The 57,164-nt window shown below is 54.1% G+C and carries 52 protein-coding genes, 3 tRNA genes and 3 pseudogenes (2 of these 58 running past the window's edge); 25 read left to right on the top strand and 33 right to left on the bottom strand.

All coding sequences use genetic code 11. The annotated features are described in order from the left end of the window. Nucleotides 1-164, top strand: partial view of a LamB/YcsF family protein gene (locus tag ACR0MQ_RS09880; RefSeq protein ID WP_480607728.1) — the final stretch only. It extends 598 nt beyond the left edge of the window; the window shows 164 of its 762 coding nt (coding positions 599-762); its start codon lies beyond the left edge, outside the window; the stop codon is at nt 162-164. 130 nt (nt 165-294) lie between these two features. Then, the gene (locus ACR0MQ_RS09875; RefSeq protein ID WP_480607725.1) at nt 295-1,542 is read left to right on the top strand and encodes a hypothetical protein; all 1,248 of its coding nucleotides are present in this window, start codon (nt 295-297) and stop codon (nt 1,540-1,542) included. A 64-nt stretch (nt 1,543-1,606) separates the two neighbouring features. On the opposite strand, the gene ACR0MQ_RS09870 is transcribed toward ACR0MQ_RS09875, so the two are convergent. Together ACR0MQ_RS09870 and ACR0MQ_RS09865 are read right to left on the bottom strand one after the other, a co-directional pair. Further along, entirely contained in the window at nt 1,607-2,986 is a 1,380-nt protein-coding gene (locus ACR0MQ_RS09870; protein ID WP_480607721.1) for a D-alanyl-D-alanine carboxypeptidase family protein, read from the bottom strand. A gap of 281 nt (nt 2,987-3,267) precedes the next feature. After that, nucleotides 3,268-3,969, bottom strand: a complete 702-nt coding sequence (locus ACR0MQ_RS09865; protein WP_480607718.1) for an HAD family hydrolase — start codon at nt 3,967-3,969, stop codon at nt 3,268-3,270. 94 nt (nt 3,970-4,063) lie between these two features. Between ACR0MQ_RS09865 and clpS the strand changes: the two genes are divergently transcribed. From clpS to hemF, 4 genes are read left to right on the top strand one after another with little or no spacing between them, the layout of a single operon-like run. After that, nucleotides 4,064-4,405 (top strand): ATP-dependent Clp protease adapter ClpS, encoded by a 342-nt coding sequence (clpS, locus tag ACR0MQ_RS09860; protein WP_010442434.1) that lies wholly within the window; start codon nt 4,064-4,066, stop codon nt 4,403-4,405. Between the two features lie 9 nt (nt 4,406-4,414). Beyond that, nucleotides 4,415-5,377 carry a class I SAM-dependent methyltransferase gene (locus ACR0MQ_RS09855; RefSeq protein ID WP_480607716.1) on the top strand — a complete coding sequence of 321 codons (963 nt, stop codon included), beginning with the start codon at nt 4,415-4,417 and terminating at the stop codon, nt 5,375-5,377. A gap of 37 nt (nt 5,378-5,414) precedes the next feature. Then, nucleotides 5,415-6,215, top strand: a complete 801-nt coding sequence (locus ACR0MQ_RS09850; protein WP_170474569.1) for an SDR family NAD(P)-dependent oxidoreductase — start codon at nt 5,415-5,417, stop codon at nt 6,213-6,215. Between the two features lie 5 nt (nt 6,216-6,220). Further along, nucleotides 6,221-7,105, top strand: coding sequence for an oxygen-dependent coproporphyrinogen oxidase (hemF, locus tag ACR0MQ_RS09845; protein WP_170771750.1), 885 nt, complete (start codon nt 6,221-6,223; stop codon nt 7,103-7,105). Between the two features lie 3 nt (nt 7,106-7,108). Here the strand turns inward: hemF and ACR0MQ_RS09840 are convergent, their stop codons facing one another. After that, complete coding sequence (locus ACR0MQ_RS09840; protein WP_170771752.1) at nt 7,109-7,516, bottom strand: hypothetical protein; 408 nt, start codon at nt 7,514-7,516, stop codon at nt 7,109-7,111. 191 nt (nt 7,517-7,707) lie between these two features. Between ACR0MQ_RS09840 and ACR0MQ_RS09835 the strand changes: the two genes are divergently transcribed. Next, a complete protein-coding gene (locus ACR0MQ_RS09835; protein ID WP_170771754.1) occupies nt 7,708-8,220 on the top strand; it encodes a toxin-activating lysine-acyltransferase in 513 nt (170 codons plus the stop codon). A gap of 1 nt (nt 8,221) precedes the next feature. Further along, complete coding sequence (locus ACR0MQ_RS09830; protein ID WP_480607710.1) at nt 8,222-9,133, top strand: Hint domain-containing protein; 912 nt, start codon at nt 8,222-8,224, stop codon at nt 9,131-9,133. A gap of 3 nt (nt 9,134-9,136) precedes the next feature. Here the strand turns inward: ACR0MQ_RS09830 and modC are convergent, their stop codons facing one another. Genes modC through modA form a run of 3 tightly spaced genes read right to left on the bottom strand, consistent with a single transcriptional unit; the run spans nt 9,137 to nt 11,674 of the window. Continuing rightward, entirely contained in the window at nt 9,137-10,228 is a 1,092-nt protein-coding gene (modC, locus tag ACR0MQ_RS09825; protein WP_170544368.1) for a molybdenum ABC transporter ATP-binding protein, read from the bottom strand. Beyond that, nucleotides 10,225-10,917, bottom strand: coding sequence for a molybdate ABC transporter permease subunit (gene modB / locus ACR0MQ_RS09820; protein ID WP_170544370.1), 693 nt, complete (start codon nt 10,915-10,917; stop codon nt 10,225-10,227). The genes modC and modB overlap by 4 nt, the downstream gene beginning before the upstream one ends. A gap of 4 nt (nt 10,918-10,921) precedes the next feature. Beyond that, a complete protein-coding gene (gene modA, locus ACR0MQ_RS09815; protein ID WP_170771758.1) occupies nt 10,922-11,674 on the bottom strand; it encodes a molybdate ABC transporter substrate-binding protein in 753 nt (250 codons plus the stop codon). A 189-nt stretch (nt 11,675-11,863) separates the two neighbouring features. On the opposite strand from modA, the gene ACR0MQ_RS09810 reads away from it, so the two are divergent. Then, on the top strand, nt 11,864-13,117 hold the full coding sequence (locus tag ACR0MQ_RS09810) for an aminotransferase class V-fold PLP-dependent enzyme (protein WP_170771760.1): 1,254 nt from the start codon (nt 11,864-11,866) through the stop codon (nt 13,115-13,117). 84 nt (nt 13,118-13,201) lie between these two features. Continuing rightward, nucleotides 13,202-13,277, top strand: a tRNA-Val gene (locus ACR0MQ_RS09805). 458 nt (nt 13,278-13,735) lie between these two features. Here ACR0MQ_RS09805 and ACR0MQ_RS09800 read toward each other — a convergent pair. From ACR0MQ_RS09800 to ACR0MQ_RS09780, 5 genes are all read right to left on the bottom strand, one after another. Continuing rightward, nucleotides 13,736-14,491, bottom strand: coding sequence for a branched-chain amino acid ABC transporter ATP-binding protein (locus ACR0MQ_RS09800; protein ID WP_170771762.1), 756 nt, complete (start codon nt 14,489-14,491; stop codon nt 13,736-13,738). 9 nt (nt 14,492-14,500) lie between these two features. Further along, nucleotides 14,501-15,256 (bottom strand): ABC transporter ATP-binding protein, encoded by a 756-nt coding sequence (locus tag ACR0MQ_RS09795; protein ID WP_170544376.1) that lies wholly within the window; start codon nt 15,254-15,256, stop codon nt 14,501-14,503. Between the two features lie 10 nt (nt 15,257-15,266). Beyond that, nucleotides 15,267-16,472 carry a branched-chain amino acid ABC transporter permease gene (locus tag ACR0MQ_RS09790; protein WP_170771764.1) on the bottom strand — a complete coding sequence of 402 codons (1,206 nt, stop codon included), beginning with the start codon at nt 16,470-16,472 and terminating at the stop codon, nt 15,267-15,269. 3 nt (nt 16,473-16,475) lie between these two features. Next, nucleotides 16,476-17,507, bottom strand: coding sequence for a branched-chain amino acid ABC transporter permease (locus ACR0MQ_RS09785; RefSeq protein ID WP_170474536.1), 1,032 nt, complete (start codon nt 17,505-17,507; stop codon nt 16,476-16,478). A gap of 106 nt (nt 17,508-17,613) precedes the next feature. After that, nucleotides 17,614-18,960, bottom strand: coding sequence for a substrate-binding protein (locus ACR0MQ_RS09780; protein WP_170474534.1), 1,347 nt, complete (start codon nt 18,958-18,960; stop codon nt 17,614-17,616). 1,625 nt (nt 18,961-20,585) lie between these two features. On the opposite strand from ACR0MQ_RS09780, the gene ACR0MQ_RS09775 reads away from it, so the two are divergent. Next, the gene (locus ACR0MQ_RS09775) at nt 20,586-21,527 is read left to right on the top strand and encodes a hypothetical protein (protein WP_480607700.1); all 942 of its coding nucleotides are present in this window, start codon (nt 20,586-20,588) and stop codon (nt 21,525-21,527) included. 293 nt (nt 21,528-21,820) lie between these two features. On the opposite strand, the gene ACR0MQ_RS09770 is transcribed toward ACR0MQ_RS09775, so the two are convergent. Further along, on the bottom strand, nt 21,821-23,446 hold the full coding sequence (locus ACR0MQ_RS09770; RefSeq protein ID WP_480607697.1) for a hypothetical protein: 1,626 nt from the start codon (nt 23,444-23,446) through the stop codon (nt 21,821-21,823). 290 nt (nt 23,447-23,736) lie between these two features. Here ACR0MQ_RS09770 and ACR0MQ_RS09765 point away from each other — a divergent pair, with 290 nt between their 5' ends. From ACR0MQ_RS09765 to ACR0MQ_RS09755, 3 genes and pseudogenes are all read left to right on the top strand, one after another. Then, entirely contained in the window at nt 23,737-23,937 is a 201-nt protein-coding gene (locus ACR0MQ_RS09765; RefSeq protein ID WP_170745557.1) for a DUF1059 domain-containing protein, read from the top strand. A gap of 33 nt (nt 23,938-23,970) precedes the next feature. Continuing rightward, nucleotides 23,971-24,195 carry a rhodanese-like domain-containing protein gene (locus tag ACR0MQ_RS09760; RefSeq protein WP_480607693.1) on the top strand — a complete coding sequence of 75 codons (225 nt, stop codon included), beginning with the start codon at nt 23,971-23,973 and terminating at the stop codon, nt 24,193-24,195. A gap of 229 nt (nt 24,196-24,424) precedes the next feature. Beyond that, nucleotides 24,425-24,719: pseudogene (locus ACR0MQ_RS09755) on the top strand (putative quinol monooxygenase). A gap of 91 nt (nt 24,720-24,810) precedes the next feature. Here ACR0MQ_RS09755 and ACR0MQ_RS09750 read toward each other — a convergent pair. From ACR0MQ_RS09750 to ACR0MQ_RS09725, 6 genes are all read right to left on the bottom strand, one after another. Beyond that, on the bottom strand, nt 24,811-25,509 hold the full coding sequence (locus ACR0MQ_RS09750; protein ID WP_480607690.1) for an SDR family NAD(P)-dependent oxidoreductase: 699 nt from the start codon (nt 25,507-25,509) through the stop codon (nt 24,811-24,813). Nucleotides 25,510-25,596: 87 nt separating this feature from the next. Next, nucleotides 25,597-26,427 carry a class I SAM-dependent methyltransferase gene (locus ACR0MQ_RS09745; protein WP_480607687.1) on the bottom strand — a complete coding sequence of 277 codons (831 nt, stop codon included), beginning with the start codon at nt 26,425-26,427 and terminating at the stop codon, nt 25,597-25,599. A gap of 443 nt (nt 26,428-26,870) precedes the next feature. Then, nucleotides 26,871-27,896 (bottom strand): adenylate/guanylate cyclase domain-containing response regulator, encoded by a 1,026-nt coding sequence (locus ACR0MQ_RS09740; RefSeq protein ID WP_170771778.1) that lies wholly within the window; start codon nt 27,894-27,896, stop codon nt 26,871-26,873. Continuing rightward, on the bottom strand, nt 27,889-28,230 hold the full coding sequence (locus ACR0MQ_RS09735) for an Hpt domain-containing protein (protein ID WP_170771781.1): 342 nt from the start codon (nt 28,228-28,230) through the stop codon (nt 27,889-27,891). The genes ACR0MQ_RS09740 and ACR0MQ_RS09735 overlap by 8 nt, the downstream gene beginning before the upstream one ends. Nucleotides 28,231-28,233: 3 nt before the next feature. Further along, the gene (locus ACR0MQ_RS09730) at nt 28,234-35,220 is read right to left on the bottom strand and encodes a GAF domain-containing protein (protein WP_480607684.1); all 6,987 of its coding nucleotides are present in this window, start codon (nt 35,218-35,220) and stop codon (nt 28,234-28,236) included. A gap of 504 nt (nt 35,221-35,724) precedes the next feature. Beyond that, on the bottom strand, nt 35,725-36,921 hold the full coding sequence (locus ACR0MQ_RS09725) for an NADH:flavin oxidoreductase/NADH oxidase family protein (RefSeq protein WP_480607681.1): 1,197 nt from the start codon (nt 36,919-36,921) through the stop codon (nt 35,725-35,727). Nucleotides 36,922-37,022: 101 nt separating this feature from the next. On the opposite strand from ACR0MQ_RS09725, the gene ACR0MQ_RS09720 reads away from it, so the two are divergent. Continuing rightward, on the top strand, nt 37,023-37,922 hold the full coding sequence (locus ACR0MQ_RS09720; protein WP_170771786.1) for a LysR family transcriptional regulator: 900 nt from the start codon (nt 37,023-37,025) through the stop codon (nt 37,920-37,922). Between the two features lie 134 nt (nt 37,923-38,056). Here the strand turns inward: ACR0MQ_RS09720 and ACR0MQ_RS09715 are convergent, their stop codons facing one another. Next, the gene (locus tag ACR0MQ_RS09715) at nt 38,057-38,428 is read right to left on the bottom strand and encodes a winged helix-turn-helix transcriptional regulator (RefSeq protein ID WP_170771788.1); all 372 of its coding nucleotides are present in this window, start codon (nt 38,426-38,428) and stop codon (nt 38,057-38,059) included. 100 nt (nt 38,429-38,528) lie between these two features. On the opposite strand from ACR0MQ_RS09715, the gene ACR0MQ_RS09710 reads away from it, so the two are divergent. Next, nucleotides 38,529-38,831, top strand: a complete 303-nt coding sequence (locus ACR0MQ_RS09710; protein WP_170771790.1) for a DUF1330 domain-containing protein — start codon at nt 38,529-38,531, stop codon at nt 38,829-38,831. A 331-nt stretch (nt 38,832-39,162) separates the two neighbouring features. Here ACR0MQ_RS09710 and ACR0MQ_RS09705 read toward each other — a convergent pair whose 3' ends face one another. Beyond that, a complete protein-coding gene (locus ACR0MQ_RS09705; protein WP_480607676.1) occupies nt 39,163-39,990 on the bottom strand; it encodes a class I SAM-dependent methyltransferase in 828 nt (275 codons plus the stop codon). A 705-nt stretch (nt 39,991-40,695) separates the two neighbouring features. On the opposite strand from ACR0MQ_RS09705, the gene ACR0MQ_RS09700 reads away from it, so the two are divergent. The 3 genes and pseudogenes from ACR0MQ_RS09700 (at nt 40,696) to ACR0MQ_RS09690 (ending at nt 43,115) form a co-directional block, all read left to right on the top strand. Then, nucleotides 40,696-41,526, top strand: coding sequence for a hypothetical protein (locus ACR0MQ_RS09700; protein ID WP_170771722.1), 831 nt, complete (start codon nt 40,696-40,698; stop codon nt 41,524-41,526). 242 nt (nt 41,527-41,768) lie between these two features. Further along, nucleotides 41,769-42,737 (top strand): annotated as a pseudogene (locus tag ACR0MQ_RS09695) (reverse transcriptase domain-containing protein); the annotation flags it as partial. 279 nt (nt 42,738-43,016) lie between these two features. Beyond that, a tRNA-Val gene (locus ACR0MQ_RS09690) sits at nt 43,017-43,115 on the top strand. 153 nt (nt 43,116-43,268) lie between these two features. Here the strand turns inward: ACR0MQ_RS09690 and ACR0MQ_RS09685 are convergent. The 5 genes and pseudogenes from ACR0MQ_RS09685 to ACR0MQ_RS09665 all read right to left on the bottom strand — a co-directional run bounded on the left by ACR0MQ_RS09685 (nt 43,269) and on the right by ACR0MQ_RS09665 (nt 47,921). Beyond that, nucleotides 43,269-43,847 carry a membrane dipeptidase gene (locus ACR0MQ_RS09685; RefSeq protein WP_480607673.1) on the bottom strand — a complete coding sequence of 193 codons (579 nt, stop codon included), beginning with the start codon at nt 43,845-43,847 and terminating at the stop codon, nt 43,269-43,271. An 83-nt stretch (nt 43,848-43,930) separates the two neighbouring features. Next, nucleotides 43,931-44,377 (bottom strand): annotated as a pseudogene (locus tag ACR0MQ_RS09680) (membrane dipeptidase); the annotation flags it as partial. Between the two features lie 180 nt (nt 44,378-44,557). Next, entirely contained in the window at nt 44,558-45,736 is a 1,179-nt protein-coding gene (locus ACR0MQ_RS09675; RefSeq protein ID WP_480607670.1) for a carbohydrate porin, read from the bottom strand. Further along, nucleotides 45,733-46,497 (bottom strand): DUF3299 domain-containing protein, encoded by a 765-nt coding sequence (locus tag ACR0MQ_RS09670; protein ID WP_480607667.1) that lies wholly within the window; start codon nt 46,495-46,497, stop codon nt 45,733-45,735. Before ACR0MQ_RS09670 ends, ACR0MQ_RS09675 begins: the two co-directional genes overlap by 4 nt. A gap of 26 nt (nt 46,498-46,523) precedes the next feature. Then, a complete protein-coding gene (locus ACR0MQ_RS09665; RefSeq protein WP_480607664.1) occupies nt 46,524-47,921 on the bottom strand; it encodes a metal-dependent hydrolase family protein in 1,398 nt (465 codons plus the stop codon). A 139-nt stretch (nt 47,922-48,060) separates the two neighbouring features. Between ACR0MQ_RS09665 and ACR0MQ_RS09660 the strand changes: the two genes are divergently transcribed. Next, on the top strand, nt 48,061-49,065 hold the full coding sequence (locus tag ACR0MQ_RS09660; protein ID WP_170781158.1) for an AraC family transcriptional regulator: 1,005 nt from the start codon (nt 48,061-48,063) through the stop codon (nt 49,063-49,065). A gap of 207 nt (nt 49,066-49,272) precedes the next feature. Here ACR0MQ_RS09660 and ACR0MQ_RS09655 read toward each other — a convergent pair whose 3' ends face one another. From ACR0MQ_RS09655 to ACR0MQ_RS09640, 4 genes are all read right to left on the bottom strand, one after another. Beyond that, nucleotides 49,273-49,608 carry a hypothetical protein gene (locus ACR0MQ_RS09655; protein ID WP_170771803.1) on the bottom strand — a complete coding sequence of 112 codons (336 nt, stop codon included), beginning with the start codon at nt 49,606-49,608 and terminating at the stop codon, nt 49,273-49,275. A 201-nt stretch (nt 49,609-49,809) separates the two neighbouring features. Next, nucleotides 49,810-49,886, bottom strand: a tRNA-Arg gene (locus tag ACR0MQ_RS09650). Between the two features lie 21 nt (nt 49,887-49,907). Then, a complete protein-coding gene (locus tag ACR0MQ_RS09645; RefSeq protein WP_480607659.1) occupies nt 49,908-50,384 on the bottom strand; it encodes a GNAT family N-acetyltransferase in 477 nt (158 codons plus the stop codon). Nucleotides 50,385-50,397: 13 nt separating this feature from the next. Continuing rightward, nucleotides 50,398-50,709: an ETC complex I subunit gene (locus ACR0MQ_RS09640; protein ID WP_480607656.1), complete on the bottom strand. Its 312-nt coding sequence runs from the start codon at nt 50,707-50,709 to the stop codon at nt 50,398-50,400. A 34-nt stretch (nt 50,710-50,743) separates the two neighbouring features. On the opposite strand from ACR0MQ_RS09640, the gene ACR0MQ_RS09635 reads away from it, so the two are divergent. The 4 genes from ACR0MQ_RS09635 (at nt 50,744) to ACR0MQ_RS09620 (ending at nt 54,806) form a co-directional block, all read left to right on the top strand. Beyond that, nucleotides 50,744-51,346 (top strand): SRPBCC family protein, encoded by a 603-nt coding sequence (locus tag ACR0MQ_RS09635; protein WP_480607653.1) that lies wholly within the window; start codon nt 50,744-50,746, stop codon nt 51,344-51,346. An 81-nt stretch (nt 51,347-51,427) separates the two neighbouring features. Beyond that, nucleotides 51,428-53,614: an excinuclease ABC subunit UvrB gene (gene uvrB / locus ACR0MQ_RS09630; protein ID WP_170544395.1), complete on the top strand. Its 2,187-nt coding sequence runs from the start codon at nt 51,428-51,430 to the stop codon at nt 53,612-53,614. Between the two features lie 95 nt (nt 53,615-53,709). Then, nucleotides 53,710-54,537: a formate/nitrite transporter family protein gene (locus ACR0MQ_RS09625; protein ID WP_480607649.1), complete on the top strand. Its 828-nt coding sequence runs from the start codon at nt 53,710-53,712 to the stop codon at nt 54,535-54,537. Nucleotides 54,538-54,647: 110 nt separating this feature from the next. Further along, nucleotides 54,648-54,806, top strand: coding sequence for a hypothetical protein (locus ACR0MQ_RS09620; RefSeq protein ID WP_480456253.1), 159 nt, complete (start codon nt 54,648-54,650; stop codon nt 54,804-54,806). A gap of 53 nt (nt 54,807-54,859) precedes the next feature. Here the strand turns inward: ACR0MQ_RS09620 and ACR0MQ_RS09615 are convergent, their stop codons facing one another. Then, nucleotides 54,860-55,150, bottom strand: a complete 291-nt coding sequence (locus ACR0MQ_RS09615) for a hypothetical protein (protein WP_170474503.1) — start codon at nt 55,148-55,150, stop codon at nt 54,860-54,862. 224 nt (nt 55,151-55,374) lie between these two features. On the opposite strand from ACR0MQ_RS09615, the gene ACR0MQ_RS09610 reads away from it, so the two are divergent. Further along, nucleotides 55,375-56,082, top strand: coding sequence for an ORF6N domain-containing protein (locus ACR0MQ_RS09610; protein ID WP_480607646.1), 708 nt, complete (start codon nt 55,375-55,377; stop codon nt 56,080-56,082). Nucleotides 56,083-56,085: 3 nt separating this feature from the next. Here ACR0MQ_RS09610 and ACR0MQ_RS09605 read toward each other — a convergent pair whose 3' ends face one another. From ACR0MQ_RS09605 to ACR0MQ_RS09595, 3 genes are all read right to left on the bottom strand, one after another. Further along, nucleotides 56,086-56,529: an excalibur calcium-binding domain-containing protein gene (locus tag ACR0MQ_RS09605; protein WP_480607643.1), complete on the bottom strand. Its 444-nt coding sequence runs from the start codon at nt 56,527-56,529 to the stop codon at nt 56,086-56,088. Between the two features lie 67 nt (nt 56,530-56,596). Then, entirely contained in the window at nt 56,597-57,004 is a 408-nt protein-coding gene (locus ACR0MQ_RS09600; RefSeq protein WP_010442458.1) for a universal stress protein, read from the bottom strand. A gap of 65 nt (nt 57,005-57,069) precedes the next feature. Then, on the bottom strand, nt 57,070-57,164 hold the end of the coding sequence (locus ACR0MQ_RS09595; RefSeq protein WP_170474493.1) for an antibiotic biosynthesis monooxygenase family protein. It continues 232 nt past the right edge of the window; only the last 95 of its 327 coding nucleotides appear in the window; the start codon falls outside the window, past its right edge; it ends in the stop codon at nt 57,070-57,072.

Here is a 57,164-nt window from a genome sequence, read left to right as displayed (position 1 = left end):
TGGTGAACGAAGGTGCGATCATCACCGAATCCGGCAAGCGGCTAGAGACTTCAATTGATACGATATGCCTGCATGGTGATGGCCCGACGGCGGTTCAGATCGCGCACTCCGTGCGCGAGAACCTGATCGCAGGCGGTGTCGAGGTCACAAAGTTCATCCGCTAGTCACAACAACGTAACTTTCGAACCCCTTCTCCAAACTGTTGCCCATGCAGGCCTTAGCGCCTAGCATGATTGGCAAGTGCATGATCTGACTACCACAAATCCAAGCAACGCGCCGCAAGGAGATGAGCCTATGTCTTTCGATCTGATGTCCTACCAGCCAAGGGGCGACAAGAAAAACTCGGACTTCTTCACCGAGTATCTGCCCAGGATTTACGAGCGTCGCATCAGCTCTGGCATCGCGGATCAGGTAGGCGCGATGCGCGCGATCGTCATTCAGGTTGAAACAGATGCGCTGTTCGACACGTTGGTCGAACTTTATGTAATGACCCCCTATCGCCATACTGCCAGCTATCTGGGCCAGACGCATAAGTTCGCAGTCATGCACTCACATGCCGATTACCCGGCGCTGATTCTGATGGCTCCGCTCAGTTCGGCGTTCGAAGATTTCATTCCCCGCATCAACAGAATGTACCCGCTGGCGCGCGGCACGCCCCAGACGCGTTATGTGGGTGAGATTTACGGCGCTACCGATTTGAAGAACCTGACGGGAACGCTGGAGGATCAGAATATTCGGTTCGAATATTCTGGGGATACGGAAAACCCATTTTACACGTTGGACGGATACCGGTTTACGACGCCGTCGGATTTCACGTGCAACCGCGTCGGCTATTCAACGCATGATTTCAACGACACCGACAGTCTGGGGCTTGGCGATCGCGTGATGCTGAGCGATGCGGAACAAGCGCGGCTGGATCAGGCCGCAGCCTTTGGCGCCGACAGCAAAATCTCTCCGCTGATGCTGGGGATCGATCACCTCGCCACGCGGGTTCTCGCCGGAGAGCGCGAGGACGCGATCCTCGAGTTTCTGACCATGATCCCCTATTACTTCTGGGGGGCGTACAACATCTTTGACATGAACTCGTCAACCAACGTGAACCGTAACGCCAATGTGGATGACGACAAGAAATCCCCCGCCAAGGTCTTCACCGCCAACAACACGCCATCCTTCGTAAATTCCTTCGCCAAACTGCCGATGCCGACCGAGGATTTCGTGCGCAACTTTGGACGCCGCCTGCACCACATAGCAGTCGAGATTCAGGATGGTGATCATGCCGCAGGTGAGAAAAATGTCGATTTCGTAGTGAATACGCTCAAAGACAAAGGTGTGCCATTTCTTGCCCATGTGGTGGGCGAGTGCAAAGACGATCCGAATCTTAAACAGATCTTCTCGAAGCATTCGAAACATACATTGCTGATCACCGAGTATATCGAGCGCTGCCATCACTATGATGGCTTCTTTACCAAAGACAATGTTGCTGCCCTGACCGCTGCCGCCGGGCAGGACGAACAGTACCAGCATGGTCACGTTTTCGACTGATCGGATGAAAAAAGGGCTGCGAGATCATCGCAGCCCAGACCCATCCAGGAGAGTATGTCGAGTCTTATGACGGCCCGATCATGAAACATGTGACGTTGCGCGCTTGCAACCGGCGGCATGCCAGATCGGCCTGTTCGCGGGTCATGCCCTGAAAGGTCGCATCAAACCCGCGCGCGCTCTGGTTCACCTTGCGCAACGTGCCTTCCAAAGTAGTCATTTCCGACAGCGCGGTTTTCAGCAAAACTTTCTCGGCCTCGTATCGCGTGGTGTATCGGCCAACATTGACGCCCCACAGATGCCCGCCGGACGTGGACAAGCGCGTGACAACCTCGGGCTCCGGCTCGGGTTGCTTGGCCGGTTCAACCGAGGCCAGAACCACATCGTCAGGCCGCGAAACCGGTCGTGTAGCGCTGTCCGCAGGTGCGATATCCGCTGCAGCAATGGCGGCGGCAATACCGTCTTGAATACGGGAACCATTTTTCTCGGCCGTTTCGGCAACTGCACCTGCTACTTGCACAGCAGCGGCTGCCGTCGGACGCAGGACCGGGCGCAAGCTTTTCTTCGGTGGACCAACCTGAGCGACCTGTACGGTGCCCAGCCCCGTGTTTCCGGCATACGCCGGGCGGGCAGGCTTGCGGATCGGCGCGCGCGAGGGGGCACGGCGGAAACCCATATCCAGAAGTTCAGCTACACGGGCGTTACGTGATGCGCCGGATTTGCCGCCGAAGACCGTGGCAATGATGCGTTCATCCTTGCGTTTGGCTGAAGCAACAAGGTTAAATCCGGCCGCGCGGGTATAGCCGGTCTTGATCCCATCGGCGCCCCTGTAGGCCGCCAGCAGGCGGCGGTTGGTGTTAGGAACGGTCTTGATCCCGGCATGAGTCGATTGGCGCGAGAACAGATTATAATACTGCGGATAATCATACAGCAGATGACGGCCCAGCGTGGTCATGTCGCGCGCGGTCGATAAGTGGCCCGACTCGGTCAGACCATGCGCGTTCTTGAAGGTCGTCCGGCTCATCCCCATCGCCTTGGCGGTACGGGTCATGCGACGGGCAAAGGCCGCCTCGGAACCGCTGAGCGCGATACCTATGGCGGTCGCAGCATCATTGGCCGATTTCACTGCTGCTGCCCGGATCAGATAACGAAACGCGATTCGCTGGCCGGTGCGCAATCCCAGCTTGGACGGCGGTTCAGCCGCCGCCTTCTTGGTGATCCTAACTTGAGTGTCCAATGTGATCTCACCATTCCGCACCGCCTCAAACGCGATGTAGAGGGTCATCATTTTGGTCAGCGATGCCGGATGGAGCCGCGTGTCGGCATTACGGGAATGCAGCACTTCCCCGGTGCGCGCGTCGATAACCATGGCTGCGTAGGGGGCCGCCACGCCTTGAAGTGGCGCAAAAGAAAGCAGCCACAGGAATGCTATAAGGAATAAGCCCATTCGGGCCGGAACTGTCCGCCGAATCTGCACGATCTTTGCCTCTGTCTGCCTCGCGCCGCCGGGTTTTCCCGGTCAGCAATTTTTATTTTGATATTGGTCAGGCTAACACAGGGACGGGCTTAAAGAAACTGAAAGCTGCGTGTTCGTTACACTCACTCCGACCTAGCACTGCACTACATGTGGTAGAAGTTGCGCGTCCAGACACCAAACCCGCGATTACGCCGAAATTCAGGCAAGCCAATCCATCGAATTTTTCGCAACTGATGTGAAACGGCAACAGGTCAGGAAATCCGGGCAACCAGAGCCGAGAGATCGCCCAGATCTCGCAACTCACAAAATCTGGGATTGCCGGCCGGAATTTCAGCCTTCTCAATTTCCCAGACCAGCCCATGGGGCACATACACGCCCCAGCATCCCGCTTCGATGGGCGCCACCACGTCAGACCGCATCGAGTTTCCGATCATCATCGAGGCCTCGGGACCATCCCCATGCTGCGCGAAAATCGTCGAATAAGTCGCTGCCGTTTTTTCGCTCACGATCTCGACGCCATCAAATAGCTCACCCAATCCGGATTGCGCCAGCTTACGCTCCTGATCGATCAGGTCGCCCTTGGTGATCAGCAAAACCCTGTGCGTCTCGGCCACCGTCTCGATGGCCTCGCGCGCATGGGGGAGCAGTTCGATGGGATGCGCCAGCATCTCCTGCCCCGCTTCAACAAGTTGGCGGATGACGCGCGCAGGGACGCGATCTTCGGTCACCTCGATCGCTGTCTCGATCATAGACAGGGTAAAACCCTTGATGCCATACCCATAGTGCTGGATGTTCCGCTTTTCAGCGCCAAGAAGACGTTCCATCAGGTGATCGCGCTCGGCGTGATCTGCCAGCAATTCGGCAAAATAGGTCTGCGTCAGTTGAAAAAACCGCTCGTTATGCCACAGCGTGTCATCCGCATCGAACGCGATTGTGGTCAATTTGTCCTGCATTGCGATTCCGACTCGTAGCTCTTTTCTCTGACCACAGTGACGTTATATAAGCCCTCAAACAAACCGAAGCTTGAATCGGGATTCTCTTACAGCAATGCGCGAACACCAGTGGATCATGTCGGACAAGGACGACCAGGACGACGACACGTCGGTCATGGTGCAAACGCGTCCCAAGACCAAGCGGCCTCCGCTGTATAAGGTGTTGCTGTTGAATGACGACTACACGCCGATGGAGTTTGTGGTGCATGTGCTGGAACGGTTCTTCGGCATGACCCATGCGCAGGCGTTCGAAATCATGCTGACCGTGCACAAGAAAGGCGTCGCCGTGGTTGGCGTGTTCAGCCATGAGATTGCCGAAACCAAGGTCGGGCAAGTGATGGATTTCGCGCGCAGGCATCAGCACCCGCTGCAATGCACCATGGAACGCGAAGAATAACGCGCGGCCATGTCTCCTCGCATTGAACTTGCCCTAAGCAGCGGGCTCCGCCTGTCACAACCTCTGACCGTGCTGGCCCCAACCCCCAACCACGATCTGTCGGACCTGCCGCACGAGACGCAGGTGGTACAACCCTTTAAACCCTTTCACGATCATTTTGCCGCGCAAGGTTTTGTGGCAACGCCCAACAGTGACGCGCCCAGCCAGGATGCTGTCGTCTTCCTGCCGCGTGCCAAAGCGCTGGCCCGGGCGTTGGTTCATCAGGCTTGCAGCCGCGCCAGCGGGATCATTGTGGTGGACGGGGCCAAAACCGATGGCGTCGACAGTTTGCTGAAAGACATCCGCAAGCGGGTCGCAATCAACGGGCCGATTTCGAAAGCGCATGGCAAGATTTTCTGGTTTCAGTCTGATGCGGACGCGTTTGCCGACTGGGCTGCGCCTGAAAACCAAATGGTCGACGGATTCCACTCCGCACCCGGTGTGTTTTCCGCTGACGGTATCGATCCTGCCTCAGCCCTGTTGCAGAGGTCTCTGCCAACCAAGCGCGGTACGCGCATTGCTGATCTGGGCGCAGGCTGGGGCTTTCTGTCCGCCGGGCTGATCGACGACACCTTGCACAGCCTGCATTTGGTTGAGGCGGATCACACCGCACTCACCTGTGCCCGCTCCAACGTCACCGACCCTCGTGCGCAGTTCCACTGGGCCGACGCAACCAATTGGACCGCACCCGAGCCACTGGACATGGTGGTCATGAACCCGCCGTTTCACACCTCGCGCAGTGCTGACCCGGCCCTTGGGCAGGGATTTATCGCAAACGCCGCACGAAACCTAACACGCAACGGGCAACTCTGGATGGTTGCCAATCGCCACCTGCCCTACGAAGCCACCCTGGCCGAGTTCTTCACGCGCGTTGAAGAAGTTGCAGGAGACAACCGATTCAAGGTATTTCATGCCTCTCGCCCTCGGGGCTGAGGCCCGCTAACCTGCGCCAGAACTCAGGAGGATTCGCATGTCCTTTTCAATCGCGGGCAAAACCGCAATCGTCACCGGCGGTGCCAATGGCATCGGGCTTGCCATCGGGCGGCATTTTGCGGATGCAGGTGCCAATGTCATGTTTGCCGACATGGATGAAAAACGCCTGTCCGAAGAGCTGGGTGAACAGGCGGATGACAGCAATATCCGTTATTTTGCGGGCGATCTGCGCGAAAAGCTGACCATCGCCAACCTACTCTCGGCAACGCTGGATGCTTTCGATCAAGTGGATATCCTGATCAATGGCGCACGGCAGGTCATCCCTTCTGACCCGCTCGACGCGGATGATGACTCGGTCCGTACATTGTTGAACCAGAACCTGATGCCTGCGCTGAGACTGAGCCAACTGGTCGCCAAGCGGTTCATCAAACAGGCTGATGGCGACACCGAGAACCCTGCAGGTTCGATCATTAACCTGTCCTCGATTGCTGCGCGTCGAACCCACCCGGACCTGATGGCCTACTCGGTCTCAACAGCCGCCCTGGATCAGATGACCCGTTCGCTTGCTGTAGCATTGGCGCCGAGCCGCATCCGCGTGAACTCAATTGCTCTGGGATCGGTAATGAGCGCCTCGTTGCAATCCACATTGAAGGAAAATCGCGACTTCCGCGATGATATCGAAAAACACACGCCCCTGGCACGAATTGCAGCGCCGAACGAACTGGCCGAAACAGCGCAGTTCCTTGCATCGGATGCCGCGGGTTTCATGACAGGGCAAATCCTGACCATTGACGGCGGCCGCACCCTGCTTGACCCGGTCGCGGCACCTGCTCATTGACATCGATGTTTGACACAGAAAAAAACACCGCCTCCGCATGGTTTCGCCAATTGCGCGATGAGATCATCATGGCGTTCGAAGCGCTTGAGGAAAGCCACGCCGCTGGCCCGTTCTCAGACGATCAACCGGGCCGTTTTGAGGTGAAAGAAACTACCCGCGAATCCTACGATGGCTCGGACGCTGGTGGCGGTTTGATGTCCGTTATGCGCGGCGGTCGTGTGTTCGAAAAAGTGGGCGTTAATGTTTCAACCGTTTACGGCACGCTAGGCGAACGCGCGCAGAATGCGATGGCTGCGCGCAAGGGCATTCCCGGAATGAAAGATGACCCGCGTTTCTGGGCGTCTGGCATCAGCCTGGTGGCACATATGCAGAATCCGCATGTGCCTGCGGTGCACATGAACACACGAATGTTTTGGACACCGTATGCCTGGTGGTTCGGTGGCGGGTCCGACCTGAACCCTTGCATCGAATATGACGAGGACACCTCTCATTTCCACGCCACTCAAAAGGCTCATTTGGATCCGCATGGTGCGTCGCATTATCCACGCCTCAAAGATTGGGCCGATGAATATTTCTACATCCCCCACCGCAAACGCGCACGAGGTGTTGGTGGGATATTCATGGATGACTATTGTACTGGCGACTGGCAGGCAGATTTCTCCCTGACCCAGGATATTGGCCGCGCATTCCTTCCAGCGTTCTTACCTCTGGTCGAGAAGCGTCGAATTCAGAGTTTCAATGACACGGACAAGACTAAGCAGCTTGTGCATCGTGGTCTCTATGCGGAATACAATCTGGTTTACGACCGTGGCACCAAGTTTGGTCTGGAAACCGGGCATGATCCCGATGCCGTTCTCATGAGCCTGCCGCCGCTGGCGAAATGGATCTGATGGTCAGAAACCAAAATCTATGAAATTGTCATAGCAATATCCCTGAGCCGACCCTGCCGTCATATTTGCTCCTACGGTTTTGACCGTGACGGAATATGTTGTGACATCTTCAGCCCCTTCAGGCAGTGACAGAGAAAACTGCACCGTACGGGCACCCCTCTCATAGGGTTTCGAGATATAGATGCGTTGAGTTGCCGATGTCCGCAGCGTCCGGATCGCAAAATCACCGATCCCGCACCAATAGGCCACTGGCGCTGATGTACCGATCGCAGCCACCTCGTAGGTGCCATCATTCAATGGCGTGACTGTTGTTCGAAATGCGGGCCGCACACCCACACCGAAGCCAACAGCTTGTGAAAGTGTGGGGGACACCAAAGCAGCCACCAGGCATGCAAGCTTCAGAATTCGCATATCCAATACCTCATTCGATAACTTCGATCGACGCCATCAAAGCGTGAATTCAATCAATAACATACCATGACAGCATTCTTGCTTCTGGTACAATGTCGAATTCGTGCGCCCTTGGTTGCCCACCATGAAAATCCTTTCATTGAATATGATCCGCGCTATGATCTAAGGAACCGTAGTTTCCAGAGTGACCCGTGCAGACGTCATTTCCAAAAGACTGGTTCGATATTTCTCCTGAAAAATACGCCGATTTCGGTGCAGTGTTTTATCTCGCGGCACTGACCAAAACACATCGGGATCGCAACTTAGGTCAGGCGCTTTATGCCTTTGAAACGCCCTTGCGTCTGGGGCAGTATCATATCTTTCGGCAAAACGGATTTCCGCGCGGGTTTGTGACTTTCGCCGGTCTAAGCCCTGAAGCCGAACATCGCTATGCGGTACAGGAACAGCCGTTGAAGGACGCCGATTTCACCAGCGGTACGTCTTTCTGGATCATCGACATGGTCGCTCCGTTTGGTCAGACCAACCAAATTGTCGAGATGCTAAAACGCGAAATCCCGCATCCCCGGGTGCGCACTAACCGGATGGACAGCGACCTGACCCGAAACCGAATCGTCGAATGGACCCGTGACCAGAACGCTGAGGTGCATATGCGCCTTTACAGAAAAAATGAATTTGCGCGAGTGCTAGAGCAGGAGGGATCATAAAATGGTCTCGATAGTCGGCGATACAACAGGTTCGGTGACAGATGATCCACCGAATGTGGCAACCGGTGATCTTGATATTACCAGTGGTGCCACCATCGTCTCGCAGGACTGGTCGATCCAGACGCCCCCCGATCACGGGACAGCCAGCATAGATCCAGCTACAGGCGAATGGACCTATACGGTCGACCCTACCTTTTTCGACAGTTTGGATAATGGCGAAATCGTCACCGATACGTTCACGGTTGAAGTCAACGCCGTCGTCAGCGTCTTCGGGTTTAATTTTAATGCAGCTCCGGAAACAACCGATATCACCATCACAATTGAAGGTGTGTGTTTTACTGCAGGCACGTTGATCGAGACCGAAGTCGGTTCGCAACCTATCGAAAACCTTCAGGTGAATGACGAAGTGTTGACCGCCGATCACGGCTTGCAGCCCATCCGCTGGATCGAAAGCAGCCGATTGGACGGTGGGCGATTACGTGCGAACCCTTCAATGCGACCGGTGCGGCTTACTGCAGGCAGTCTTGGGCCAGATATACCATCCCGTGACCTTCTGGTCTCTCAACAGCATCGAATTCTGATAAGTGGTCCCAAGGTCCAGATGCTATTTGGTGCGTCCGAAGTACTGGTCGCCGCAAAACACCTTTGCTCCTGGCCGGGCATCGATATCGAAACAAGCGACCAGCCTGTCGAGTATTTGCATATCCTTCTGGACAGGCACGAGATTCTAACCGCCGAAGGGGCGCCAGCTGAAAGCCTATTTCTGGGTGAGGAAACTCTTTACACGCTTTCGTCTGACGCATTGCAAGAACTCGTCGAGATTTTCCCCGACCGCGCGACAGACGAACACAACGGATTCGGAAATGCCGCGCGCCTTGTCCTGCGCGAGCATGAGGCGCGCGCACTTGCCTAATCCTTAGACGACCCGCCCACCAACATCCTGCGGGGCCAGCGCGACAGTCTTGATCACCGCATAGCAACTGCTGCCCTGCTGCAACCCCAAGGCCGCGACCGAGCGTCGGGTCACGCGGGCTAGAACAATCCCAGCAGGTGTGTTGACCGACACAATGGCACCCGGCCCTTCGCCTGATCGGATCGTTTCGACCTGCCCAGAAAGCACGTTCAGGGCTGACAGCCCTTCTGGTGGTATGTTCGACAAGATCACCTCTTGCGCCGGGATACGGATACGCAGGTCTTCGCCGATCCGGTGCGCAATGCGCGGCAGGAACAACCGCGCCCCGCCTGCGTCCAATTCAGATAAACCATCATCGTGATGAGCCGCCACGCGAACGCTTAGCACCGCACCCACGGCGCGCACACCGGCGGGGGCAACTGATGGGTCGGCCAGCACTTCGGACGCAGGGCCAAAGCGTACCACCTGCCCATCCTGAAGCGCCACGACCGATGTCGCCAACCGCGCAACCTCGGCCGCCGAATGTGTTACATAGAGGATTGGAACCGAGACCTCATCCCTTAACCGTTCAAAATAGGGCAGGATTTCCGCCTTCCTCGCATCGTCAAGCGCCGCCAAGGGCTCGTCTGCAAGAATCAGGCGCGGGCTGGCCAACAAGGCGCGGCCAATGGCAACACGCTGTTTCTCACCGCCCGACAGCATAGCCGGGCGCCGATCCAGCAGGTGGCCGATTCCCAACATCTCGATCACGCGATCCGGGTTTTCGCGCTGTACCCCGCGCGGGGCAAACCAACGACCATAGTTCAGATTCTGACGCACAGTCAGATGCGGGAACAAGCGGCCTTCCTGAAAGATGTATCCCAGTCGCCGCCGATGTGGCGGCAGCCAAACCCCGCAATCCGTATCGAATAAAACCCAATCACCCACAGCAACACGTCCCGATTGGGGGCGCAGCAACCCGGCTACGGCATTGACCACCGTGGTCTTCCCGGAACCCGAGCGCCCAAAAAGGACTGTTACACCCAGAGGCGCTTCAAAATCCAAATCGAGCGCAATACCCGGCAGATTATGTTGCATGCGAACAGACAGACTCATGACCCTGCCACCCGTTTGGCCACACGGCGGCCCACATATTCTGACAAGAGCAGCGCCCCCATGGCGATTATGATCGAGATGATCACCAATCGCGTCGCCGCCGCCTCACCCCCGGGCACCTGCAAAAACGCATAGACGGCGGAAGGCAGAGTCTGGGTCTGGCCCGGTATATTTGAAACAAAAGTGATCGTGGCCCCGAACTCTCCCATCGCTTTAGCAAAGGCCAGTATTGCGCCTGCGATAACCCCAGGCAGGATCATCGGCAGCGTCACCGTTCCAAAGACCATCAGACGCGACGCACCCAACGTAGCCCCGGCCTGCTCCAGTTTGGGATCCACCGCCTCAATCGACAAACGGATCGCGCGCACCATCAGTGGAAAGGCCATGATCCCAGCTGCAAGCGCCGCACCGGTCCAGCGGAATGCGAAAACGATACCAAGCTCGGCCAACGGCCCACCCAGCGGCCCCTGAATGCCGAATGTCAGCAGCAACAGATAGCCGGTTACGACCGGAGGTAGGATCAGCGGCAAATGCACCAGACCATTCAACACTTGCCGCCCCGGAAAGCGCCAACGCGCCAAGGCGTAGGCCACGAAGATTCCGAATGGCAGCGTTATTAGCGTCGCCCAGAGCGACACGCGCAACGACAGGTGCAACGCCTCGATCTCTGCTGGTCCCAACCACCCCATCTCGTCACCCGTTCGGCAGGGTGAAACCCTGCCTCAGAAACTCTGCCTGCGCGGTTTCTCCTTGCAGATAGGTCAGAAATGCCTGCGCATCTGGATTTGCGGTGCGGGTCAGGGCTGCGGGGTAGACAATTGTCGGATAATGCTCAGGCGGGATTGTTCCGATCACACCCACCCGATCCTCGGCAATTGCATCTGAACGATACACAATTCCCAGTGGTGCAGCACCCGTCGCCACCAGCGCCAGTGCTGCGCGAACATTATCTGTCTGTGCGATCTGGTCCTGTACTTCGTTCCACATGCCCAAACCCTGCAAGGCAGCCTTGCCATAGATACCTGCAGGAACGGCATCGACCAATGCCAACGCCAGATAACCCCCATCCAACTGGGAGAGCAGATCAAACCCAGCTCCAATTTCGGCGGCTTCCGAACTCGGCCCGCCAATCAGCACCAACCCGTTGCTTAGCAAGTCCACCCGTGAAACAGTATCGATCAAATCTTCGCTTTGCAGCACATCCATCCACTCTTCATTGGCCGATATGAACAGATCTGCAGGGGCACCAACCTGAATCTGCCGCGCCAATACCGATGAAGCGGCGTAAGACACCGTGACACTGTGCCCGGATTCTTCCTCGAACCCGGGTGCGATGGCATCCAGCGCGGTCTTGAGGCTGGCCGCAGCAAAGACCAGCACCCCCTCGGCCCGAACCGGAGCTGCGATCAGCGTGCATAACGCCACAGCCGCAATCAGACAGCGCATCTTGTGCCTCCGGTTCAAAGGGTTGCAGTCTCTTTGGGCATATCGGAGGCGACACGGGGCAGGCAAGGCCCTTTCCCGGCGCAAGGAAACATCTGGCTCTACTACGACACGCGTTTCTGTCGCAATTGGGATTGAACCCGGCAGGCATTCAGGCTGATGTGAGCCAAACCAAGACAGGAACCGTTGAACATGCTGCACCAGACCCCCGGACTGATTGAAGAAATCCGCTCACGCTTTGCCCATGTCGACGCCTGCCCGTTTCAGGGGCCACGCATTTTCTTTGAAAACGCAGGCGGTGCGCTGACCCTGAATACGGTGGTCGACACCTCGGCCAAATTCGCTGCGATCCCGGATAATCAGGGGCGGGACAACGTCGCCAGTCATGCGCTGGTCGATATCATCAACCGCGCGAAGGCAGATTTGTCTGTCTTCATGAACGCCTCAGAAGGTCAGTTCTTTGTCGGCGAAAGCGGGACTGAGCTGCTGTTCCGCATGATCCGCACGGCCTGCGTGAATGCACCGAAGGGGGGTAAGGTGATCGGCAGCTCCATCGAACACCCCGCAAGTCGCAGCGCCGCACGCAGATGGGCTGAAATCGCCGACCTTGACTATGTCAATGTGCCCCATGACGACGCAACAGGCCTTGTCACCGCCAAAGACTATGCTGCGCTGATGACCCCGGATGTGGCCGTCGCCACGATCCTGCACGCCTCGCCTGTAACGGGCATGGGGATGGATGTGGCTGCCATAGCGCGTGTCATCCGCGCTGTCGCACCCTATTGCTTCATAATCGTCGACGGCATTCAGCACGCAGCCCATGGCCAGATGGATATCGATAGCTACGACGTCGATGGCTATGCGATCTCGCCCTACAAAGTGTTCTCACGTCATGGTTATGGCATCGCCTGGATCTCGGACCGCTTAACTGCCCTTCCGCACGACCAGCTGATCGACGCCCCTGCAAACGGATGGGAATTTGGCACCAGAGACACCGGCTCCTACGCCGCGATGTCCGACGTGGTCGGCTATTTCGACTGGCTCGGCGGACAGGTCTCGGAGGAAACCGATCGCAGGGACCGCATCCGGGCCGCCGGCCATGCGATACACGCCTACGAAACACACCTGACCAATGCTATGATCAACGGTACAGGCAACCTGCCCGGTCTGAGCGATATGGACCACATCACGATCCTGGCTGGTGCCGATAATCCCGCGCGCGAGGGGCTGGTGTCGATCACTGTCGAGGATTTTCGGTCGGCGGATGTGGTGACCCGGCTGAACCAACAAGGCATCCGCACCCATACCCGAAAAGCGGACCACTACAGCGGCAATGTGCTGACACCTTTAGGCCTGAACGACTGTATCCGCATCTCGCTGTGCCACTACAACACCGAACATGAGGTCGCGCAGCTCTTGGCCGCTCTCAAGGACATGAAACCCTGATCTGCAGCGCGGTACAAATTTGCAGAAGAAATTGTGCCCTACCCTCTTGCGCCCGCGCACGGGCTTAGCTACATGAGCCCTCACGGGTGATTAGCTCAGTTGGTAGAGCGCTTCGTTTACACCGAAGATGTCGGGAGTTCGAGTCTCTCATCACCCACCATCAAACAGCCCTTGTTTTACTGGCGTCCTTTAAAATAAGAACATGACGCTGCCGTGTGGAGCACATCGCGGGAGTACATCGTGGGTCGTTTCGTAATGCCAAATCCAACTCTGATTAAGGGCTCGTATTACTGCCGAGTCGCCGTCCCTGCCGATCTCAAGGGCGAGGCCAGGGGAACGTAGGTGACAGCGACGATCAATGGACAGATCATAAATCGCAATGTCGGGAGCCGAGCTTTGCTGAGTTTGAATCGATCTTCCGTACCGCGAATATAGTGGACAAAAAATTCCTGAATATGAAAGATTCGTCAGATCTTCAACCACCGGATCGTATTACTCGACTGCATGGTTCGAGTTTGTTCTTTTCGCGTACATCAGTAGACTTACAACCGAAGCAAACAGGTGCATCGAACACGTTATTAACCTGTCTTTTAGCCTGATAAGTAAGGACTATGCGGGTTAGATCGCTAGATATTCCTCACGAAGGTTGGTGTCTTCAAGTACTTCTTTCGCTGTACCATCAAATACAATGGTTCCGGTATCTAGTATGATCGCACGGTCCGCTAACTCCAAAGCGCGCACGGCATTCTGCTCAACAATTATCGTTGTCATACCCTGTTGCTTAACGTGAGTAAGGGTCTTTTCGATTTCATCGACAATGACAGGAGCCAATCCCTCATACGGTTCATCCAAAAGTAAGACCTTGATGTCCCTCGCCAAGGCTCTGGCGATTGACAGCATTTGTTGTTCGCCTCCTGACAGCGTAATTCCTTCTTGTTTTCTGCGCTCTCCCAAACGCGGAAACAACTCGTAAAGCCGTTCCAGTGACCATCCGATTGGCGGCGCAATCTGAGCAAGCTGCAGGTTTTCTTCGACGGTCAGGCCAGGAATTATTCGCCTGTCTTCTGGTACCAGACCAAGACCAGTTGCCGCCGCCTCGTAGCTTGTCATTTTGTGTAGCGGCTTGTGGTCTAGCCAGATTTCGCCATGTCTTACTTCAGGCTCTCCAACTCTCGCAATCGAACGAAGTGTTGAGGTTTTTCCGGCACCGTTACGCCCAAGAAGAGCAAGGATCTCGCCTTCGTGCACGTTGAAGCTGACGCCTTGAACGATATAGCTTTCGCCGTAGTAGGAGTGCATATCCCAAACGGAGAGAAACGCAGGCGCAGTGCTGGCCATATTGGCATTTTTCGAAAAGTCAGGTTTCTCGTTCATAGGTTTTCCTTACGCAGCCTCGCCTAGATAGGCCTCGCGAACTTTGGGGTTTCCGCGGATGTTTTCCGGAGTATCTTCAACCAGGGGTGTTCCCTGCGCCAGAACGGTGATGCGTTCGGCAAGGCTGAATACGACGTGCATATCATGCTCAATGATTGCGATGGTGATGTCGCGCTCATCCTTAATTTGTTTCAGCAAGTCGATTGTGTTGTTTGTATCCGCCCTCGCCATACCCGCGGTAGGTTCGTCTAACAGCAGTAGCCGCGGATTCTGACTGAGGCACATGCCAATCTCGAGTCGGCGCTTATCGCCACGTGAAAGCGAGGCTGCATGCATTTCGCGCTTGTCAGCCATGTTCATCTCTTCCAGCATCGCTTCAGCCTGTTCAACAATCGCCTTTTCGTTGGCGATGGTCTCATACGCATGCATCCGGAACACTCCATCCCTCATAGCAAAAATAGGGATCAACATGTTCTCAATCACCGTCAGTTCACCAAAAATCTCTGGTGTCTGGAAAACACGACTAATGCCCATCTGATTGATCTGAAAAGGTTCGAGTCCCAAAACCGAGGCGTTGTCGAACAATACGGTTCCTGTGTCCGGCATAAGCTTGCCCACAAGACAATTCAGCAGGGTCGACTTGCCAGCACCATTGGGCCCGATGATCGCATGAACCGAGTTTTCTTCTACATTGAGGTTTACGTCCGTCAGCGCCTTGAGGCCGCCGAAGCGCTTGCTAACGTCTTTGACTCTTAGAATTGCCATGGCTCGCCCCTTATTCCGCCGGTTCTGTCTTGCCAGACGTTGCGTCATCGGTTTTTGGTTTCTTGCGTTTGATCCGGTTGAGCAAACGCTGACCACCTTCGACCAGCCCCCCCGGAAGGTAGATAACGACGAGCATGAAAAGAATGCCAAGCGTTAGATGCCAACCTTTTCCGATGAACGGATGGATCACGAAAACAACCGCGTTCTCCAACCCATCAGGCAGGAAAGCAAACCAACTGTGCAACACATTGTCGTTGATCTTAGAGAAGATATTTTCGAAATATTTGATGAAGCCTGCGCCCAGAACCGGGCCTATCAATGTGCCGGTACCGCCTAGGATCGTCATCAGAACGACCTCACCCGAAGCGGTCCACTGCATACGCTCAGCGCCCGCCAGCGGGTCCATTGCGGCCATCAAGCCACCAGCCAGACCGGCATACATGCCAGAGATAACAAACGCTGCCAACGTGTACGGCTTCGAGTTAAGGCCGGTGTAATTCATCCGTTGCTGGTTCGATTTGACAGCCCGTAGCATCATGCCGAAAGGCGAGCGAAAGATGCGGATAGATAAGTAGAACACCACCATCATAACTATCGCACAAAGATAATATCCCGCGTTAAAATCAAAGCTCCACGCTCCGACGTCCATTGTATAGGTTGCGCGCATCGGCAGCCCGAACAGATGTGGCAGGTCCGGTGAGTTGGTACCCTGCAGGATTTGCGGATCGTCTGCGTAAACCTGCAGACCGGTTTCCCCGTTGGTTAGATTGAACTTGGGGTTCGACAAGACGGAGTAGGCTAATGCAAAACTCATCTGCGCAAAGGCCAGAGTCAGGATCGAAAAGTAGATGCCGGACCGGCGCAGACTGACATACCCAATCAGCAGCGAGAATACCCCGGCGACCACAACGCTGAGCGCGATAGCCGGAATGATGTTGTAACTCAGCAATTTGAACATCCACACGGCTGAGTACGATCCGACACCCAAAAAAGCCGCGTGACCGAATGACAGGTATCCGGTTAGGCCGAACAGGATGTTGAACCCAATGGCAAAGATGCCAAAGATAACAAAGCGCTGCATCAGGTCCGGATAACCCGCGTTGAACTGCGCCATGGCGCTGCCTTCTGGGAACGGGTTCAGGATGAACGGGGCCAGAAGGGTGAGAAGGCCGACGATGATTAGAAGGCTGGTGTCTTTTTTGTTCAGTCCAAACATCGATTATTCCTCCATCACGCCTTTGCGTCCCATCAACCCGCGCGGGCGCGTCAGAAGCACAATGATGGCAACAAGGTAGATGATGATTTGATTGATCCCGGGAATTGTCGTGGTGGCCCAGGTCGTCGAGGCAAAACTTTCCAGGATGCCCAGCAGAAAGCCAGCCAGCACGGCTCCGGGCAGCGAGCCCATGCCGCCAACAACAACGACGACGAAGCTAAGGACCAGAAAGTCCATCCCCATGTGATAATTTGGCGGGTTTAGCGGCCCGTACATTACACCGGCCAAACCGGCCACTGAGGCAGCGATACCGAACATGATCGTAAAGCGCCGGTCGATATTGATACCCAGCAAGCCTACGGTTTCACGATCCGCCATTCCGGCGCGTACGACCATGCCGAACGTGGTGAATTGCAGGAATGAGAAAACGGCGCCGATAATGGCGACGGCAAATCCAAAGTAAACCAAACGCCAGATTGGATAGATTATTGCGTTGGGGTCAAATCCAATCATTGTGCCAAGGTCGATAGAACCGCTCAGCGCGTCAGGCGCTGGAGTTTGGATTGGGTTGGCGCCGAAGAAATACTTCACGATTTCCTGCAACACGATCGCCAGACCAAAGGTGACGAGGATCTGGTCGGCGTGAGGGCGCTTGTAGAAGTGCTTAATCAAACCGCGTTCCATCACATAGCCCACTGCTAACATGATCGGGATCGCAAACAGGATAGCCAAAGGAACAGACCAATCGATGATCGTCGCACCGGTCTCTGGGCCGAACCAAGCCTCGACATAAGGTGTTTCAACCTTCAGTGGGTTGCCCAGAAAGTCGGTTTGGCTTTCGTCGATGGTGGCAAAGCTCAGATTCATGAGCTTTTGCAGAGTAACGGCACAGAACGCACCGATCATGAACAGTGCGCCGTGTGCGAAGTTCACAACACCCAGCGTTCCAAAAATGAGCGTCAGCCCCAGCGCAATCAACGCATAGGCCGACCCTTTGTCCAGACCGTTCAAAATTTGCAATAGGATGGCGTCCATTGGCCCCACCTCAGGGTTGGTCAGTGTGAATTAAGTGGCGTAACAGGATCAACCCTGTTGCAGATGTCTGGCCGCCTGTTCGGCAGCCAGACTTAGACACGAGGACTTACGCGCCCGGGTTACATTTACCCAGTGAACCACCGGCGAACATCGGATGCTCGGGGTCGTATTCGACCTGCGCACGTGGCGTGATCTCGACGATTTCCAGAGTGTCATAGGCGTTGGTCGGATTCTCGTTGCCACGAACGACCAACACGTCTTTGAAGCACTGGTGGTCCGCGCCACGGTACCAAGTCGGACCGTTGCCCAAACCGTCGAACTCGAAGTCCTCCAGAGCCTCAGCAACGCCACACGGATTGAATGTGCCAGCACGCTCACAGGCATCAGCATAAAGCAGAACTTGTGCATAGCAGGTCTGTGCAGAGTTGGACGGCGGTTTGCCGTACTTTTCACCAAAGGACTTCACGAATGCTTTGGTGCCCTCATCTTGCAGCTGCCAGTTCCAGTTCATGGAACCCAGCACGCCCTTGATGTTCTCGCCCGCACCAGCGGCCATCAGTTCCGAATACAGCGGAACGACGATCTTGAAATCCTTGCCGTTGGCAACTTTGTCGAGCAAGCCGAACTGAATTGCGTTGGTGAGCGAGTTCACCATGTTGCCGCCGTAGTGGTTCAGAACCAGAACATCAGCACCCGAGTTCAATACCGGGGTGATATAGGACGAGAAGTCCGTCGAAGCGAGTGGTGTTTTGACGGTGTTGACCGTTTCCCATCCCAAGGCTTCGGTAGACGCGACGATCGATTCTTCCTGTGTCCAGCCCCAGTTGTAGTCGGCCGTCAGGTGATAAGCACGGCGTTCCTTGCCCATCTCGGCAGCCAGCACCGGCGCAAGTGCAGCGCCCGACATATACGCGTTAAAGAAATGACGGAAACCATTGGCTTTTTTATCCTTGCCAGTCGTGTCGTTGGCATGAGTCAGGCCAGCCATAAAGATCACACCTGCTTCTTGGCAAAGGCCTTGAACCGCAACCGCCACGCCCGAGGACGATCCGCCGTTGATCATGATCGCGCCGTCTTTTTCGATCATCGACTTTGCAGATGCACGTGCAGCGTCTGATTTGGTCTGCGTGTCGCCTGTGACGAACTCGACCTTTTTGCCAAGGATACCGTTGCCTTTCAGCGCCTTCGAGGTGAAGGTATTCAAGCAACCCCCATCTCCCTCACCATTGAGATGTTCGACGGCCAACTGTTGCGCCAGTAGCTCGTCATTACCCTCTTCAGCATACGGTCCAGTCTGGGGAACGTTGAAGCCCAGGGTTACGGACCCTCCGGTAGGTTCGTTGGTATAAGCAGCAGCCGACGAAGCCGTGAAGATCGTAGGCAGGGCCAGACCGGTACCTGCTACGGCACCAGACTTCAACACGCCACGGCGTGTGATCGGTTTATTGGTCATTAATTCCTCCCATTTCTCTTTCTTCCGTCGTCTGGCTCCTCTTCCAGCAGACGAAAGCGCACTTATGTGCAAGTCAATAATGGAAAGGCGAATGAAAACTTCACAACAAATTACTGGATTTAAAACAAAATTTTGTAAATTTGTTCACTAAACGCGAAAGTATCTTGTAAATACACTGCAGCTAGATAGTGCTAACTTGTTATATTCAAAATAATTAGATGCAAACTTTTTTTCCTCATTTTTCTGTCGTGAGTGGTGTCGTACGCTTTAGTGAGCTCGAGCCGGGGCAAAGTCGCAAGCGCAAGGCAATTTCTTAATTCCCAATTTGATACTAGGCGCTCGCTGACACGAGTTGTCCGCGGTCAACAGAGCCGGTTTTGCCATTTTTCTGCTCTGGGCTCGAGGTTGTCATTAGCTGCGGATCGTTTGAACGTCGGCTTTTGGACCGGACGAAAATTTGCAGCACGTTTTTTTGAGACGGTATCTAGCCCGCACTGGGTGGCCAGTTGCCCCCGTAACCCCCCACGGCACGTAGCGACCGCTGCAACACCGCTGCACATGAGCGGCAATTCCACCGTTATGCGCATCACCGGTTAGATTGGAGTCCATTTAAGAAACTGAGGCCTGTCACTAGAGGTGAAGCTCAAAAGCTGCTGCAGTACATCGCTCGCAATAATGGCCTCAAATATCAGTTCGAGATGTACGTCACAGTAAGACTGCTTTGGGTTACTGGATGCAGACTCAATGAAATCTGCTCGAGGTATTTGAAGGACATTGAGGACAGGGGAGACCACATCAAAATCAGCATCCCTCAAAGCAAGACAGAAGCCGGAATAAGGGATGTAATGATCGTTGGCGCTGAGGATTGTCAGCTACTCCGGGAAGCTACCAAAAGGGCAACGATAGTAGAGCCAAGTTGTCCAGAGAATATCGGTAGTTGTTTCCTCGTATTGCTTTGGGTGGCTACGATAGACACCCCAGTCATTACCTCGGGAAGGCGCTGGAGAAAGCCCGGAAGAACCTTGATGGCGATAATTCCAATTGGGATATGCATTCGTTTAGGAGAACGGCTGTGTCCGCCCTAGTTAATGCTGGGGTTTCCCGAGAAGCTAGGAATCTAATCGTGGGTCACTCCAACAAAGACGACATCGGCATAAGCGTTTATGCGAAGAGAGCAGAGCTAAACGGGATCATCAGTAGTACATTCGAAGTCTTACACAATGAACTTGGAGGGAGTCTCGCGGGAATAGCTCCTTTGGATTAATCCAAGGCAAGGGGCCGTCGACTTTAACATCAAGAGATAGAAACTCTGAAGGGCGTACATTGACTGCCACTGTCGGATTTAGGGTCATGACCTTTAAGTGAAGTGAAGCGGTCATTCCCAGTGCTAAATATGAGCGAACCCTGTGCGGACGAAGCTGCCATTTTCGGGCCGTTCAATTTTGTAGGTACGGTAGATGCAATTGGCGATAGTTCTGCCCAACGGAAGTCTTGACGAGTATATTTTCACCACCCATTGAGCTTGCATCGTAACTTTTGCGGTTTCTTACCAGATTGTTCTTCTAGGAACAGGACGCCTACGGTAAGAATGGAATCCGCGACCCAAAACGTGCAGAGGTAACTTTGTGATCAAGGGTATTCCGAAGCGAACCTTCATCGGCGGCTTGTTTGGTTTGGCGGCGACAATCAGCGCTGGTGTTGTTTGGTTCATAATGTATGGACCGGGGTCTTGGACTAACAACATATCCAATCGCGACCTCTTTGACACAACGGCAGATGCTGGCCTGCCCAGAGAAGTGAACAGCCAATCCGCTAAACTCCTCTCGGCCTTCCACGGGCTTGACGCACTACCACGCGTCTCAAATGTGATTTGCAGGAGGTCTGAGGGCAACACCGGAATGCCCGTGATCTTTTCTACCGAGATAGACATCGCGACTATGCAGGCCGGAGATTTTAAAGTCACTACTCGGTCAGGCGCGTCGGGGAAAATGCACTGCGCGTCCGTGCTGCCAGCCACAGACACTGGTGAGTTGCGAACGGTTCTTTTAATAGGGCAATTGGGACCCGCCGAAACCGACCCACCGGTTAGGGTTGACGTTGTCGGGCATTTGCATTCGATCGACGGCATGCTTGATTTTCAGGGAGTGAGTGCGTCGGTGATACCCCTCGAAGACGGACCATCGATTGTTTTGGCCGAAGTCGTGGAGGACTGGACATTAGTCGGCACTTTGGGCCCGCGTCGCGTCAGGGGCAGCCTCTGCCCGACGGAAGGCGTCGTTCAGGCGGTCCGTGTAACGTGGGAAGGGGGTGTGACGCTTAAGGATGGCAGCGAACCAGGTGAAGCAGAACGCGATCTATACACTATCACCGTCGAGGCACCCGATGGGACCCGTCGTGAAGTGAAGCCGCTCGCGCTAGCGAACCTGGGTGACGGGGACAACAATCATATGCTGTGCATGGACACGACAGATCGGCCCATCTCAGTATCCTTTCCAGAAGGCATTTTGACGGACCCGAATGATGATTTGAACCCAGCTACAAAGATTAACGTAACTCCGTTTCGGTAAACGTCCTGGCATGACCACTCCGCAGTCTTAGGGTATATGGATACATAGTCTCGTGCTGGTGCGTTGTAAGGTACAACAGGTTTGAGCGTTGGAAGCGGAACAGAAGGTCCGCTTTGGGCTCGGTGCGGACACTCAGCAAAATTCAGCGAACGACTGGTACGCGGACAAAGCTGCCCTGAGAAATGACGCAACTCATCTCCCGCGGTGAATGTAGGTAACACGCTTTAGGTTGGATCGGGGTAGATGTCTGCCGTTCGGCTATCAGCCCACGATCTCGTAACCCATCTAGGCCTCTATGCTTGGATCGGATCACCTGGCAACCCTATATCCTCTCTGATGGGGTCAGGCAGATGAAGGTTTTGTGCAAGGATATCCGCTTTTTCTGACAGCGTTTCCGCGCGTTCTGCAGCAGCCTCCGCTTTGGAGTGCATTCGCGACTTTCTGAGTATCCACGCCTTCACCAACCAGAAGTGTCGACAGTAGGGACGCATTTCATTCGCGTCCGAAATTGCTTCAAGCGCGAGTTGCTGATCACCTGCCATCATGTGTGCAATCGAAAGGGGATAAAGCCGGTATGGCAGAAACGGATCTTCGGTGGAACGATCCACAGCCTCGACCAAACTCTTCCGAGCAGCTTCCCAGTTGCCGGCAATAATTTCGGTATAACCGCTCGCCTCCATGCCCAAAACATAGCTGGGATTCAGCCGGAAAATTCTATCGATGTCCTTCCTTGCACCATTGAGATCACCCGCGAGGCGCGCGCGCACCTGGGCCCGCGTGTACCAGCAATAGTCGGAACGCGGCGCAGTCTGAACGGCTTTATTCGCAGACTCGATGATCCGCGTGCGTAAATCAGGATCAGCCTCGCGATAGCATGCCTCCAAGGGGTACAGTTTGGCTTCGCACCACATCGCAAGCCCGGAGCCATTCTCGGGATCAAGTCGAAGCGCTCGCTCCAGCAACTTACCCGCATGATTATAGTCCTCGACGGTGGCACGGTAAAACAGCATTGCCGCTCGGGATCTCAACTCACTTGGGCTCAATTGATCGTCTGGAATATCATTAAGTCGGTCACCGTCAAACGCATTGATCTGCAGACGTAAATCGTCTGACAGCTGTTCTGCAGCCCGGTCGCTTAATTCAAACAAATCCTCTGAATCTCCGTTTAAGAAGCGCGACCAGGTTACCTGTCCATCTCCCAACCGGGTAAGGCTGGCCGAGATCCTTGCTTCGGTTTCTCGGCAACGCAATCGGCATCTCAGGCTATACGTTGCATTAGTCTCAGACATTGAATCTGTTGCGATTACACGCACACCAGTGCGGCGCGAAAGACTGTAAACCAGTTGCTCCTGCAGATCAGCGCAAACCTCGAGCGTTTCTCTTGTTTCGGGGGCACTTGTGACCGGCTCCACTGCAATAGAAGGCAATTCGGTGTGTTCTTTCTCTCGCTGCGTTGCGGGCCGCCATTGAAACCCATTCACCGGATTAGCAAGATTCTTTAAATCGTACGTACCCGCATCGCTGAAACCCGCTGAAAGCTTTTCGTCCAACTGCCGCTTGAGGTCTTCGGAGATCATCACACCACCGGGTGGCGCCTCAGTCTGCAGGCGCGCAGTGATGTTGATGCCGGTACCATAAATGTCGGTCTCGTCTTGAATGATCTCCCCGAGATGCGCGGCCATCCTCAGCCTGATTTTTTCATGGTCGACCAACGCAATTTGCACAAATTGAGCGGTTTCGATTGCCGCTGATATCGACGGAAAGGCAATTATCCATCCATCGCCCATACGCTTCAGTATCTCGCCGCCTCTTCGGACGGCCTCAGGTTCTAGAAGTTTATCACGAAGTTCGCGGACCAACTCGATTGCGAGCGACTGATCCGCCTCCATTGCGGACGTATAGCCGACCAGGTCAGCCATCAAGATCACGGCAAGGCGAGCTCTCATAAAACGACGTTAAGACAACGTTAAGGCATTGTCATCTTTTGAAAGCGGGCGATGCGACCTCGGGGCATCAACAAAGCTATGCAGTGAATGGCGGCATTGTACCAAACTGGCCCTTGGCGCAGATCGCGGCGAAGGTGCCAGGAGAGCCCCAAAGGCGACTTTCACAGCGATGACCACGTCTCACAAACAGTCTATCTAACTGCCGGATTCGGTGAATAATGCCCAATCTGCTATTCTCGGTTCAAACAAAGGGGAGAAACTAGATGGCGAACGCGTTTTCATATGCTTGTCGGGATTGTGAAGGGATGGCGGCCTGTCCCGCAAGCGTGGTCGCCGAGACCAAGGATGAAGTTTGGAAACTTATGGAACTTCATGCGCAAGTTGCTCATGACGAAAATCCTGCTGATTGGGACGGTGAAACACGGGCCTATCTGGCGACCTTGATTAAACCCGTGAACGTCTGAAACGTGCTCTGGCAAAGACGACTGGAGGTCGACATGGCGCGCACATTTGCTCAAATGGTAGAAGAGGAAATTTCGGCTGCTGAAGGCATCTCCGCTGCCGAAGCACTCGCAACATTGGAGAATGACCCAAAAGTACTCTTGGTCGATGTAAGGGACACCGCGGAAATGGACGCCACCGGTGTGACCCCAAATGTCGTAGCTGCGCCCGGCCGCGCTCCAAGCTATCGTGGCGCTGCCGCAGCAAACGTCCTGACCTAAATGGGGTTCCAACATGTTCGCTTCGTCGATGGGGGCATGGCAGCTTTGATCAATGCTAGGGCCACCACTCAACGACTTTGATGGTGCTATCTCGTCTTATCAGCCCGTCATTTGAAAGGGCTTGGTTACCGCTCCGAGCCCTTACGGACGCGCAAAATAAATGGTGCTACGATGCGCCCGATTTAGGCAGGCAAGTATCCAGGCATCGCCGTTGTTGGAGGATGCAGGCATGATCATGCGGATTTTCAGGTGCTTGTGAGACCAGGTAAGGAGAAAGAGTTCAGTAAATTCTTTCACGAAACTGCCATTCCATTGATGAAACGGACAAAGGGCGTCGTCCAAGTTTTGCCGGGCGCCGCAAGATCAGGTTCCCCGAGAGAGTTCAGCTTTGTGATGATTTGGGACAGTCTGGAGTCTCTAAAGGCGTTTGTAGGGGAGGACTATGAAAGCCCCACATCGATCTGGCAGAAGCTGAACTGGTCGAAGCTCGATCAATCAAACACTACGACCTGGTGGAGTTATAAAGCCGACCACCTGCAATAGGCCTCGTGCCCTGGCGGATTCTGCTGTGCGCGTGGGTCAGCACTTTCTGAACGACCAACCAGATAGAGCCTGTCATAGATATGGCGTCCTTTGGGGGCGCACTGTGAGTTCCGTGACGCAGGCGTTGTTGGGCAGCATTACAGCAGTCGAGATTAGCGTTGAAATTTCTTCAAGCTGAATCATTTTGGAGCGGTCTTTGCCTGCGTCGGACACGTCTGGAGTGTTGACAAACCCCGGGTGCACAAGGGTGACCCGAACACCGTCTTCGTGGACATCTTCGAACAGAGCCTTGGCGAAACCAGCCTGCGCATGCCGCAGGGCACAATGAATGGCGTGATTTTTCCAGCCCAGCCAGGATGTAGGCCCGCAGATATAGACAAATGCCCCCTCTGTTTCACGGATCGCAGGCAAGACATGCGCGGTCAGTCTGATGGTTGCCCGCAGCACTTGGTCGATGGATGTGTCCCAATCTGAAAAGCGGTCAATCGAAACAGCGCCGTAGGTGAACTTGGCGGCGCAGTGAACCATCGCGTCCAACCGCTCGCTTTGCAGCGCCCAGTCTGCGAGAGCGGCCACAGAAGTCATGTCGCCCATTTCTGCGGCAAACCATTCGCCCGCGCCACCTGCGGCCTCAACCATGGCAATTGTTTCTTGCAGCGCGTCCTCGCGGCGTCCATGCGCGAGTATGTTCCACCCTTTCGAAGCCAGGTCGATGGCCGTTGCCCGGCCTATTCCACTTGAGGCACCCGTAATCAGAGCTGTTTCAGCCATGAGCATTCCCCGATTTGCTTATGGAAGATTACCACAAACCGCCACCCCACTTAAGAAAGGCCAAACCTGACCTGTTAGTCAAAGCAGCTAAACTGGAAGGCGCGCGTGGATTTCAATTGGGGCAATCAAACCACGTTCGATATTCCTGACCATATGTTGAACCTTAAGCGCGGTGTCATCGCCCATTATAAGATGAAGACCCAAAGGTGGAGGGCCATCTGAACGGCTTTGCGCAGCTGCTAGATCTGCAAAGAACTGTTTGGCGAATGCAGTGCGGTCGATCCGGTCACTCACCTCGAAACCGACAGATTTCAAAGCAGCTTCATATGTCTCCGGAGAAGTCAGCGCGCTTTGATCTGCAGATGACGCCCAGGGTGCGGGATAGTCCATTTGCCCCTCTCCGACTTGCATCACATCGTAAATCGCAAAAATTCCGCCTGGCCTGAGCACTCGCTTCGCCTCACGGGCGATACCGACTTTGTCCGCGATGTTCATGCCGACGTGGATCATGTAAGCGGCATCCATGGAGTCAGTGTCCAGCGGCAATTCCAACACGCTGCCTTCGATGAGTTGAACTCGGTCTGACAAGCCCGTCCATTCTGTAAGAGCGCGACCGGTTTCCACAAACTCGTCGGTTAAATCGACACCGGTCACATACGCCCCGGTGGCCGCCGCCACATAGCGTGCCGGACCCCCGAGCCCACAGCCAAAATCGACAACTCGGCTTTCAGGTGAAAGGCCGAGAGCTTTCACAAAAGGTTCTGTCGCGAGACGCCCGCCAATGTGAAACTCGTCAACCGGCGCCAAAGCGTCGTGGGAAATTGGCGGGGTCAGGTCCAGTGCTGCGCAACCATCGGAAATCCGTTTGAGCAAGTGACCGGCATGGTAATGGTGCGCGACTTCGTTGGGATTGGTCATATTGAAGCTTCCCTAATCGATGCCGTCAGGATACACAGGGTGAGCCAGAATGTCAGCTTCGTCCGCTCTTCGGACCTGCGTCTGTCTTCCATCTTCGCCCGTGTAGCGAATGTCTCCTTTGACGGGCCGCATCGCGGCGACGGTGATCAAGGTCGAACGGCTGCATTGGGCCGTTGTCACACATCCCGACAAACTGACTTATCGGCAGCTTTGTCCACGTAGAAGTCGTTCACGCCTAGTGCAGCGAACGACTGCCCTGAGCCCAAAGTACAAATTGCTGCGAACTGCCCAAATGGCAGAAACGCGCAGAAAGCGGACTTTGCGAAGTTTGACAATATCTAGTCTCCAATCACTGAGCCACATATGAAAATCATCGGGCGAAAAGCAAAGCCACAAGCGCAACTACACCCGGTGTAGATGCGCTTGCCAGGTTGCATGAATGGTCATAGCGCATGGATATCGAACGGATCGGAGAAACCCTTGATCATTGTTCTACCAAATGTCTCCAACACATTTGCCCCTTCCAACAGTTCGAAGGTTTCTTGATCAATCAATATACGGCTTCCGGTTTTCTGAGTTTCTGCCTCGAGGCGAGCAGCAAGGTTTACGGTCGATCCTATGCAAGTATACGTCGCTCGATTGTCCGTACCGGCATAGCCGGCGACGACTTCGCCAGTCGCTATTCCGATGCCGATTTTCAGGTCACTTTTCGCTTCTGAGCGCCTTTCAAGATTTAACATCTCGATCATGTTGTGCATTTCATGCCCTGCCGCCACTGCACTTTGCGCGGTATTGGGCAGTGGTTGCGGAACTCCAAAAAGAGCCATCAAACCGTCACCCAGCATCAGGCTGACAATTCCGCCATTGCTGGTAACAGCCTCGAACATCAACGTGTAGAACGTATTGAGCAGGTCAATTGTTTCCTCAGGGGCGAGATTTTCAGACAAGGTCGTGAAACCGCGAATGTCACAGAAGAGAACCGAAGCATTGGCACGCTTGCCACCTATCGCAAAGCCAGACTCTTGCAGGTCTTGTGCAACCTCCGTTGTTGCAAAGCGCTCTAGCAGACGTTTCTGCTCGTCCCTGAGTCTTTTCTTTTCAAGACCGCTGGCGACGCGCGCACCGAGAAGTGTCTTATTGACCGGTTTTGGCAGGTAGTCTTCCGCACCCAATTCGATACAGCGCACGACATTGTCGAGCCCCTCAACAGATGACGTCACGATCACCGGCAGATCACGCAGGTCGGTGTCTGATTTGACGGCTTCGAGAACCTGAAAGCCGTCCATTTCAGGCATTTCGATATCCAGCAAAAGTAAATCAAACGGCTGGTTAGACAACATCTCCATTGCGACCCGGCCGTTTTCCGCGACGGATGCCTGGTGACCCAAAAGCTCTACGCTGCGCGACAAAAGCAAGCGGTTCACCTTGTTGTCATCAACGATGAGCAAATGACCCGGGGCGTCAGACATCAATCAGACTCCGTAAAGCAACTGCAGCAATGGTAAGGTCGGTTTCCAGCGCCGTCGCGTCTGTAAGGTCCCCGGCTTCAGGCAGCTCTCCGAGCTCGATTTTCCTGGCCCGTTCGGCGAGAGCAATCGCCCCAAAGGTATTGGCATTCGACTTAATGGAGTGCGCAGCACGGCGGTATCGGTCGGCATCAGCCGCGCCCGCAGCCGCTTTCAATTCGTCAATCATGCCAGGCGCTTCGTCGAGAAAGGTGTTCACAAGCTCGGCTGCAAAATCTTCGCCTGTAGCGTCTTTAAGCTCCATGAAGATTTCATGATCAATCGGGCTGTCTGTCATGGATTACCTTCTTATTCTGGGGGAATTTAACAGGGCTTCAATTAGGACCGATACGCGGATCGGTTTAGTGATGTAGTCGTCCATCCCTGCTTTCAGGCACATCTCACGGTCGCCCTGCATGGCGTTCGCGGTCATCGCGACTATGCGAGGACGACTGCCATCCGGATGCGCTTTATTGATACGACGAGATGCTTCAAGCCCGTCCATCTCGGGCATTTGCACATCCATGAAAACGACATCATATGTTTGCCGGTTGACGCTTTCGACCGCTTCAACACCATTGCTGGCCAAATCAGCGCGATAGCCCATCTGTTCCAGCAGTCGCAGCGCAAGTTTCTGGTTCACCAAATTATCCTCAGCCAGCAAAATCCGCAGTGGATGTCGTGTGGCCATATCCGGATCTGTTTGTGGTTTGCCCTGAGGTTTGGACGGCTCTACGCGCACCTTTTCAGTCGCGAACAATGTGACCAGGGTATCGAACAGGTGGGATTGGCGCAGAGGTTTGGCAAGGTTGGCGGCAAAGAGCCCCTCCTCAAGGTCTATATCGCGCGGGCCAAGTGAACTGAAAAGGATGAGTGGCAAGCCCGGTTTCTTGGCGCGAACCCTTTTTGCGAGCTCTTCTCCATCCATGTCAGGCATATGCATGTCGAGAATGGCCAAATCGAACTCGACGCCTTCTTCAAGTATGCTCAGCGCCTCTGAGGGAGATCCATACGTCGTTGTCTGCGTGCCCCATTTCTCGGTTTGCAGAGAAAGGATTTTACGATTGGTGGCATTGTCATCCACCATCAAAATTCGCTTGCCTTCGAGTTCAGGCTGAACGCCAACAAGATTGCGAGAAGACGATTTAACTGGCTTTGCAGATTTGGCCTGGATTTTGAAAACAAACGTGGACCCGCTCCCCGCGCCATCGCTTTCAGCCCACATGGTCCCGCCCATGAGTTCTGCTAGGCGTTTCGAGATCGCAAGACCCAGACCAGTGCCGCCATATTTTCTGGTCGTTGAACTATCTGCCTGACTGAAAGACTGAAATAATCGGCTCATGCCCTTTTGGGATAGGCCGATTCCAGTGTCTCGGACTTTAAACGTCAGTTCGAGCGATCCCTGCACCTTGGCGGATTGTTCAACGGACAGAACCACTTCGCCGCTTTCTGTGAACTTCACTGCGTTAGAAAGCAGGTTCAGCAGAATTTGCCGCAATCTGGTCAGATCCGCGCTAATCGCCAGTGGTAGCGCGTCATCAAACTCATAGGCTAAATCCAGTTGTTTCTCGGCGGCTTTGCCACTGACTAAGTCGAGTGCGCTTTCTATGCATTCGCGCAGGTCGAACGGATGGTTTTCGATATCCATCTGTCCGGCTTCAATTTTCGAGAAGTCGAGGATCTCGTTGATGATACCCAACAGCGCGTCACCACTATCGCGGATGGTGTTTGCATAGTCGCTTTGCTCTGCATCCAACTCTGTGTCCATCAACAGGCCGCTCATCCCGATCACCGCGTTCATGGGCGTGCGTATCTCATGTGACATGGTGGCCAGGAATGCGCTTTTTGCTTCGTTGGCAGTTTCAGCAGCCTCGCGCGCTTCTTCAGCTTCGCGGAAAAGGCGTACGTTCTCGATCGCAATAACAGATTGATCGGCAAAGGACTCGGCCATTGCAATATCGTCATCCGAGAAGGGTGTTTTGGATTTCCTGATGAAATAGAGGCCGCCCAGACATTTGCCTCCGCGCATCAATGGCACGCCAAGGAAAGCTTCAAACCCGCTTTCTTCGTGAAGCTTCTTTGCCAACCGCGGCAGGTCACCCGACGACAAATCATGCACATGCATGGTTTTTCCAGACAGCAATACTGACGACAGAAAATTGTCTTGCGTATCCAGCGGGTGCCGAGTTCTTCCGAAATCACGTATCAGCCCTTTGGGCGAGGCCAAAGCCACTTGCCACCAGAAACTCTCATCCGACAACGCCGCACCGGCCATGTCGCACGAAACGAGCCGTGTCGCTGAATCTACGATCACCTCAAAAACAGGCGTTGTATCCGTGGGCGATTGGCTGATCACCCGCAATACATCAGCACTCGCAGTCTGCCGGGCCAAGGAAGACTGAGTTTCATTGAACAGGCGTACATTTTCCAGCGCGATTATGGCCTGAGCGGCAAATGACTCGGCAATGGACACTTCGTCTTTGGTAAAAACCTTGGACGTCTTTCGAATAAAGACCAAGTTGCCGAAACAGTCTTTTCCACGCATCAAGGGCACCATCAAAAACGATTTAAAGCCCTTCTCGCGAAATATCTTCTTGTCGCGCCGCGGTAGTTCATCGTAGCGCCAATTTGGCATGTGTAGCGTCTTGCCGCTTTTGATTGCCCAGGACGGCAGGTTGTCTTCGGGGTCAATCGGAAGCCGATCCGTCCACTCGACTTTTTCCACACCTTCTGGCGTTGCGACAGCAACCTGCCAAATTTCGGTTTTGTTGGCTTGAATAGCAATTGCCAGGTCGCAATCTATCAGCGTCGTCGCCAGTCCGACAATCTTCTCGAACACGGGTTTGGTATCGGTTGGGGATTCAGAAATTACCCGCAGCACATCTGCACTGGCGGTTTGGCGGGCAAGCGCGGTTTGCGTGTCATTGAAAAGCTGCGAGTTCTGAATAGCGATGATCGCCTGTGACGCAAATGTCTCCATCTGCTTGATTTGCTTCTCGTCGAAAGCCGCAGTTATTCGGCTGCCCATGCTGATGACACCGATTGTGACACCATCGCGGATCAGTGGCACGGAAAGGACGGATCGATAACCATCAAGTTTAGATTTCAGAACTGGGTCATAATTGGGGTCCGCTTGTGTATCTTCGACATAATCAGCCTGCCCACGAAGGAGCGCCCGAGCCGTCGCAGAAGTCTCTCCTGGTTCAAACGGATGCGATTTCAGGAATTCGGTAAATTCGTCTGACAGGTTGTGCCCGGCAAAAAAATGATACCTACCATCGTCGGGTTTCTTCAGCGCCACAAAAGCATCCTGAAGGCGGCAGATGCGAGACGAAACAGCCAGCAACGCTTCCAGTACAGGCTCCAGTGCGTCTGGAGATCGGGAAATGACTTCGAGCACCTCGCTCGTTGCCTTTTGATACTCTAATGACTCTTCGATTTCTGCCGTACGCGATTGTACTTCCTCAAACAATTGCGTGTTGTTGATAGCGATCAGCGCCTGAGACGCGAAAGTTTCCAACAGGCTGATCTGTTTTTTGCTAAATGCTGAGGCCTGTCTGTGCGCCATGACGATAACACCGAGCGTTCGCCCATTTTTGACAAGCGGAACACCGAGAGTCGTAAGATAATCGCCAATTTCGGCAGCTTGTTTCCAGGTGTACGTTGGGTCGTTGCGCGTATCTTCTATATAGACCGTCTTAGCATGCAGCGCGGCACGCCCTATGCACGACCCTTCTTCAGGAGCGATGGGGTTATCAGTCAGAAACTTCAGGAACCCATCGCTTACGTTATGGGACATGACAACACGGAAGAGCCCATCATTGGAATCCCGCATGGCGAAAAACGCGTACTCAGGAGAGCAGATGCGCGAAGCGACTTCTAGTATTGCATCCAGTACCGGAGGAAGATCGTTGGGCGAACGCGAGATGACATCCAGCACTTCAGAAGTTGCTGTTTGGTACTTCAGCGTCTCTTCAACTTCGGCTGTACGGGCCTGAACCTCTTCGAACAACTGAGTGTTGTTGATCGCGATCACGGCCTGAGCCGCGAAAGTCTCCAAAAGGGAAATTTGCTTTGAATTGAACGGTGCGACCCTGTCGTGGCAAAGGACTATCACCCCAACCACCAACTCGCCCTTGATTAGCGGGACACCCAGAAGTGAACGGTACTTTCCGATACGCGCAGCCTCTTTCCATTCGTATTCGTCGGCTTTGGTATCCTTGTAATAGACCGTTTTCCCTCGTGCCGCCGTTTGGCCGATTCCACTCCCGTGACCTACCGGAACGGGGTTGGCCTGCATGAACTTCATGAAATCACTGTCAAAATCGAGCATAATGTCAGTGTGGTATAGATTGTCCTCTGGATTGAGGATCGAAATCGCAGCGTATTTTGGGTCGCAGATTCGGCTTGCGACTTTCAAGATTTCGTCGAGTACCGGTTTCAACTCGTTCGGAGATCGAGAAATGACCGACAACACGTCTGACGTGGCGGTTTGGTATTCCAGAGATTGCACGACTTCCGCGGTGCGTTCCTCCACTTCGCGGAAAAGATTGGCATTTGTAATGGCGATGGTGGCCTGGTCTGCAAATGTTTCTAACAACTGAATCTGCTTGGTGGAAAATCCCGAAACCTCGGTTGACCCGACCGAAATTACACCCACAACCTCGCCATTTTTGACCAACGGGACCCCGAGCACGGACCGATATTCCCCGACGCCGCTATCCTCTATCCAAGTATAAGACGTTTCGGTTTCGACATCTTCGATATAGATGGTGCGTTTCGACAGTATGGCACGCCCGCTTACACCGCTTTCATCAGGCGAAATAGGATGCTCTTTGACATATTCCGCAAAGGTCGTGTCCTGCGTAAGTATGGCAAGAACATGAAAAAGCTGATCGTCGGGGTTCAACATTGCAACATAGGCATCCTGCAATTCGCAGATGCGCGACGCTTCTTTGAGGATAGCGTCGAGAACAGGCGCCAACTCATTTGGTGACGCCGAAATAACCCGCAGCACTTCGGATGTAGAGGTCTGATACTCCAAAGCCTGCGTAACTTCCGCTGTACGATCCTGAACTTCGCGAAACTGTCGGACGTTTTCCATTGCGATAACGGCTTGAGCCGCGAAGGTTTGGACCAGTGCCATGTCGTCGTCTGAGAATGGCGCAACTTCACGACGATAGAGCACGATCACCCCTAGACCGGTGCCATCCTTCATCAACGGAACCGCCAGAACCGAGCGGGCTCCTTCAATCTCAACCATCTGAACCCGTTTCGGGTCACGATCCCTGAGGTAAAGGGGATCGTCCGCGATATCGTCCTGGCGAATGACCTCGCCATCGATCATTGGTTTGATCGCAATTAATTCAGTGCGTGTAAGTGGCTCCATAAAATTTTTGAGCGCTTCGTCAAAATCGATTCTCGCACCAATATTGGCTGGGATCGTTGCGATCTCGCGTTCGTGATCAGCGATACACAAGAAGGCGAGTGGCGCTTTGCACAGACGGCTGGAGTTTTCGAGAATGCTTTGGAAAACCGGCCTTTCGTCGTCGCGGCTACGGCTTATGACTTCGAGGATTTCTCGCGATGCTTTTTCGCGCTCAAGTCGTTCCTGAACCTCTCGAAATTGGCGCGTATTTTCTATCGCTATGACTGCGTGTTTGGCGAACTCTTCAATGAATTGCACGTCGGGATCAGAAAACGGACGGACTTCGCGGCGGCTGACTGCGATCGCACCAATCGCCTGTTCCCCCTGCATCAATGGCACAACAACCCGTGACCTGATGCCTTCGACCTCAACCATTGTAACAGCAGTAGGATCACCCGAGCGGTAGAACTCAGTGTCGGCGATGTCCTCGACGCGTACAACCTTGCAATTTCGTATCGCCGCCGCCGCCGTGACTGAACCATCAAGAGGCCACTCTTCTCCCAATTCGACGTCGGTTCTATCGTGCCCCCATGCACCGGCCAATTGAATATGGGTTCCTGCAGCGTTGACCAAAACCAGTGCCGCCTGATCCGCGTCACAGATTTCCGTGGCCTGCTGCAGCACCGCTTCAAAGACGCGCGCATCGTTGTCCCGGCTTTTGCTGATAACACTCAGAACCTCCTGCGTCGCCGTTTGGCGTTCTAACTGAGTGTGCAGTTCCTTCATTTGACGGGTGTTATCTATTGCGATCACAGCCTGCGCCGCAAAGCCCTCGACCAAAGAGATTTCATCTTCAGTAAATGGCCGCACTTCACGCCGGTAAATCCCAATGACACCGACGGGATCACCATTTGCCGACATCAAAGGAACCGTTAGAAACGAACGGACACCTTCCTCATCAACCAGTTGCCGGCGCCAAGGATCCCCATTGATGTAGTGGTCTGTCTCGCGCAAATCGACGTTGTGAATAACGCGCGATTGCCGCACGGACTCGGCAATTTGTAAATTTGACTCCAAAGACCAGCGATCCACGCCGACCTTGTACGTAGCCAATTGATCACCAAAATGGGCCGCGTATTCCAAATGAGTTCCTGCCTCATTTAGCAGGCTCAACGTGGCTACATCTGTTTCGCAAAGCCGGGCCGTGTTTTTCAGGATCGTCTGAAAGACTGGCGCTTCATCTTCCCGAGATCGACTGATCGTCTCCAGCACATCGCGCGTTGCCCCTTCACGAGCCAGACGGACCTGCAACTTGCTAAACTGGCGAACATTTTCAATTGCAATGACCGCCTGCGCGGCGAAAGTTTCAACCAGCTGGACCTGATCGTCGGAGTACGGTCGCACCTCATCCCGTGCCAGCATCAGGCATCCGATTGCACTGCCACCCACTTTCAAAGGAACAAACAGATTGCTTCTGCACCCATGCGTTTCGACAATGAGTTTAAAGCGCTCATCGCCCGATTTGTGGAAATCGGTGTCGCCCATGTCGACAACACGCCTGGTCTTACCGCTGAGAATAGTGTCCGTCACGATGGAGTTGCCTGGCTCCATCGTGTATTTGCCGTCGAGCCACAGCTGCTGAATATCTGGGTGCAGATTGACGCTGGCAATCAGTTGCTGACGCGCATCCCCTTCTTGTCCGAGAACCAGACCAGCAAAAATGGCATCGCAGAGATCTTTTGCCAGCGTTAAAATCAAGTCGCATACTGGTTGGATGTCATCCTTGGTCTCAGAAATCGCCTGCATAACCCGCGCAGTAGCTTCGAACCGCGCCTGCTGATCATCCGCGCTGAGCCCCGAACTTTGCGCAGACGACGACGCTGAACTTCCCGTCTCTTCCGATGTCCTCTTTCCACCCACCTGCGTTCGCAGCTCCCGCACCAACTAATGAAACACACACAACACCGGAGTTTACTGGGCATAAGATAGAAGTCACAGAGTTTCTTTACAGACAGTATTCAATGCGCTTCGGGCGATGCTGGTATGGTGTGGCCTTGGGAAGATCCGCAGAGTCATAAAGAAAGCCGCTCTATTTGCGAAAAAAGTGTCCTAAATAGGAGATGTGTTAAACTTCCCAGAATACTCAAACATCGCTGTTGTATATCATCTTTGGGTTGCGAGCGGCCCACCGGGCCAAAAATGCGGATGGCCGCAAGTTCCGCGGACTTTGAGCTCGCAAAAGCCCCGAGTTTGCAGTCGCGGCGAATGACGGCTTTGGCGGGCCGCAATGCAGCGATGAAGGTTCTTGGCCAACGGCAGGAATGGGCCGTCGAAGCACCTGAGATTGGGTGGTTGCCTGCCTTTCGCTGCAGATTGAGTCAATGACAGATTTGGGGAAAATCGCCCTTACAGGGCTGGAACACCTTACGGAACAGAAAACCTTCTCTTCCACTGAACGACACGCAATTCATCGCGTTTCTCATATTCTGTAATAGCTTCACTGATGCCCCGGTTAACTTGATCCTCTCGATCTTCTCCGAGATCGGTCATGCGCATGGTAAACCAAGCAGTCATACCTCCGGGCGGCAAGGTGGCGAAGCGAGGGAAAGCGGGATCATTTTCACCTGTCCGCCATTTTGCGGGCAAGGAGGGATCAAGGACAATACCCCGTGCCACTCCCACGACATCCACATCCCCTGACCGGACTGCAGCTTCAGCCTCCTCTTTACGTTTGAAGCCTCCGGTGACCATAAGTGGAACCGATATCAGTCGACGCGCAGCGCGTGCAAATTCGACAAAGTATGGACCCTTCGTGGCGCGTTCCGAGCTGGAAGGTGCCCCGGGGAAATAGGTTCCGCCGCTGATATCCAGAAGGTCGACCCCCTTGCCTTCAAGGCCTGCAACGACTTCGAGTGCTTCGTCTTCCGTTAAGCCTCCGTCGAGTTGATCGGTTGCATTCAGCTTTACTGCTACCACAAAGTCGGATGGGACCGACGCGCGAACGGCTTCGACTGTTTCAATGAGTAGCCGCATCCGCGCCTCTATCGAACCGCCATAGGCATCAGTTCGGCGATTAAAAAGTGGCGACAGAAACTGGCTCAGGAGGAAGCCATGTGCGGCATGGATTTGCACGCCGCCAAATCCCAATTCCACCGCACACAGTGCGGTGCGGGCAAAACAATCTGGGACGGCCCTTATCTCGGCGATTGACATGGCTTCGCTGCGGAAATCAGGAAAGTCGATGGCACTTGGCCCTCTGGGTTTGCTGATCGGAAGATGAGCCATTGCCCCAGCATGCCCAAGCTGCATCCACAATTGGGCTCCGTTAGCCGACCCGCGCCGCGCAAGGTCGCGAAACGCTTTCAAGTCGGCTGCATCATCCAGAACCAGATTGCCCGGTTTCTCGGGGTACCTCGGATCACCCTGCACTTCGCCGATGATCGACGCGGCAAGCCCTCCTTCAGCCCAGCGTTCATAAAGCCGCATCTGAGAAGGAGTTGGGTTTCCCTGGCCATCCGCCAACGAATCCGACATCGCTGATTTGATGATCCGGTTCTTCAATAAACGCCCATTCGGCAAAGTGAGTGGCGAGAAAAGGGAGATGTTCGAAGCGGTGTTCAAAGCAGTTTTCCTTGGAGTTTTCATCTCCACCTGAGATACTTTGGATCACTTTGTATGGTAAGATGGCTACTTGGATCACGTCTTGAGAGAATTTGGAACAGATGGCACATAAGACAGAAATCGAGATCCTTCTGGCCGTTGTTGATCACGGCAGTTTCTCAGCCGCCGCCAGAGTGTTGGGATACACCCCGTCCGCTGTGGGTAAACGGGTGCACCAGCTGGAAGAGCGGTTGAGGGTGCCGCTTCTTGTCCGCTCAACCCGGCGCATGGCCTTGACCGATGCAGGACAGCGATATGTGGAGGAAGCGCGGGGTCTTCTTGCTCGCCTGACAGCGCTTGAAGAGGATATTGCAGATGATGGCGACAGGCTGCGAGGCACAATCCGCGTGACAAGCGCCGCGGCTCTTGGTCGCCTGCATGTAGTTCCCCTTGCGATCGAATTCATGGAACGACATCCGGAGGTTGAGATCGAATTGCTGCTGACCGACAAATCGGTCGATTTGGTCGGAGAAGGTTTTGACCTTGCGATCCGCAGCGGTGTCTTACGCGACTCGTCCTTGGTCTCTCGAAAACTGATGACCAACCGGCGAGTACCATGTGCCGCAACTGCCTATCTCGAACAGCATGGCACCCCTCAGCGACCGGAAGAGCTTACCACACACAAATGTCTGCGCCTGCGCCATGAGATGCACCTTTCGGATTGGGGGTTTGCCCGAGCACCACACAGGCATGCGCGGCTTGGCCCCGGCTTCATTTGCAACAGTCTTGAAGCTCTCCACGCAGCGTGCTGCGCGGGGCGAGGCATTGCTTGGCTGCCAGAGTTTCTCATCTCCCAAGACCTGCCAAATGGCCACCTGGTGCCGATGTTAACTGATTTCACTGAACAAGACGCTGGCGGTGGGATCTTCATTCTACGCCCGGAAACAACCTTCCTGCCGCGGCGGGTGCGGGTTTTGATCGATTTCCTGGTGGACCACTTCCCTGGCATTCGAGCCGACTGAACCGGGGAATGCCTGACAACTTCAGCCATTTTCTTCAGACACGGGAAATACTGATCCAGGATAGCGCGCGACCGGACATTGGCCGCATGTGCCTACGTTCTCGGCTAATAAGCAACGATAAGACTGAATAGACTTCAAGTTTCCTTGGAAGCCTGCCGTTGGGCAAACACTTTGGCAATGTCTTCTCGGTTTTGCTGAGCCCAGCCGTGGATTAGCGCAATTGGCTCCACCATCTTTTCCCCCAACGACGTCAGTGAGTATTCCACATGGGGCGGGACCACATCATAGACCGTACGCTTAACTACACCCCAGTCTTCGAGATTGCGCAGGGTTTGCGTCAGCATCTTTTTTGAAATGCCCTGCAACCGCCCTGCTAACTTTCCGGGGCGTTGGGGGCCAAGAGAAAGCGTATAAATCAACCCTGGAACCCACTTCTCCGACATTAGCTCAAACAACTGACGCGTGGAGCATTTCAGGTCGTATTCTTCTTTGCTGATCGGGCGCATTCCACTTTTCCAATGGTTACCTCGAGGTACCTACTTGATGTTTTGTAACCAATGTTCAGCTTGTGAGCCAGAGATACACCGGCCTTCAAAGGATTAAACCATGCCCGCCTACATGCTGACATTCCTCCGCGTCAAAGATGCAGAAACACACGCCCGAGACTATCTTCCGGAGGCGCACGCGATTTTGCTCAAATATGGCGGTAAACCTCTTGCTGTTACTGAGGATTTTGAAGTGATCGAGGGAAACCTGCCCAAAGGACGCCTGATTTTGATGGAATTTCCCAGCAAAGAGGTCGCCAAAGACTACTATCTTGGACCGGAACATCGTCCATACAAAGAAATACTGGACAGGGTTGCATCCTGTGATTTGGCCATTTTCGAAGGTGTAACAGCGCCAAACTAAACCGTCATTGGGCGTTCCACTGCTTCTGCAGCGAAGGCCAGCATTGTTGCGCTTTGCTTTAATTCGCTCTGCAGCATATCTCGCAGGCGCAGCGAACGGCAGCTTTGACGGGCTGCAACGCAGCAACCGAGTGTGGCAGCCAAAGGCCGGTTTGGGCCGTCCTTTGGCAGGCCAACGGTGGCAATCAGTGCTTCGAAGTCACTCGTGCAAGATGCAGCATCTGGAATTATAGGCTCGAAGCGGTCGCTCGTAGAGTTTGGGCGAACGTCTGCTGTAAGTGGACAAAGCTGCCGTTCGGAGAGCGTGCGTAATCACCAAAGGTTTGAAAAAATCAGCGGCGAACGGCCGAAATGATGACAGACGGAGCCGGAACAAGAAAGCCACCATTGTGCATGGTGCCTAGAGTGCGAGCACGTTCTGCCAAATCAGAGCGAATTGAATCTCGCTTCATAGCTGGCTGCGATCCCAACAGTGATGCCGCGCGAACGGCACCTTGGTCAAATGCATCAAACAAATCTTCAGGTTGCTGTACATGCAATTCAGACGGCACATCGAACAACTGAACCTCTGCAAATCCCGCGTTGGTGACCATAGGTTCAGCAGAAAAACGGTTGGCAAGCATATGAGCATCTGGTCCAAAAGGTAGTGTTACAGAGGGGTCGCCCAGTCGTCCAACCGCATCGAACAACCAACCGAATGCACCATCTGATCCTTTCCCTTTCCAGATTGAAAACGCGATACGCCCTTCTGGTCTCAATACCCTTGCCGCTTCCGCCAAACCGCGTTCAGGATCGGGAAAGTGCGGTACACCGAAACCAATAGTGACAGCGTCAAAGCTGTTATCGGCAAAGTCCATCGACATCGCGTCCCCTCGAATGAAGGAAGCGCCTGGCACAGCAGTCTGAGCAAGGGATATCATGGCCGCAGAAAAGTCGAGCCCAGTTACAGAAGCGCCTCTTGCCGAAAGCTCTGCAGCGACAACACCGTGCCCAGTGCAAAGATCAAGAACTGTTAGCTTTGGTCCAGCCGACACCGCGTCCGAAAGCATCTCCGCAACAAGGAGCGTAGCTCGGTTGAACCCATCTGCGTAACCTTTAACGATAGCTGGATTGGCCCAGCCTTCGCGCTCCATCTTTTCAAAATCATCAAGGTTGGTCATGCATCCCCCAAATCAAGTCAGCGCAGCATCAACAATTTTCTGAACCCAATAGAGCCCTCTTCGCACCAAATGACAGCCTCCCTACAGCCTCGCCACAGCGTCCGCAGTGGGCTCGTTGCGGTCACTCACTACACTCCGAACCAAGGTCCGCTTTGTCTCAGAAAGTGAAAGGCTTCGTTTTTTGGTGCTGACTCTAGAGACAAATCATCGGCGGATGATACGCGCTCTGACCATCCTTCACTATTTTCGAAACTATGGGCCGCAGTGGAAAACACTAGCGGCTCTTTTTCACATCTTGTGGATTTGGTGCTATCTGCCTCTGAGGACACAGCTTCTTTGGATCAGTCCAAGGGAGAACCAAAATGATTTCCTCGGAAGAGATGTTGGTGGCTGAGGTGGGTACCCCCCATTAAGTGCCGCTTGAAGCTCTCAGTCCCTCTTTGTGTGACTCTACGGTGATCCTAGTAGCAGCATTCCTGATGCCGACGAGAGCATTTTTGGCAGGGGGTTCCAAACGGACAATTTAAGAAAGCAAACGCGAAGCGGCTACCCCTGTAATGCCCAGCGCTTAGGGGTCTCCAACTGTACCGTTAAGATACGGGACCAACTTCCAGATAGCTGAGAACAGCTGCTTGCAGAGGTCTCTAAACGGCCTCTTGCGGAAGCAAAACCAACCTCCAATCGCATCAAAAGAACTTCTAGTACATGAACACACGTATTGAACCTCTGGTGGAGGGCGAAAGCCTTTTGCCGTCACACACCCTTTGCCTTGCTTGTGGGTCTCTATTCAAATTCCGAAAGAGCAAGAAATATTGTTCTGCTCGTTGTCGTAAGGCTGAAAGCAAACGTAGAGAACGACAACACACACCTTCCAACGCAAAGTCCAGCTACGACAAGGCGAGGCAACAGGAAGAGAAATTTGAACTCGCTCTGAGGATGTCAGAAAGGTTGTACACACTGCCACCTGAAGAGCGGTTGGGATACATTGAAAGGATAATCCAGCTAGCTAGGAATGGCGACTCTCCGATCATAAGAGATATTCTCACCACTCCGAAGCTGTTGAAACCCAATCCTGAAGAGCGTTGGTTGTTCTACCGAAAGCGACCAAGCGTCTACTGCACGATTGCTCAAGCAGCTAATCGCTATACCCTCAGTTCTCCTTGGCGGTCGTCAGTTGATCGTGTCGTTAAGGGGCTCGTTCCTGATCCCGCTACCGGTGAAGTTTTAAAGGACGGCTCCAGTGATGACCAAGGGCAAGGCTTCCAATCATCAAAGCAAAAAGCGTCGACACCCTTAATAGAAGAGGAAAACCTTGGGCGACCTCCGTGTCATCCTTGGTACGGTCTAGGTGATCGATACCCAAAAGAACCGCAACCCCGAACCAATATTGGGGAGCTTGAAGAGAACTCCAAGCCCAATGAAACGATCACTTGGGCTGAACTTAACGCTGCTGTTGAGAACGCAATCACAGCAGCAATCGAAGCCAGCAAACATTCAAAACTGCCACATCGACCCCCACCAAATTGGGGTTGTTAGAACGATAAAGCGTCGACACCCTTATATAGAGGCAAGCAGTCACATCGAAGAAATCTCTTAAGCAGAGGCAACTTAGATAGGATTTCCTCAATATCACTTAGAGTATGCCGAGGACAACTTTATAGAAGCAGTGGCTTGGATCATCCTCTTAAACGCTGACCTAAGCCACGTAATGAGGACATCAGGTAAAACCTACCGAGAGGGTCGATAAGCGCGTCGCATATGCAGCAAGCGAGGCGTCACCCAACGACCGTTTCTTGAGGATGGATGTAATTAACTTCTACCCCAGTATAGTCCACGAAATACTGCTCGACCAACTTGCCCTTCGAGTATCGGATACTCCAGCACTCGAACTGGTTTCCCAAGCAATTACAACACCGATAGGATTTGCTGAAAAAGAAGAGCGGAAAATTGGAGTACCACAAGGCTTAAGTATCTCAAATATTCTCTCGATGATCTATTTGCGTGACTTTGATTTCACCTTTGATCTCAAGTTTAACTACTTCCGGTATGTCGACGACATTTTGATACTGGCTGACTCGGAAACGGTTTCCGACGTTCACTCCGAAGTGAGCACCCATCTTTCAGAAAAGCTCAAACTAGAAACACACCCGCTTGAAGAGGAAAGTGGTAAGACCGAGATATCCCATGTTGAAGCCGGTACGGACTACCTTGGGTACAGAATAAGACGGTCTGGGTTAAGCATAAGAGATCGATCCTATAAGAAAATGTTCCGTGCGATTGTAGGATGCCTCAGGACACTGAAAGGCACCGCAACAACGGAAGAAGTACTGTGGAAACTAAATCTGATTGTGACCGGGTGCAGGTTCGAAGAACGTTCCGTCGGCTGGATCTTCTTTTTCAGACAATCGACTGACATGGGACAGCTATTCCGTATGGACGCTTTCTTGAAGAAGAAGATGAGCGAATATGGGATGGCCCACATGACAGATCGAAGAAAGACTTTTGTGAAAGCCTATCGAGAAGTCCGCTATAATCGGGAGGGGACCACATACATCCCAGATTTCGACAGTTTTACACTTGCCGACAAGATACACGTAGTCTCACTAATTCGTGGTATCTCTGAGGCTAGGCTAGCACAAATGGACAGGGATCAGATTGACGAACTCTATTGGTCAATAGTGCGAAGGCAGGTCTCAAAAATGGAACGGGAGACCGTTGATTTTGGAGCTAACTCGGGAGGTTACTAGCCCTACTATTGGTAGGACAATCAAATGTCTCTCATAGACCCTCAACATCCCTGCGGCGTAGTCACATCTACAGTTTTGTTATCCTCAGCACCCTGACGAGCCACATCATCGGCAACAACTACACCGACAGCCGTTCACAGATCGAATGGTAATCCACCTACCCGTACATGTAACGACTTGACCTCTGATTCCGTTACAGTAAGTGTCGTACTCGAACCACGAGGGTTCACCTGAGAAAACTGCAGTTGATGCTTTGGGAAAACACGCACAATCCGTCACGGGTGATTAGCTCAGACAGCGGAGCGTCTGTGTAACAGTTGGTAGAGCGCTTCGTTTACACCGAAGATGTCGGGAGTTCGAGTCTCTCATCACCCACCACTCTTTCCCCCGCGATGTACCAAGAATTTTGTTGGCTAGCTCCGGTTTGCTGTCCTGCGCGTGAAGCTGTCTTCTCTGCGCCTTTACCACCTTTGATGGGAAAAGAATTCTCCAAGAGAGCTGATTTGGGCCCTGGAAAAATACACGGGCGGATCAACGCGAATAGAACCCATCACGAAGTTCTTGCCTCAAGCGCAGACGCTCGGGGTATTCTTGCAGGAATTGCTCAGGCGGTTTGCCTTCCCAAACTTGCGCATAAACTCGCATCTTGTTGCCACCATAAATCTTTGCAAGGTCCTCGTTTGAGTAGCCTCGCGCCCAAAGGTCATCGGTAATCGCCGCAAGGATTTTGGCAAGTTCGCCGTTACCGGTGGCTCCTTTGTTGAACGCGTCGATCATGTAGCCGCCATCATCGTACATGCTCGCGTTTGCAGTTGCGAACTGTACAACAAGCTCGGTCGAAAACATGTCGTCCGTTGCGATCCCGACATGGTCGATCCCGACAAGTTGGACATAGTAGTCGATCATATCAGCAGCCTGCTTGGGCGAGATATCCTCGGGCCAAACGCCGTCCATCATCCATTCGGTGAAGGTCGGAGAAATGTAACCGCCCGATTTGGCCGCGCGTAGCGCTTCGTCGTCCGGAATGGCTCGATAGCATCCACGTGGCGTGGCGTTAGGTTCGTTCGCATAAAGCCCAGCTGGGACAGAGTGCGTATAGACATAAGGCACGCAGGATAGGTCTCATCCATATAGTTCATGGCGTCGTCGGCCGTTTTTGAACCCGTGTGGCTTAGATCGAGCAGGATACCGAACCGTACCATTTCATCGATGACCGACTTCCCCCAAGGCGTCAGACCAATGTCGCGCCCGTTATAGGCCGCCAACTGCCCCGATCCGGTTCGGAAAATGTCATTGTAAGCCAGTATCATACTTTTGATCCCCATATCCTTTAGCAATGCCATTTTTTTAAGATCACCGTTCAGGATTGTGGCGGTTTGGCTGTTCCAGATGACGGCCGTCTTGCCTTGTAAATGGGCGGCTTCGATATCTCGGGTTTCATTGACGATCAGGTAGTTTTCCGGTTGTTGCGCCATTGCCGAGCGAAAGTGATAATGCTGTTCAAGCAGGGTTTCAAAAGTCATATCTGCTGCCGCGAGCGTCATTTCGTGCCCCGTAATGCCGTTGTCCCGAGCACGCGCGAAGTAAGTATGAAGCTGGTCGTAGTCGGTCCAACCAGTGCCGTAGGGGCTGGCCAACATGCCGAGGACGATTGTGTCTTGCACGAATTGCTTCGCCTCTTCTGACGCATCCCATGTCTTGCTTTCTTCGCTCGCGTGTAGTGCGCCACTAAAAGTGATCGCGATAGCGCTTACGGCCAACAGGGTCTTCATGACAGAACCTCCCTAACTGTTTTGTTGTTAGCGCCACATTCGAACCCGTCAGAAAACGATCCGGGTTCTTAGACCGAACAGCGTAATGCTATCCTGGGTGGGGTTCAGCAGCGGGTCAGAAATGAACTGCAGTGATGGCGTGATCTGCAGTCCGGGCGAGATTGAAAACCGGTAGAATGCTTCCAGAGTGAATTGATCACCATCTATGCCTCTTGCCTCGGCCCAGTTCAGGCCCAGCCCGGCCAGATCGGTATTGCGACCGTAATATCCTAGACCCGCAGAAACCGACCGATCGTAAAGCGCCGCTGTCCCTTTTGATGCCCCTGCCCGAAAGAATGGCATCCATGTATTGCCAACAAACCAAGCCGCTGAGAACGCGGCCCCATAATCTTCAGGGCGGCTGCCATCGTCGGCTGCATCCGCATGCCAAAGGGTCAGGTGAATATTGTCGAAGTAAATGCGATCAAAGCCAGAGGTGTAACCAAGTTCGAGTGACTTGAAGAGATTGCCATCGCTAAACACATCAAAGTTTGGATCAGACGGGTCGGCGTTTGCGTCTGAGACGCTCGCAACAGCGTAGAAGTTTTCGCTCAGCTTTACCCCACCGGCGATGCCAAGGCCTTGATTGGGTGTGTTCATAGTCGGATTGGTGTTAAAAGACAGGTTCTGAAAACCACTGTAGGGGCTTACCAACCCATAGATATCCACAAAGTCCGTTACATCAATCTGGCCAACTTGCAGCGTCCACGAACCGTTCTCGGCCCTTTGGGTCCAGAACAGATTGGTCAGCAGCAGACCATTATCGTTGAAGGCTGTTCCCGTGATTGAAAGGGCTCCGCCATCCAGCCCCAAAAACTGTGGGGCGACATTGGTGTAGCTGTGTCGATCTTCGATCTTGAATGTCAGAGAGCCGCGTTCAGTTGCCTGCCAACTACCGTAGAAACGCGCAATCCCACTGGCCGCTTCGCCGGTTCCCAGATCAGCATTTGTGGATTGGCCCAATGCCAAGTAATCAATGTTGAAGCGAAATCCTTCCTCGGCTACTCGATCTTTCCACTGAAACCAACCCGGAGCGATACTGCGCGGAAAATCGGAACGATATTGTGGGTCGGTCAGCCCATCTCCGGGCGCAAGATCAGCTTCGACCGAAGATGGTCCGGACAGTCCCTGAGCCGACGCTGCGCCAGCGAAGGTAATGCTCAATGCGGCAACCAGAAGTCTTATCATTCAGACGCCCTTGCCCCACCGGTCTTGCGATTGCCCGCCGCTCGGATACGATCAGCGGCGCGCTGTTTCCATTCCAGCCTGTCTGCCTCCGTTTCCAGAGTCTCGACCCTCTCCGTCTCCAACTGGAATGTCGCATTCATTGGCATGAGGCCGTCCACAACCATCATATTCTGAACAGAAGGATCGATAGTCAGCGTGCCAGTCAGCCGAACGGGTTCGTGGAAGTAGCTGGGCGTCCAGTCCCCATTTAGCCGTACACGGATCATTTGGTTGGGCGGAGGTGGAGGCATATGGCTACACATCCCACGTTCTGGCACCAAATACGCCACAGGCCGACCGTCAGGATCATTCGAGGCAGGAATGGCAAAGCCCGTCAATGTAACTATCTGACCGTCGAATTGCGGATTTCCGATTGTTCCTGCTTTTCTTCGCCGTTCCTTCACAGCCTCTCGCTGATCGAGCAGCCAGTCGACATCAATACCATTTGCCGCCAAGGCGTCCTCAGTCTCGGTCAGAAGCTCTTGCCATTTCTGCCTTTCTTCATTGCTGCCAACGTCCCGCTGCAATCTGCCGCGCAGCCGAACGACGTAAAGGACATCGTCGAACTGTTCTGCGCTCAGATCACGATAGGGGTCTTCAAAGACTTGCACAGACGGATCAGGCAGGTCAGACCAATCCAACACGGTTCCAGGCGCCGCCATGGCAGGATGACCACACCAGAACAACCCTGCGAGAATGACGAAACGAGACCAATGGGGCATGAGCAAACTCTGTCTACATTTTTCGATCAATCCAGTGTGTTTTTGTATATCACACCATCCTTCATGATCAGTCGGATCGTATCTGGGCTTTCAGGCCTTGGGTCGGCACCGAACCACTGATCACCCGTTCCAACAACCGAGAAGTCTTCAAGTGGATTGCCGTCGATCAGCAGGATATCCGCATAGGCTCCTTCCTCAACAACGCCCAGTTTGCCTTCAGGATAGGGGTTCATGAACGACCCGGACAAAGCGGCGATTTCACCGCCAGTAGATGTCATTGCGACCAAAGAGGCGTGGGAACCAAAGAACTCATTATTGAGATGCTTTTCATAGGCAATTTGAATATTGCAGGCTGCCACAGAACCTACGCAGTCCGTGTGAAACCCTCTTTTGGCTGGGCACTCATTCATGTTTTTTATGTAGTCGCCAAAAGCCTGCGTAGCGGACTGTGCCTTTCGTAAGCTGGCTGGGACATCTCGAATGGCAGGAATATCAAAGAGATTTGGATCAAATGCGGTGAGATTGGTTGTGATGTAGGCTCCTTTCTCTTCCATCAGCGCTGATATTTCACAATCGAACATGAAGCCGTGTTCAATTGATCGCACACCAGCATTCAGAGCCGCCATGATAGTTTCCTTTCGGTAGGAATGGGCCATGACGTAGCTTTCGTATTCGTTTGCAACCTGCACGGCCGCTTCTAATTCTGCCGTCGATCCAGCCAACAACTGCCACGGGTCAAACGCTGAAACTACACCGCCTGATTGCATGTACTTCAGTTGTGTTGCTCCCATCCGGAAGTTGTTACGAGCAAATTTGTACATTTCGGAGACACTGTCGACTTCCTGGGCCATATTCAGGCGGCTGAAGTTTGAAGACTGGCCAACAGGCGCTGTAAAGTTGGCGAAATCTGCATGGCCACCACGCGTACTGAGAAATGCAGCCGCAGGGTAGAAACGCGGCCCGGCAATGGTCCCGCTGTCGATTGCGCGACGAAGACCTCCATTAGCGCCACCTGCATCTCTTACGGTAGTAAAGCCTTGCAGTAAGTACATCTCAGCCATTTGAGTGCCGTGTATCGCAAGGTCTTCCCAAGTGCTGTTGGCTTCCATTGCGGGTAATGTCGGCCCAGGCAGCATAAGGTGTGCATGATTTTCGATGAAGCCGGGGGTCAATGTCCGTCCTTCTCCATCAATGACTGTCGCATTGGGGGCATCGATCGCATCGGTTGAGACGGCCTTAATCAGATTACCCTCGACCAATACGCTGGCATTCTCGATACGCTGTTCATTCACGCCATCGAAAACATGCACATTGGTAAATAGCGTTTGGGGTTCTTCTTGATCCTGAGCCTGCACGGACGTTGAAAAAGAAAGAGCTGCAGCGACAATTACCGTCGAGCAAAGGGACAATCGTAGATCAGACATAAGTACTCCCTTCATATTCATGTTTTACAAACTGTAGTCTGGAATACCTTGGCTCGGTTGCCACTTTTGAGTTAAGATGTTCGAATGTGATTGAAAAACTGGCCACTGCGGAAAACTAATCTAAACAAGGGTGACGGGCTTGCCTTTCAACTCCACCTCTCAAGAGCATAGCGAGGGCTTTATTCGCCTCTCTTTAGCCGCTCCGTTCCTGCAATATCTGACCGAACGTAAAATCAATCCGCAATCAGCATTGGACCAGGTCGGCTTGAAGGCCGAGCTGCTGTCTGACCCATCCGTATTTGTACACTCAGAGTTGGTTTACGGCTTGGTGAATACTTTCTCAGAGTTGTCCGGTGATCGATACCTTGGCCTGCATGTCGGAGAAACATTTGACCTGCAAGGATGGCCTCCGTTCGCTCAAGCCTTGCAATCGACAACGAGTCTGTTCGAGTTTTTTGCCCGTTTTGTTGGGCTTGTACCGCAGGAGTCAAACTCTGTGCGGCACAGCCTTGTCATTGAAGCTGACAGGGCGACTTATCGAATCGAGAGGCAACAGGAACCGACTGTCCCACCGGTTCAGGTTACCGCTTTTGGAGCCGCAATCTACGTACGCCTATTGCAGACAGTCGTCGGAGACTCCTGGAACCCTTCCCGTGTTCGATGGGAAAGCAGATACATCACTGGCCTGCCTATCAACTACAAGGGGATCGAGGTTGGCCTTGGGACTGATCCCGGAATGCAGATTAGTTTTCCTGTGGAATGGTTGTTTTTGCTCCACGTCTCTGAAGGCTCGACCAAACCATTGGCTTCGCCTCGACAAGATGAAGAAGTGACCGTGGTAGCTGCTTTGCGATCTGTCTTACGCGACAAACTGGACGAAACCGATTTGGGATCAGAGCGGGTGGCTGGATTGCTGGGAATACAGCCGGATCGGTTTCTGAAAGCGCTTCAGCAACAAAGCACGACGCTACCCCGTGAGATCAAACGGCTGCGTGTCGATGTCGCTAAGAAGCACCTCCGAGAAGACAAGATGACAATAGCGGAGATCGGCCTGATGCTCGGCTACTCCGACAAGTCCCATTTCACCCGCTTCTTCCGAGGTCAAACCGGGATGACACCGACCAAGTTCCGCCTTGGTGCTTAATTACGTTACTAGTTCTTGGATTGGCTCTCTATTGCTTGATAAGTGAGGACAGACAAGAACTTGCATTTCATTTCTTGGATCCCCTATCTTTGGATTGCTGAGGGATAGCTATTTCGCCACCAACCGGAATTGGAAGGCGATGAACACCTGAACTATCGAAAAGCGAGCCAATATCAGTGCCTTGGTCGCGCCGTCGGTTCAAATCAATTAATGCCCGGTAATTTCCCGACACGCGCCTTTGCCCCAGCCAGATTTACTGCCTGAAGCCGAGTAGTCGAAGGTGCCTTTTTCCGGGTGTACATTGTAGTGCAGTGTGTAGCCATCGCCAATATACAGGTAGGTCAAAGTGTCGAGGCCGGGGAACACATCCACGTCTTTGTCGATGTCACCTATTGTAATGTGGCCCTTTTGCTGCCCGTCATATTTAACCAGTTTGGCTGCCATTTCCGGATGTTGTGCATCCGGCGCGTCACATTCAAACACGCGCTCTTCGGCAAATGCAGCCGCAGGCAAAAAGGCAAGAAGAAGAGCAATCTTTTTCATTGGATCCCAGTCCGTATTCCGTCACTTTCTCTGCGTCGGCTATTGGCTATTCTGGGCGTAATTTTGTCTAAACTCAGGTCGTAATGCGTTCTCTAACTCAAGCCATATCTCATACCGATACGACGGATTTTTCATCCGCAACCCGAAGGTTCGCAAAAGTATCCGGATCGGCCTCGGGTACTGAGTGTTGAAGGTATGGAGTGGCGATCCCTGAAGGACTCGAACCCTCAACCTGCTGATTAGAAGTCAGCTGCTCTATCCAGTTGAGCTAAGGGACCGCTGAGCCCTTCTTGCGGCTTTTAGCGGGCGGGTTCAAGAGCCAAGCGCATGAAGGTGCTGTTTGGGTCGTTTTCATAGCCTACAATCGGACCGCAATATGAATACCCCAGCGATTCATATAGCTTGCGCGCCGCGTCATAGCCTTGCAGATGGTCAGCGCCAGTTTCCAAAACCAACGCAGATAGTCCTTCATCTTGCGCGATCTGCGCAAGATGTTTCATCATCACCCTCGCAAGCCCCCTACCACGTGCCTCGGCCAAGATATGCACCGATTTGACCTCGGCGGTGCCGTCGGGCAATGCCTTTAGCGCGCCACACCCCAACGGGCGGCCGTCCTCATAAAGCGCCCAAAATCGCACTCCGGTGGCGGCAAGTGAGCCTGCATCCATTGTGTGATTGCTTTCGGCAGGGCCAGCTGCTGCGCTATGCGCGAAATGGGCTTGAATGATGGCGCGCATTTCCTCGGCGCCGGGATCGGCTTCGCGGATGTCGATCATTCAGGATGCCTTGTCAGTGAGTCCAGGGCGCGCGCCGGTCTGTGGCAAAGTTCTCACCATAGCCGCGGGCCCGCAAGTTCGGCTTGCGCTTGTGCGGTTCGCTCACCTGTGCATCGATGCCGTTGTCCTTGGCGTAGTTCAACGCCTCTTCCTTGGAGTCGAATTTCAGACGCACCTGGGTTTGCGTGTCATTGGACGAGGTCCAGCCCATCAGCGGATCAACTTCGCGCGCCGAAGCAGGGGCGAATTCCAAAACCCACTTGCGGGTCTTGGCCGTCCCTGAGGTCATCGCGTTTCGCGAAGGCTGGTAAATCCGTGCGCGCATGTCGCCTCTCCGTATTCACTTGGTGGGCTTGTTTATGCGTCAGAGCGCGGCCCGGGACAAGATGACAATTGTCGCGGGCTGCAACAACATCCTGATGACAGGAACTGTCATTGGCAACGCCTATGATTTTCGAAAGATCAGCCAAAGGATTGAGCAGATGATCCATTATGAACGAACCCTTGAAATCAACGCGACCCCCGAAGCCATCTGGGCGGTACTCAGCCGGTTTATGCAGATAGACGAGATTGCCCCACAGATCGCATATGTCGAGGCCCTGACGCATGGGGCAAATGGCATTGGGTCAAAGCGGCGTTGTTACTTTGAGAACGGAACCTCTTTGGTCGAAGAGGTGACAGAGTGGGACACCAACCGAGGTTACAGCGTGCGCCTGTCCGATATGACAGCGATGCCCCTAACCGATGCGCATGCCACGATCGCAATCGAACCGCTGGACGGGGCTAGCACCCGGGTGATCTGGAGCATCGATTATGCCGTGAAATATGGCCCCCTCGGCTGGTTTTTAGGGCAGACCTTGATGAAAATGATGATGTCGAAGGTTCTTGACAGCAACCTGAAGGCACTGGCCAACAAGGTGAATTCGGATCACATACCGGATGCTGAACCCGCCTATTACTGAATCAGAGGTTCCCAGACCGGATCAGCCCTTGCAGTTGGACAAAATAAGAACAAATGTAGAGGTCTGATCCGGAGCCTGCCTATGCCCTACGCCCATTCCGACAAGACCCAGCTAACCGCCGAAGACGTGCGCGCGCGCCTGAAACTGGAAGGCGGCAAGCAGTTTGTCATGCACACCGAATTCGCCCCGGCTGGCGACCAGCCAACGGCGATCAAGGAACTGACAGGCGGTGTAAATGACGGGGAACGTGATCAGGTTCTTTTGGGGGCAACCGGGACGGGCAAAACCTTCACCATGGCGAAGGTGATTGAAGAGACTCAGCGCCCAGCGATCATTCTTGCCCCTAACAAAACGCTGGCGGCTCAGCTTTACGGCGAGTTTAAGGGCTTCTTCCCTGAGAACTCGGTCGAATACTTTGTCTCCTACTACGACTACTACCAGCCCGAGGCCTATGTGCCGCGCTCAGACACCTACATAGAAAAAGAATCCCAGATCAACGAACAGATCGACCGGATGCGCCACTCGGCCACGCGGGCCTTGTTGGAGCGTGATGACGTGATCATCGTCGCGTCGGTCTCGTGCATCTACGGTATCGGCTCGGTGGAAACCTACGGGGCGATGACTCAGGATCTGAAGGTCGGCCATGAGTATGACCAGAGGCAGGTGATGGCCGATCTGGTTGCCCAGCAGTACCGCCGCAACGATCAGGCCTTTCAGCGCGGGTCCTTCCGGGTACGTGGCGACTCGTTGGAAATCTGGCCCGCCCACCTTGAGGACCGTGCTTGGAAATTCTCATTCTTCGGCGAAGAGCTGGAAACCATCACCGAGTTTGACCCGCTGACCGGTGAACGTGCCGCGACGATGGAGCAAGTTCGCGTCTATGCGAATTCGCACTACGTGACGCCCAAGCCGACGATGAACCAAGCGATCATCGGGATCAAAAAGGAACTCCGCATCCGGCTGGATCAACTGGTCGGCGAGGGCAAACTGCTGGAGGCCCAACGTCTGGAACAGCGCACCAATTTCGATCTGGAAATGCTCGAGGCCACCGGTGTCTGTAACGGGATCGAGAACTACTCGCGCTATCTGACGGGCCGCGCGCCGGGTGAGCCGCCCCCAACCCTGTTCGAGTTCATCCCCGACAATGCCATCGTCTTTGCCGATGAATCCCACGTCAGCGTGCCGCAGATCGGCGGCATGTACCGGGGCGACTATCGGCGCAAGTTCACGCTGGCCGAGCACGGGTTCCGCCTGCCGTCCTGCATGGACAACCGCCCCCTCAAGTTCGAAGAATGGGACGCCATGCGCCCGCAATCCGTCTTCGTCTCGGCCACGCCTGCCAAGTGGGAGATCGAACAGACCGGCGGCGTCTTCACCGAACAAGTGATCCGCCCCACCGGCCTGCTAGACCCTGAGGTTGAAATCCGCCCCGTGTCGATGCAAGTGGACGATCTGCTGGATGAGGTGCGCAAGGTCGCCGCCGATGGCTATCGCACGCTGGTGACCACGCTGACCAAACGCATGGCCGAAGACCTGACCGAATACCTGCACGAACAGGGAATCAAAGTCCGCTACATGCACTCGGACATCGACACGCTGGAGCGCATTGAAATCCTGCGCGACCTTCGCTTAGGCGCTTTCGACGTGCTGGTTGGCATCAACCTGCTGCGCGAAGGGCTCGACATCCCCGAATGCGGGCTGGTCGCCATTCTGGACGCGGATAAAGAAGGCTTCCTGCGTTCAGAAACCTCGCTGATCCAGACCATCGGCCGCGCTGCGCGGAACGCCGACGGCCGTGTGATCATGTATGCCGACAAGATCACCGGCTCGATGGAGCGCGCGCTGAACGAAACCAACCGCCGCCGCTCCAGGCAGATCGCCTATAACGAGGAACACGGCATCACCCCGGAGACGGTGAAGAAGAATGTCGAGGACGTTCTGGCCGGTCTTTATGAAGGTGACGTCGACATGAACCGCGTCACCGCCACCATCGACAAACCGATGCACGGTGCGAATTTGGAGGCCCATCTGGACGGGTTGCGCGAGCAAATGCGTAAAGCCGCCGAGAACCTGGAATTCGAAGAGGCCGCCAACATCCGGGATGAGATCAAACGTCTGGAAGCCGTCGACCTCGCTGTCGCCGACGACCCGATGGCGCGCCAGTGGGCGGTCGAGAAAGCCTCGGAAGACGCAGTGAAATCGCGTGGGCGGTCAACGGCTGGCAGGCCGGGACAGCGGGGTGGGAATGTGAAGCGGCGGAAGCGGTAGGATAAAATTGGCTGTCGAGGTCAAGTTGGCTATTTAGTTGGCACAAGCCTTGGACTGAACCTCTGTACTTTGTCGCGTGGCCTTGATCCGGATCAATGTCGAAACATGAATATGTTGGCAGTGTGCAACGCATGAAGGCTCACAATCCAACCGGCATAGACGCTTACAAACCTGCACAGATTGCAGAACTGGTTGAAACATCTGGTGTCGCAAAGGCACATCTTTCCATCGTTCAAACGCTGACACTTGCAATACTCGCAGGTGTCTTCATCGGCTTCGGTGGGGCCGCCTACACTATGGTTATGACCGGCGTGGATCCCGGATTTGGGCCAGCCCGGTTTCTTGGTGGGGTGGTGTTTTCTCTGGGCCTGATCCTTGTGGTCGTTGGTGGGGCGGAACTATTCACTGGAAACGCGCTGATGACCATCGCGGCAGTGGATCGAAAAATCTCGATGCGTGACCTGTTGAGGAACTGGGGATTCGTGTATCTCGGGAATTTAGTCGGAGCCGTCGCACTAGTCCTGGCTTGCGCTGCAAGCGGTTTGCTGGAAGGACCAATGGGGGCTACTGCTGCAGCGATCGCAAATGGCAAGATTGATCTCTCTCCAACGCAAGCCTTTATGCGAGGCATTCTGTGCAACGCCTTAGTCTGCCTTGCAGTCTGGCTGAGCTTCGCTGCCAGATCGGTCGTGGGAAAGGTCATGGCAATACTCTGGCCAATTGCGACGTTTGTTCTGTTGGGTCTCGAACACTCGATCGCTAATATGTACCTGCTGCCTCAGGGTGCACTAGCAGGTGCCAAACTTGGTTGGGGCGCCACCATCAGCAACCTTTTTTGGGTCACGGTCGGTAATGTAGTCGGAGGCGCAGGCGGTGTCGCGCTCGCCTATCGGCTTGCCTATTTGGGCAAGGCAAGCGGCTGACGCTAGCTCAGGTCCTGTCTCGATTGACGACAGCCATACACTTCATGGCTGCAGCGTAGCATTCTCTCCTCCACGTTTGAAATCACAAATTGTGATTCCAATCGGTTGCCATGACGAAACCCTACACCCTGCCCAGCACGCATGAAGTCCAGAGCGCCATTCACCGGATGCGCGGCACCCGCGTAGTGTTGACCGAGGATCGGCGCAGCAAGCGTAGAATGGAGTTTCGCCCCATCACTCCGAAGCAGCCCAAACTCGTGATAGGGTAAAACCCTATGCTTCACCTCGTCAAAAAGAGGGCGGGAAAACCCCGCCCTGCCAATTAGCCCTTATCCCAATGGGCAATCACATCATATCCAACCGGAGAGGGAGGGCCTTCCATGAATTCGGCGAAATGGCCCCATAGCTCGGCCACTTTGGGCGCGTTCGCGTTCGAGGTCGCTTCGCTTTCCACCACCGAAATCACATAGCCCGAGCCATCCTCGTTCATCACATTGGTAAAACTATGTATGCCAGGCATGCCCATGATTTCGGATTTCAGATCATTCATCTTCGCCGTCGCCGCCTCGCGCGTGCCGGGCTTCATTTTGTATTGGGTAATACGTGCAAACATGACTGTCCTCCCTCGTCTGGCGAAATTGCCATAAGGTGCGACCGGTACGGCCGCGCCGCGCGCAACGTATCACAGCGTTCTGAAATCTCGCATTGATACTTAAAGAATCAGGGCATTTTCAACCTGACGCCTCAACCACATTTGGACACCGACACTTCAAGGTTGCAGCCCAGCGCGCTCTCCTCCACGTTTGACATCACAAATTGTGATTCCAAACGGATGCTATGACGATCCCGAACACCCTGCCCAGCACTCATGAGGTCCAAAGCGCCATTCACCGGGTGCGCGGCACCCGCGTGGTACTGGCCGAGGATCTGGCGCAGTTCTACGGAAAGTCCGTCAGCGCTTTCAATCAGGCTGTCTCGCGCAACAAGGATCTGTTCGAGGGCTACCGCTTTCAGCTGAACGATACCGAGGTTGCTGATTTGCAATCACAGAATGTGATTTCAAAATCCAAGGGCCGCGGTGGCCGGCGGGTTAATCCGTGGGTCTATACCGATTACGGCGTGGCCATCGCCTCGGCCCTGTTCAAGGATCCTCGCGCGATCAAGATCACCCGGATGATCACCGAAGCCTTTGTTGACGGTGCGAACGCGCTGGCCGAAACCCCGCGCAGCGTGCCGGAAATCCTGCCACCCACGGACGCTCCTGCCCCGCTGCTGCCCAATGGCGATCAACTGCGTGATCTGGCCGAAAATATCCTCGATTCCGGTCAACAGAGCCTAGTCGACTACATCGCCAATCCCACCACCAAGCGCCAGCAGGCGGTGGCGATGATTATGAAAACTCTGGCCGAAACCGCGGGAGAAGAGGTCCGCACCCAGCAGGAACGCCTGCGCCTGCGCATCGCGGAACGTCTGGCCACTGGGGATTACACGAATGATGATGACCGCAAGCGCCTGCTGGAGTTATTGCAGGCCATGAAGGGATAATCATCAGGGTTTGAGGAACTTCGCGGTTCCAACGGTTCGCTCACGCGGTGCCTGAGTTTGCCGCGGTGCGTTCCCGGTAGTTCCCGGCATCGCAGTCGTTCGTTGCCGTTGCAGACCACGGGTGCCGCAGGCAACACCGTCACCGTCGGGGTCGTTTCGCTTGTGATAGCCCGGCCGGCCTTCAAAAAATGGCCCCGGAACAAGCCGCTGCACCGTGTCACAGCCTGCCAGCGCGACCAGGTGGACCACAGCCTCATGACGCTCGTAGTCCGAGATGCGCAAATACACTCCGATCGTGATCATTCCGATTGTCAACGGCAGCGCAAGCACCATCAGCAGAATTCGCAGCGGCGACAGAGCTTTCCGACGCATCTCATCCGCACGCCGTTGCCGCCTTGTCATCCGCGGACTAAGGCCAATCTCATCATTTGTATTTCCGGTCGTCATTGAGGCAGCTATACACCCTGTATGTGGCAAAGCCATGGCCATACCGAGCTAAAAAAAACCTACTCCGTCACCGCACCACATGCACTGCGCATTTTGCGTGCCGTACCACATGGGTCGCGGTTGACCCCAACAGCAGATCCTGCATGCCAGGCCGGTGCGAGGCCAGAATGATCAGGTCGGGCTTGTTCACTTCGGCCCAATCCAGAATTGTTCTGCCAGAGTGACCTTCGATCACCTGTCCTTGGGCATTTGGTAATCGAGCAGCCAGCGTATCAAGCTCAGCCTGAAGCGCTTTGCGTGTCTCTGAAAGATATTCCGCCGGCATGTATGAGATCGCATAATCCGGAATGTGCTCGACCACATGCAGCAGAGTGATCTGCGCCTGTGGGGTTGCCAGCAACTTTGCCAGTTTCATCGCCGCCGAACTGTCGCGTTCGGCATCAAATGAAATAGGGACAAGGATGTTGTGGTACATGGCTTGTGCCTCCGTGATTGCGCCAGCATCTTGCCCTGCCTCGCCACAGCGCGCCTTGATTCAGGTCAGGAACCGCCGAATGTTTCGGCAACGTCATACATCACCGGCTCAAAGCTCTTACACAGCTCGTTGATGCGGCGGTTTCGTTCCCGCATTTCCG

The sequence above is a fragment of the Ruegeria sp. AN6 genome, from assembly GCF_056540425.1.
This window is presented reverse-complemented; position numbering and strand designations above follow the sequence as displayed.

Excerpts from the sequence above, each read along its gene's own strand:
- ACR0MQ_RS09875 (WP_480607725.1), top strand. The coding sequence starts at position 295 with ATGTCTTTCGATCTGATGTCCTACCAGCCAAGGGGCGACAAGAAAAAC.
- ACR0MQ_RS09870 (WP_480607721.1), bottom strand. The coding sequence starts at position 2,986 with ATGGGCTTATTCCTTATAGCATTCCTGTGGCTGCTTTCTTTTGCGCCA.
- ACR0MQ_RS09865 (WP_480607718.1), bottom strand. The coding sequence starts at position 3,969 with ATGCAGGACAAATTGACCACAATCGCGTTCGATGCGGATGACACGCTG.
- clpS (WP_010442434.1), top strand. The coding sequence starts at position 4,064 with ATGCGCGAACACCAGTGGATCATGTCGGACAAGGACGACCAGGACGAC.
- ACR0MQ_RS09855 (WP_480607716.1), top strand. The coding sequence starts at position 4,415 with ATGTCTCCTCGCATTGAACTTGCCCTAAGCAGCGGGCTCCGCCTGTCA.
- ACR0MQ_RS09850 (WP_170474569.1), top strand. The coding sequence starts at position 5,415 with ATGTCCTTTTCAATCGCGGGCAAAACCGCAATCGTCACCGGCGGTGCC.
- hemF (WP_170771750.1), top strand. The coding sequence starts at position 6,221 with ATGTTTGACACAGAAAAAAACACCGCCTCCGCATGGTTTCGCCAATTG.
- ACR0MQ_RS09840 (WP_170771752.1), bottom strand. The coding sequence starts at position 7,516 with ATGCGAATTCTGAAGCTTGCATGCCTGGTGGCTGCTTTGGTGTCCCCC.
- ACR0MQ_RS09830 (WP_480607710.1), top strand. The coding sequence starts at position 8,222 with ATGGTCTCGATAGTCGGCGATACAACAGGTTCGGTGACAGATGATCCA.
- modC (WP_170544368.1), bottom strand. The coding sequence starts at position 10,228 with ATGAGTCTGTCTGTTCGCATGCAACATAATCTGCCGGGTATTGCGCTC.
- modB (WP_170544370.1), bottom strand. The coding sequence starts at position 10,917 with ATGGGGTGGTTGGGACCAGCAGAGATCGAGGCGTTGCACCTGTCGTTG.
- modA (WP_170771758.1), bottom strand. The coding sequence starts at position 11,674 with ATGCGCTGTCTGATTGCGGCTGTGGCGTTATGCACGCTGATCGCAGCT.
- ACR0MQ_RS09810 (WP_170771760.1), top strand. The coding sequence starts at position 11,864 with ATGCTGCACCAGACCCCCGGACTGATTGAAGAAATCCGCTCACGCTTT.
- ACR0MQ_RS09800 (WP_170771762.1), bottom strand. The coding sequence starts at position 14,491 with ATGAACGAGAAACCTGACTTTTCGAAAAATGCCAATATGGCCAGCACT.
- ACR0MQ_RS09795 (WP_170544376.1), bottom strand. The coding sequence starts at position 15,256 with ATGGCAATTCTAAGAGTCAAAGACGTTAGCAAGCGCTTCGGCGGCCTC.
- ACR0MQ_RS09790 (WP_170771764.1), bottom strand. The coding sequence starts at position 16,472 with ATGTTTGGACTGAACAAAAAAGACACCAGCCTTCTAATCATCGTCGGC.
- ACR0MQ_RS09785 (WP_170474536.1), bottom strand. The coding sequence starts at position 17,507 with ATGGACGCCATCCTATTGCAAATTTTGAACGGTCTGGACAAAGGGTCG.
- ACR0MQ_RS09780 (WP_170474534.1), bottom strand. The coding sequence starts at position 18,960 with ATGACCAATAAACCGATCACACGCCGTGGCGTGTTGAAGTCTGGTGCC.
- ACR0MQ_RS09770 (WP_480607697.1), bottom strand. The coding sequence starts at position 23,446 with ATGGCTGACCTGGTCGGCTATACGTCCGCAATGGAGGCGGATCAGTCG.
- ACR0MQ_RS09765 (WP_170745557.1), top strand. The coding sequence starts at position 23,737 with ATGGCGAACGCGTTTTCATATGCTTGTCGGGATTGTGAAGGGATGGCG.
- ACR0MQ_RS09760 (WP_480607693.1), top strand. The coding sequence starts at position 23,971 with ATGGCGCGCACATTTGCTCAAATGGTAGAAGAGGAAATTTCGGCTGCT.
- ACR0MQ_RS09750 (WP_480607690.1), bottom strand. The coding sequence starts at position 25,509 with ATGGCTGAAACAGCTCTGATTACGGGTGCCTCAAGTGGAATAGGCCGG.
- ACR0MQ_RS09745 (WP_480607687.1), bottom strand. The coding sequence starts at position 26,427 with ATGACCAATCCCAACGAAGTCGCGCACCATTACCATGCCGGTCACTTG.
- ACR0MQ_RS09740 (WP_170771778.1), bottom strand. The coding sequence starts at position 27,896 with ATGTCTGACGCCCCGGGTCATTTGCTCATCGTTGATGACAACAAGGTG.
- ACR0MQ_RS09735 (WP_170771781.1), bottom strand. The coding sequence starts at position 28,230 with ATGACAGACAGCCCGATTGATCATGAAATCTTCATGGAGCTTAAAGAC.
- ACR0MQ_RS09720 (WP_170771786.1), top strand. The coding sequence starts at position 37,023 with ATGGCACATAAGACAGAAATCGAGATCCTTCTGGCCGTTGTTGATCAC.
- ACR0MQ_RS09715 (WP_170771788.1), bottom strand. The coding sequence starts at position 38,428 with ATGCGCCCGATCAGCAAAGAAGAATACGACCTGAAATGCTCCACGCGT.
- ACR0MQ_RS09710 (WP_170771790.1), top strand. The coding sequence starts at position 38,529 with ATGCCCGCCTACATGCTGACATTCCTCCGCGTCAAAGATGCAGAAACA.
- ACR0MQ_RS09705 (WP_480607676.1), bottom strand. The coding sequence starts at position 39,990 with ATGACCAACCTTGATGATTTTGAAAAGATGGAGCGCGAAGGCTGGGCC.
- ACR0MQ_RS09700 (WP_170771722.1), top strand. The coding sequence starts at position 40,696 with ATGAACACACGTATTGAACCTCTGGTGGAGGGCGAAAGCCTTTTGCCG.
- ACR0MQ_RS09675 (WP_480607670.1), bottom strand. The coding sequence starts at position 45,736 with ATGATAAGACTTCTGGTTGCCGCATTGAGCATTACCTTCGCTGGCGCA.
- ACR0MQ_RS09670 (WP_480607667.1), bottom strand. The coding sequence starts at position 46,497 with ATGCCCCATTGGTCTCGTTTCGTCATTCTCGCAGGGTTGTTCTGGTGT.
- ACR0MQ_RS09665 (WP_480607664.1), bottom strand. The coding sequence starts at position 47,921 with ATGTCTGATCTACGATTGTCCCTTTGCTCGACGGTAATTGTCGCTGCA.
- ACR0MQ_RS09655 (WP_170771803.1), bottom strand. The coding sequence starts at position 49,608 with ATGAAAAAGATTGCTCTTCTTCTTGCCTTTTTGCCTGCGGCTGCATTT.
- ACR0MQ_RS09645 (WP_480607659.1), bottom strand. The coding sequence starts at position 50,384 with ATGATCGACATCCGCGAAGCCGATCCCGGCGCCGAGGAAATGCGCGCC.
- ACR0MQ_RS09640 (WP_480607656.1), bottom strand. The coding sequence starts at position 50,709 with ATGCGCGCACGGATTTACCAGCCTTCGCGAAACGCGATGACCTCAGGG.
- ACR0MQ_RS09635 (WP_480607653.1), top strand. The coding sequence starts at position 50,744 with ATGCGTCAGAGCGCGGCCCGGGACAAGATGACAATTGTCGCGGGCTGC.
- uvrB (WP_170544395.1), top strand. The coding sequence starts at position 51,428 with ATGCCCTACGCCCATTCCGACAAGACCCAGCTAACCGCCGAAGACGTG.
- ACR0MQ_RS09625 (WP_480607649.1), top strand. The coding sequence starts at position 53,710 with ATGTCGAAACATGAATATGTTGGCAGTGTGCAACGCATGAAGGCTCAC.
- ACR0MQ_RS09620 (WP_480456253.1), top strand. The coding sequence starts at position 54,648 with ATGACGAAACCCTACACCCTGCCCAGCACGCATGAAGTCCAGAGCGCC.
- ACR0MQ_RS09615 (WP_170474503.1), bottom strand. The coding sequence starts at position 55,150 with ATGTTTGCACGTATTACCCAATACAAAATGAAGCCCGGCACGCGCGAG.
- ACR0MQ_RS09610 (WP_480607646.1), top strand. The coding sequence starts at position 55,375 with ATGACGATCCCGAACACCCTGCCCAGCACTCATGAGGTCCAAAGCGCC.
- ACR0MQ_RS09605 (WP_480607643.1), bottom strand. The coding sequence starts at position 56,529 with ATGACGACCGGAAATACAAATGATGAGATTGGCCTTAGTCCGCGGATG.
- ACR0MQ_RS09600 (WP_010442458.1), bottom strand. The coding sequence starts at position 57,004 with ATGTACCACAACATCCTTGTCCCTATTTCATTTGATGCCGAACGCGAC.